Origin of the sequence: Burkholderia sp. 9775_39 (assembly GCF_015712225.1) — a bacterium.
Taxonomy (GTDB): Bacteria; Pseudomonadota; Gammaproteobacteria; order Burkholderiales; family Burkholderiaceae; genus Burkholderia; species Burkholderia cenocepacia.
In genome coordinates this window covers 224,953-280,039 of the sequence record NZ_JACCQC010000007.1, presented here as the reverse complement: position 1 = coordinate 280,039, position 55,087 = coordinate 224,953, and the positions used below count along the sequence as shown (strand labels likewise).

General features: G+C 67.8%; 57 protein-coding genes (2 of these 57 running past the window's edge). 20 read left to right on the top strand and 37 right to left on the bottom strand.

Features of this window, described 5'->3' with window-relative positions; translation table 11 throughout:
* The 16 genes from H0X90_RS12645 to H0X90_RS12570 all read right to left on the bottom strand — a co-directional run.
* A protein-coding gene (locus tag H0X90_RS12645) for a site-specific DNA-methyltransferase (RefSeq protein WP_034178472.1) crosses the window boundary here: on the bottom strand, positions 1–75 show its start. It extends 1,944 nt beyond the left edge of the window; 75 of the gene's 2,019 nt are visible here — the first part of the coding sequence; its start codon is at positions 73–75; its stop codon lies off the left edge, out of view.
* 346 nt (positions 76–421) lie between these two features.
* Positions 422–1,549, bottom strand: a complete 1,128-nt coding sequence (locus H0X90_RS12640) for a porin (RefSeq protein ID WP_077190321.1) — start codon at positions 1,547–1,549, stop codon at positions 422–424.
* 282 nt (positions 1,550–1,831) lie between these two features.
* A complete protein-coding gene (locus H0X90_RS12635) occupies positions 1,832–2,509 on the bottom strand; it encodes a response regulator (protein ID WP_006491276.1) in 678 nt (225 codons plus the stop codon).
* A 13-nt stretch (positions 2,510–2,522) separates the two neighbouring features.
* A complete protein-coding gene (locus H0X90_RS12630; RefSeq protein WP_058902042.1) occupies positions 2,523–3,890 on the bottom strand; it encodes a sensor histidine kinase in 1,368 nt (455 codons plus the stop codon).
* An 87-nt stretch (positions 3,891–3,977) separates the two neighbouring features.
* Positions 3,978–4,826 (bottom strand): ABC transporter permease, encoded by an 849-nt coding sequence (locus tag H0X90_RS12625; protein WP_006491277.1) that lies wholly within the window; start codon positions 4,824–4,826, stop codon positions 3,978–3,980.
* Positions 4,827–4,884: 58 nt separating this feature from the next.
* Positions 4,885–5,682 carry an ABC transporter ATP-binding protein gene (locus H0X90_RS12620; RefSeq protein ID WP_006491292.1) on the bottom strand — a complete coding sequence of 266 codons (798 nt, stop codon included), beginning with the start codon at positions 5,680–5,682 and terminating at the stop codon, positions 4,885–4,887.
* A gap of 110 nt (positions 5,683–5,792) precedes the next feature.
* Positions 5,793–6,797 carry an ABC transporter substrate-binding protein gene (locus H0X90_RS12615; protein WP_048984971.1) on the bottom strand — a complete coding sequence of 335 codons (1,005 nt, stop codon included), beginning with the start codon at positions 6,795–6,797 and terminating at the stop codon, positions 5,793–5,795.
* Between the two features lie 184 nt (positions 6,798–6,981).
* Positions 6,982–7,764, bottom strand: coding sequence for a flagellar biosynthetic protein FliR (fliR, locus tag H0X90_RS12610; RefSeq protein ID WP_006491278.1), 783 nt, complete (start codon positions 7,762–7,764; stop codon positions 6,982–6,984).
* 30 nt (positions 7,765–7,794) lie between these two features.
* On the bottom strand, positions 7,795–8,067 hold the full coding sequence (fliQ, locus tag H0X90_RS12605) for a flagellar biosynthesis protein FliQ (protein ID WP_077190319.1): 273 nt from the start codon (positions 8,065–8,067) through the stop codon (positions 7,795–7,797).
* 19 nt (positions 8,068–8,086) lie between these two features.
* Positions 8,087–8,848, bottom strand: coding sequence for a flagellar type III secretion system pore protein FliP (gene fliP, locus H0X90_RS12600; RefSeq protein ID WP_006491273.1), 762 nt, complete (start codon positions 8,846–8,848; stop codon positions 8,087–8,089).
* 36 nt (positions 8,849–8,884) lie between these two features.
* The gene (gene fliO / locus H0X90_RS12595) at positions 8,885–9,460 is read right to left on the bottom strand and encodes a flagellar biosynthetic protein FliO (RefSeq protein ID WP_077190317.1); all 576 of its coding nucleotides are present in this window, start codon (positions 9,458–9,460) and stop codon (positions 8,885–8,887) included.
* Entirely contained in the window at positions 9,457–9,945 is a 489-nt protein-coding gene (gene fliN, locus H0X90_RS12590; RefSeq protein WP_006491286.1) for a flagellar motor switch protein FliN, read from the bottom strand. The genes fliO and fliN overlap by 4 nt, the downstream gene beginning before the upstream one ends.
* Positions 9,938–10,936, bottom strand: coding sequence for a flagellar motor switch protein FliM (gene fliM / locus H0X90_RS12585; RefSeq protein WP_006477232.1), 999 nt, complete (start codon positions 10,934–10,936; stop codon positions 9,938–9,940). The genes fliN and fliM overlap by 8 nt, the downstream gene beginning before the upstream one ends.
* Positions 10,937–10,958: 22 nt before the next feature.
* Entirely contained in the window at positions 10,959–11,459 is a 501-nt protein-coding gene (gene fliL / locus H0X90_RS12580) for a flagellar basal body-associated protein FliL (protein WP_006491281.1), read from the bottom strand.
* A 240-nt stretch (positions 11,460–11,699) separates the two neighbouring features.
* Entirely contained in the window at positions 11,700–12,422 is a 723-nt protein-coding gene (locus H0X90_RS12575) for an LrgB family protein (protein ID WP_006491274.1), read from the bottom strand.
* A 13-nt stretch (positions 12,423–12,435) separates the two neighbouring features.
* On the bottom strand, positions 12,436–12,909 hold the full coding sequence (locus tag H0X90_RS12570; RefSeq protein ID WP_006491291.1) for a CidA/LrgA family protein: 474 nt from the start codon (positions 12,907–12,909) through the stop codon (positions 12,436–12,438).
* Positions 12,910–13,050: 141 nt separating this feature from the next.
* Between H0X90_RS12570 and H0X90_RS12565 the strand changes: the two genes are divergently transcribed.
* Complete coding sequence (locus tag H0X90_RS12565) at positions 13,051–13,977, top strand: LysR family transcriptional regulator (RefSeq protein ID WP_006491270.1); 927 nt, start codon at positions 13,051–13,053, stop codon at positions 13,975–13,977.
* A gap of 30 nt (positions 13,978–14,007) precedes the next feature.
* Here the strand turns inward: H0X90_RS12565 and H0X90_RS12560 are convergent, their stop codons facing one another.
* The 3 genes from H0X90_RS12560 to H0X90_RS12550 all read right to left on the bottom strand — a co-directional run bounded on the left by H0X90_RS12560 (position 14,008) and on the right by H0X90_RS12550 (position 16,584).
* Complete coding sequence (locus H0X90_RS12560) at positions 14,008–14,259, bottom strand: type II toxin-antitoxin system Phd/YefM family antitoxin (protein WP_006495400.1); 252 nt, start codon at positions 14,257–14,259, stop codon at positions 14,008–14,010.
* 96 nt (positions 14,260–14,355) lie between these two features.
* Entirely contained in the window at positions 14,356–15,918 is a 1,563-nt protein-coding gene (locus H0X90_RS12555; RefSeq protein ID WP_006491289.1) for a DHA2 family efflux MFS transporter permease subunit, read from the bottom strand.
* 177 nt (positions 15,919–16,095) lie between these two features.
* Positions 16,096–16,584: a MarR family winged helix-turn-helix transcriptional regulator gene (locus tag H0X90_RS12550; protein ID WP_077190316.1), complete on the bottom strand. Its 489-nt coding sequence runs from the start codon at positions 16,582–16,584 to the stop codon at positions 16,096–16,098.
* 174 nt (positions 16,585–16,758) lie between these two features.
* Here H0X90_RS12550 and H0X90_RS12545 point away from each other — a divergent pair, with 174 nt between their 5' ends.
* Complete coding sequence (locus H0X90_RS12545) at positions 16,759–17,043, top strand: hypothetical protein (RefSeq protein WP_012492985.1); 285 nt, start codon at positions 16,759–16,761, stop codon at positions 17,041–17,043.
* 284 nt (positions 17,044–17,327) lie between these two features.
* A complete protein-coding gene (locus H0X90_RS12540) occupies positions 17,328–18,899 on the top strand; it encodes an efflux transporter outer membrane subunit (protein WP_058902040.1) in 1,572 nt (523 codons plus the stop codon).
* A gap of 25 nt (positions 18,900–18,924) precedes the next feature.
* Here the strand turns inward: H0X90_RS12540 and H0X90_RS12535 are convergent, their stop codons facing one another.
* From H0X90_RS12535 to gspG, 8 genes are read right to left on the bottom strand one after another with little or no spacing between them, the layout of a single operon-like run.
* Complete coding sequence (locus H0X90_RS12535; RefSeq protein ID WP_006491283.1) at positions 18,925–19,713, bottom strand: type II secretion system protein N; 789 nt, start codon at positions 19,711–19,713, stop codon at positions 18,925–18,927.
* A 36-nt stretch (positions 19,714–19,749) separates the two neighbouring features.
* Positions 19,750–20,256, bottom strand: a complete 507-nt coding sequence (gspM, locus tag H0X90_RS12530; RefSeq protein WP_006491282.1) for a type II secretion system protein GspM — start codon at positions 20,254–20,256, stop codon at positions 19,750–19,752.
* A complete protein-coding gene (gene gspL, locus H0X90_RS12525) occupies positions 20,253–21,626 on the bottom strand; it encodes a type II secretion system protein GspL (protein ID WP_077190315.1) in 1,374 nt (457 codons plus the stop codon). Before gspL ends, gspM begins: the two co-directional genes overlap by 4 nt.
* Positions 21,627–21,652: 26 nt before the next feature.
* Positions 21,653–22,762: a type II secretion system minor pseudopilin GspK gene (gene gspK, locus H0X90_RS12520; protein ID WP_077190338.1), complete on the bottom strand. Its 1,110-nt coding sequence runs from the start codon at positions 22,760–22,762 to the stop codon at positions 21,653–21,655.
* A gap of 2 nt (positions 22,763–22,764) precedes the next feature.
* Positions 22,765–23,466 (bottom strand): type II secretion system protein J, encoded by a 702-nt coding sequence (locus H0X90_RS12515; RefSeq protein WP_102898891.1) that lies wholly within the window; start codon positions 23,464–23,466, stop codon positions 22,765–22,767.
* Complete coding sequence (gene gspI / locus H0X90_RS12510; RefSeq protein WP_012492988.1) at positions 23,444–23,845, bottom strand: type II secretion system minor pseudopilin GspI; 402 nt, start codon at positions 23,843–23,845, stop codon at positions 23,444–23,446. The genes H0X90_RS12515 and gspI overlap by 23 nt, the downstream gene beginning before the upstream one ends.
* Positions 23,846–23,847: 2 nt before the next feature.
* A complete protein-coding gene (locus tag H0X90_RS12505) occupies positions 23,848–24,417 on the bottom strand; it encodes a GspH/FimT family pseudopilin (protein ID WP_006491630.1) in 570 nt (189 codons plus the stop codon).
* 42 nt (positions 24,418–24,459) lie between these two features.
* The gene (gene gspG, locus H0X90_RS12500; protein ID WP_012492990.1) at positions 24,460–24,912 is read right to left on the bottom strand and encodes a type II secretion system major pseudopilin GspG; all 453 of its coding nucleotides are present in this window, start codon (positions 24,910–24,912) and stop codon (positions 24,460–24,462) included.
* Positions 24,913–25,087: 175 nt separating this feature from the next.
* On the opposite strand from gspG, the gene H0X90_RS12495 reads away from it, so the two are divergent.
* Complete coding sequence (locus H0X90_RS12495) at positions 25,088–25,498, top strand: type II secretion system protein N (protein ID WP_006496338.1); 411 nt, start codon at positions 25,088–25,090, stop codon at positions 25,496–25,498.
* 31 nt (positions 25,499–25,529) lie between these two features.
* Here the strand turns inward: H0X90_RS12495 and gspF are convergent, their stop codons facing one another.
* The 3 genes from gspF to gspD are packed head-to-tail and all read right to left on the bottom strand — an operon-like array spanning position 25,530 to position 30,581.
* Positions 25,530–26,747, bottom strand: coding sequence for a type II secretion system inner membrane protein GspF (gene gspF, locus H0X90_RS12490; protein ID WP_006496337.1), 1,218 nt, complete (start codon positions 26,745–26,747; stop codon positions 25,530–25,532).
* Between the two features lie 4 nt (positions 26,748–26,751).
* The gene (gene gspE, locus H0X90_RS12485; protein WP_006496336.1) at positions 26,752–28,251 is read right to left on the bottom strand and encodes a type II secretion system ATPase GspE; all 1,500 of its coding nucleotides are present in this window, start codon (positions 28,249–28,251) and stop codon (positions 26,752–26,754) included.
* Positions 28,248–30,581, bottom strand: coding sequence for a type II secretion system secretin GspD (gene gspD / locus H0X90_RS12480; protein WP_012492992.1), 2,334 nt, complete (start codon positions 30,579–30,581; stop codon positions 28,248–28,250). Before gspD ends, gspE begins: the two co-directional genes overlap by 4 nt.
* 368 nt (positions 30,582–30,949) lie before the next feature.
* Between gspD and H0X90_RS12475 the strand changes: the two genes are divergently transcribed.
* Entirely contained in the window at positions 30,950–31,453 is a 504-nt protein-coding gene (locus tag H0X90_RS12475) for a lytic transglycosylase domain-containing protein (RefSeq protein WP_077878345.1), read from the top strand.
* Positions 31,454–31,606: 153 nt separating this feature from the next.
* The gene (locus H0X90_RS12470; RefSeq protein WP_077190337.1) at positions 31,607–32,920 is read left to right on the top strand and encodes a GTP-binding protein; all 1,314 of its coding nucleotides are present in this window, start codon (positions 31,607–31,609) and stop codon (positions 32,918–32,920) included.
* Positions 32,921–33,049: 129 nt separating this feature from the next.
* On the opposite strand, the gene H0X90_RS12465 is transcribed toward H0X90_RS12470, so the two are convergent.
* Positions 33,050–33,328, bottom strand: coding sequence for an HU family DNA-binding protein (locus H0X90_RS12465; RefSeq protein ID WP_006401505.1), 279 nt, complete (start codon positions 33,326–33,328; stop codon positions 33,050–33,052).
* 388 nt (positions 33,329–33,716) lie between these two features.
* Between H0X90_RS12465 and mnmC the strand changes: the two genes are divergently transcribed.
* The 7 genes from mnmC (at position 33,717) to H0X90_RS12430 (ending at position 42,581) form a co-directional block, all read left to right on the top strand.
* A complete protein-coding gene (mnmC, locus tag H0X90_RS12460; RefSeq protein ID WP_006496333.1) occupies positions 33,717–35,648 on the top strand; it encodes a bifunctional tRNA (5-methylaminomethyl-2-thiouridine)(34)-methyltransferase MnmD/FAD-dependent 5-carboxymethylaminomethyl-2-thiouridine(34) oxidoreductase MnmC in 1,932 nt (643 codons plus the stop codon).
* A 672-nt stretch (positions 35,649–36,320) separates the two neighbouring features.
* A complete protein-coding gene (locus tag H0X90_RS12455) occupies positions 36,321–37,535 on the top strand; it encodes a cation:proton antiporter (protein WP_006490002.1) in 1,215 nt (404 codons plus the stop codon).
* Between the two features lie 14 nt (positions 37,536–37,549).
* Entirely contained in the window at positions 37,550–38,665 is a 1,116-nt protein-coding gene (locus tag H0X90_RS12450; RefSeq protein WP_006490006.1) for a YbdK family carboxylate-amine ligase, read from the top strand.
* 507 nt (positions 38,666–39,172) lie between these two features.
* A complete protein-coding gene (locus H0X90_RS12445) occupies positions 39,173–39,811 on the top strand; it encodes a MarR family winged helix-turn-helix transcriptional regulator (protein WP_006489994.1) in 639 nt (212 codons plus the stop codon).
* Positions 39,812–39,839: 28 nt separating this feature from the next.
* Entirely contained in the window at positions 39,840–40,550 is a 711-nt protein-coding gene (locus H0X90_RS12440) for a glutamine amidotransferase (RefSeq protein ID WP_048988798.1), read from the top strand.
* Positions 40,551–40,760: 210 nt separating this feature from the next.
* Positions 40,761–41,873, top strand: a complete 1,113-nt coding sequence (locus H0X90_RS12435) for an NADH:flavin oxidoreductase/NADH oxidase (RefSeq protein ID WP_077190311.1) — start codon at positions 40,761–40,763, stop codon at positions 41,871–41,873.
* 177 nt (positions 41,874–42,050) lie between these two features.
* A complete protein-coding gene (locus H0X90_RS12430) occupies positions 42,051–42,581 on the top strand; it encodes an SET domain-containing protein (protein ID WP_006491632.1) in 531 nt (176 codons plus the stop codon).
* 153 nt (positions 42,582–42,734) lie between these two features.
* Here H0X90_RS12430 and H0X90_RS12425 read toward each other — a convergent pair whose 3' ends face one another.
* Both H0X90_RS12425 and H0X90_RS12420 read right to left on the bottom strand, forming a co-directional pair.
* On the bottom strand, positions 42,735–44,219 hold the full coding sequence (locus H0X90_RS12425) for a sensor histidine kinase (protein ID WP_012492237.1): 1,485 nt from the start codon (positions 44,217–44,219) through the stop codon (positions 42,735–42,737).
* A 120-nt stretch (positions 44,220–44,339) separates the two neighbouring features.
* Complete coding sequence (locus H0X90_RS12420) at positions 44,340–45,032, bottom strand: response regulator transcription factor (RefSeq protein ID WP_006401494.1); 693 nt, start codon at positions 45,030–45,032, stop codon at positions 44,340–44,342.
* A 122-nt stretch (positions 45,033–45,154) separates the two neighbouring features.
* On the opposite strand from H0X90_RS12420, the gene H0X90_RS12415 reads away from it, so the two are divergent.
* On the top strand, positions 45,155–45,385 hold the full coding sequence (locus H0X90_RS12415; protein ID WP_006401493.1) for a DUF3717 domain-containing protein: 231 nt from the start codon (positions 45,155–45,157) through the stop codon (positions 45,383–45,385).
* A 92-nt stretch (positions 45,386–45,477) separates the two neighbouring features.
* On the opposite strand, the gene H0X90_RS12410 is transcribed toward H0X90_RS12415, so the two are convergent.
* Both H0X90_RS12410 and phhA read right to left on the bottom strand, forming a co-directional pair.
* Positions 45,478–45,855: a 4a-hydroxytetrahydrobiopterin dehydratase gene (locus tag H0X90_RS12410; RefSeq protein ID WP_256097641.1), complete on the bottom strand. Its 378-nt coding sequence runs from the start codon at positions 45,853–45,855 to the stop codon at positions 45,478–45,480.
* A gap of 91 nt (positions 45,856–45,946) precedes the next feature.
* Entirely contained in the window at positions 45,947–46,840 is an 894-nt protein-coding gene (gene phhA, locus H0X90_RS12405) for a phenylalanine 4-monooxygenase (RefSeq protein ID WP_216352971.1), read from the bottom strand.
* Positions 46,841–46,979: 139 nt separating this feature from the next.
* Here phhA and H0X90_RS12400 point away from each other — a divergent pair, with 139 nt between their 5' ends.
* A complete protein-coding gene (locus H0X90_RS12400; protein ID WP_006408082.1) occupies positions 46,980–47,465 on the top strand; it encodes an Lrp/AsnC family transcriptional regulator in 486 nt (161 codons plus the stop codon).
* 66 nt (positions 47,466–47,531) lie between these two features.
* Here H0X90_RS12400 and H0X90_RS12395 read toward each other — a convergent pair whose 3' ends face one another.
* Together H0X90_RS12395 and H0X90_RS12390 are read right to left on the bottom strand one after the other, a co-directional pair.
* Positions 47,532–48,065 (bottom strand): class IV adenylate cyclase, encoded by a 534-nt coding sequence (locus H0X90_RS12395; RefSeq protein ID WP_011546816.1) that lies wholly within the window; start codon positions 48,063–48,065, stop codon positions 47,532–47,534.
* A gap of 204 nt (positions 48,066–48,269) precedes the next feature.
* Positions 48,270–49,169 carry a LysR family transcriptional regulator gene (locus tag H0X90_RS12390; protein WP_041489277.1) on the bottom strand — a complete coding sequence of 300 codons (900 nt, stop codon included), beginning with the start codon at positions 49,167–49,169 and terminating at the stop codon, positions 48,270–48,272.
* Between the two features lie 188 nt (positions 49,170–49,357).
* Between H0X90_RS12390 and H0X90_RS12385 the strand changes: the two genes are divergently transcribed.
* From H0X90_RS12385 to H0X90_RS12365, 5 genes are all read left to right on the top strand, one after another.
* Entirely contained in the window at positions 49,358–51,043 is a 1,686-nt protein-coding gene (locus tag H0X90_RS12385) for a GMC family oxidoreductase (protein ID WP_077190308.1), read from the top strand.
* 438 nt (positions 51,044–51,481) lie between these two features.
* Complete coding sequence (locus tag H0X90_RS12380; protein WP_006477266.1) at positions 51,482–52,261, top strand: ABC transporter ATP-binding protein; 780 nt, start codon at positions 51,482–51,484, stop codon at positions 52,259–52,261.
* Positions 52,258–53,013, top strand: coding sequence for an ABC transporter ATP-binding protein (locus H0X90_RS12375; protein ID WP_077190307.1), 756 nt, complete (start codon positions 52,258–52,260; stop codon positions 53,011–53,013). The genes H0X90_RS12380 and H0X90_RS12375 overlap by 4 nt, the downstream gene beginning before the upstream one ends.
* Before the next feature lie 77 nt (positions 53,014–53,090).
* Positions 53,091–54,290 carry an ABC transporter substrate-binding protein gene (locus H0X90_RS12370; RefSeq protein WP_006482735.1) on the top strand — a complete coding sequence of 400 codons (1,200 nt, stop codon included), beginning with the start codon at positions 53,091–53,093 and terminating at the stop codon, positions 54,288–54,290.
* Between the two features lie 132 nt (positions 54,291–54,422).
* Positions 54,423–55,087, top strand: the 5' portion of a protein-coding gene (locus H0X90_RS12365) for a branched-chain amino acid ABC transporter permease (protein WP_077190306.1). 220 nt of this gene lie beyond the right edge of the window; only the first 665 of its 885 coding nucleotides appear in the window; its start codon is at positions 54,423–54,425; the stop codon falls past the right edge of the window.

Here is a 55,087-nt window from a genome sequence, read left to right as displayed (position 1 = left end):
GACGTTGTCGGCGGTGAAATCCGTCGACATCGCCTGCGGGCTGGCCGCATCGAGTTTCTGCATCGTCTTTTCCATCGGAACCCGGCCGCGCGCGCCAGGACGTCGGGCGCGCTCACGGCACCGGCGGCAACGGCCGCCCGGGCAAACCCGAAACGCTAGCGAGTCGGTCGGCGCAGGTCAAGCGCCGATGTGGGCCGGGCGCGTGCGCATCGGCCGCGATCGCCCGCCGGACGGGCCGCGAGCGGGTTCGGGCCGGTTGTCGCACGGGGCGGCCGGCGGGCGCGCGACGGCGCCGCGCAAAGGCTGAAAAAGGACGAAAAAAAGGGCACGGTCGGCGCAAGCGCCGGCGTGCCCGCATGGAGAATCCCGGAAGGAGGGTGCGGCAGGGCCCGGCGGGCCCCGCCCGGATGACCGCCTCGGGTCAGAAGCGCGTGCGGATGCCCGACGTCAGTTCGAGCTGGTTCTTCGCGCCGAACGTCGACGACACCGTGTAGCCGCCGTGCAGCTTCATGTAGTCGCCGGCCAGGTACACCTCGGTGCGCTTGCTCAGGTGATAGAACACCGACCCGTAGATCGTCTCCTTGAAGCCATTGGCGACGCCGTTGGTCAGGCTGAACGCGCCGAGGTTGGCGTTCGGCGTGAAGCCGTCCGCGTTGTTCGCGGCGTTCTTGATGCGCATCTGCTGGTAGCCGAGCTCGTAGTCGAGCGCGCCCTTCGGCGCGATCTTCATCGACACCGTCCACGAATCGTCGTGGCGCTGGCCGAGCGGGCCCTGGTCGCCGTTGTAGCGGAAGTAGCCGGCATTCAGGCGCACGATGTCGAACGTGTAGTTGCCGCCGACCGAGAACGTCTGGTTCCGGAAGCCGTTGTGGTTCACGTGGTTGTAGAAGCCCGACACGGCGAACGGCCCGCCGTTGTAGCCGAGCGCGGCCTGGTACGCGGAGCCGGTCGCGAACGACGTCGAGTTGCTGAACTGGTAGCCGGCGCTCGCGAAGATGCCGTTGCTGAACAGCTTCTTCCACGCGATGCCGTTGTTGTAGCGCGTGCCGGTCGGGCCGGCCGCGTAGAAGATCATCTGCTTGAAGTTGTTCGAGTTGGTCCAGCCGCCCTCCTCGGTCGACAGCTTCGCGGAGCCGTACGCGTCGCCGTAGATCGTCGCCGCATCGCGCGCGATCGTGTTCTGGAAGCCGGCCGTCAGCTTGCCGAAGCGCTCGTCCTCGACGCCGACCCACGCGTCGCGGTCGAAGATCTGGCCTTCGTCTTCCATCTGGCCGTTCGCGACCACGAATTCGCTTTCCAGGCGGAAGATGATCTTCGTGCCGCCGCCGATGTCTTCAGCGCCTTTCAGGCCCCAGCGGCTGCCGCTGAACCACGGTTCGCCTTCGTTGCCCATCCCGATCACGTGCTTGCCGTTCGCATCGGCATGGGTCCGGTAGGTCGGAAAGCTCAGGTCCATCAGGCCGTAGAGCTGCACGCTCGACTGCGCATGCGCATGGCCGGCGCACAGGCCCGCCGCCGCGATGGAAAGGGCAAGGGTTTTTCGTTTCAAGATCGTCTCCTCCGAGCTGCCGCATTGAAATCCGGTCGTTGGCAGTACGTAATGTATGCCGAATCTTGCCGGCCACAGCGAGCGGGCCGACGCATAGCATCGTAGAGGGGGCAATCCTTCACGGCGCTTTCCCGGCGGAAAGAATCGGATCGGTGAAAACACCGAACGCGCAGCCATCACGGATCGGGCACGCGAGCGGAAGCGGTTCTGCCGGACGTCGGGCAGGCTTCGACGATGATTCGCGCTACGAATTGATGTGCGGAAGGCGGGAAGCGCGCCGCGTCAATCGTGCGCGCTCTTCATGCGCAGGATGTAGCCGAGCCCGCGCAGCGTGATGATCTCGGCCGTGCTGCCGGCGAGATGCTTGCGCAGCCGGTGGATGTAGATGTCGATCGCGTCGGCGCTGGGCTCGTCGTCGAGCGCGAACACGCTGTCCATCAGTCGCGCCTTCGACACCGTCTTGTTCTGCTGCAACATCAGCGTTTCGAGGATCGCGTGCTCGCGGCGGCGCAGCGCGAGCACCGCGTCGCCACAGCGGAATTCGCGCGTGCCGAACGCATAGACGAGGTCGCCGCACACGAGCTGGGTCGTGCCGACGCCGGCCTGCCGGCGGATCAGCGCACGGATGCGCGCCACCAGCTCGCGCGACTCGAACGGCTTCACGACGTAATCGTCGGCGCCCGCGCCGAAGCAGTCGACCTTGTCGTCGACCGAGCCGTGCGCGGTCAGCATCAGCACCGGCACGTTGTCATTGCGGCGCCGCAGCCGTGCGAGCACTTCCTTGCCGCTGATGCCGGGCAGGCGCATGTCGAGCAGCACCGCGTCGTAGCGTTCGGTCTTGAGCACCGTGTCGGCCCGTTCGCCGTCGCCGACGCAGTCGACCGCGAAATCCTCGCCGCGCAGCAGGTTCACGATCCAGTGCGCGAGCTCGGCGTTGTCTTCGACCAGCAAAAGTTTCATGACGGCGTTCTCTTCAATCGAAAGCGGGCAACCGCACGGTCACGACGATCCCGCGATTGCCGGGCCCCGGCGCGAGCGACACGCTGCCGCCGTGCGCCTGCGCAATTTCGCGGACGATCGCGAGCCCGAGGCCCGAGCCGTCGGTGTCGGCCGACACGCGGTAGAACCGCTTGAATACGTGCGGTCGCGCTTCGGCCGGGATGCCGGGGCCGTCGTCGACCACGTCGAGCACGATCGCCTCGCCGTCGCGCCGCGCGCAGACCGTCACGCAGCCGCCCGGCTGGGTGTAGCGCACCGCGTTGTCGACGAGGTTCATCACCAGCGCGGTGAGCAGGCTGTCGCTGCCCGCGACGTCGAGCCGCTCGCCGAGATCCGCGCCGAGGTCGATGTCGCGCCGCTGCGCGAGCACGATCGTCTCCTCCAGCACGCTCGACACCACCGCGGCCAGGTCGACGCGCTGGGTCAGGAGCGTCGACGGCGTCGCTTCCGCGTGCGCGAGCAGCAGCAGCTTGTCGGTCACGTCGGCCATCTTGCGGCTGCTGCGCTGCATGCTGTCGAGCACCGACGCGAGTTCACGATCGTCGTTGCCGCGCTGCTGCGCGTACTGGATCTGCGTGTCGAGCACCGCGATCGGCGTGCGCAGCTGGTGCGCGGCATCCGCGATGAAGCGGCGCTGCGTGGCCGTGTGCGTGTTCAGGCGCGCGATGCACTGGTTGATCGCGTCGACGATCGGCCGCAGTTCGTATTGCAGCCGCTCCGGGCGGATCGGCTCGAGTTCCATCGGCCCGCGGTCGGCAACGTCGTCCTTCAGCTTCATCAGCGGGCGCAGCTCGAAGGTGAGGCCGAGATAGACGAGCACCACCGCGAGCACCAGCATCAGCGACAGGCGCACGAGCTGCGGCCGCCAGATCGTCGCGACCATCGCGCCGTACGAACGCGTCGTCTTCGCGACGACCACGGTGACCGTCTCGACCTGCCCCTCGTCGTACAGCTGGCGGTCGTAGGCCACCGCGCGCAGCGGCACGCCGTCGAGCGACGTGTCGTACAGCGTCGGCTCGATGCCGTGCCGCGCGGGCAGGTCGAGCGCCGGATTGCCGGCGAGCAGGCGGTCGTGGCCGTCGATCACCTTGTAGAACACCGAGTCGCCCGACGGCGATTCGAAGATCTCCAGCGCGGCAGGCGGCACATCGGCCGCCGGCCGGCCGTTGCGCCATTCGACGTCCTCGCCGATCGTGCGCGCGGACGCGACGAGCGCGCTGTCCTGCACGAGCGCGGCCGTGGTCCGCGCGGTGTCGTACGACATCGCGCCGGCGATCAGCACGAACACCGCGAGCGGCAGCAGCAGCCACCACAGCAGTCGTCCGCGCAGGCTGTGCGCCATCCTGTTGCGCTCCTTCCCGGAAATGCCGAACCGCGCCGGGGTCGCCGGCGCGGTCGGGGTGTCATGTCAGGCGCCGGCGGGCGGCGTTCAGAACGCCGCGGGGCGCCACTTCAGCAGCCGCTTCTCGATCCGCGTCAGCAGGTAGTCGGCGGCCAGCGCGACCACGGCCAGCACGATCATCGCCGCGAACACGCCGCTCGCGTTGAACGCGCCCTGGGCGGTGGAGATTAACAGCCCGATCCCTTGCTTGGAACCCAGGAATTCGCCGACCACCGCACCGACCAGCGCGAAGCCGAAGCTCACGTGCAGGCTCGCGAGAATCCAGGAGAGCGCGGACGGGATCACGACCGACGTGGTGATCTGCCGGCGCGACGCGCCGAGGATCTGCGCGTTCGCGATCAGGTAGCGATCCGCTTCGCGCACGCCCTGGAACGCGTTGCCGAACACGACGAAGAACACCATCACGACGGCCAGCGCGATCTTCGACGCCATCCCGAGGCCGAGCGCGATCACGAACACCGAGCCGAGCACGACGCGCGGAATCGAGTTCGCGATCTGGATGTACAGGCCGAACACGTCGGCCATCAGCTTGTTGCGGCCGAGCACGATCCCGCAGATCACGCCGGCCACCGAGCCGATCAGGAAGCCGATCGCGGTTTCCTCGAGCGTGACCCACACCTGCGTGAGCAGCGGACCCTGCGACGTGCCGTTCACGAACCAGTCCTGGATCTGCGCGAAGATCAGCGACGGCATCGAGAAGAAGAACGGATCGATCCATTTCAGCCGGGCGGCGAGTTCCCACCCGCCCAGCACGATCACGAGTACGGCGATCCGCAGCGTGACGATCAGCGTGCGCCGGCGGCGCAGCCGGCGTTGCGCGGCGCGCTCGTCGTCCTCGAGCGTGGTCGCCGGAAGGGCGGTGGTGGGAAGCGTCATGTCGGTCATGCTCCTGTCCTTGCTGTTTCTTGCCGGTGCTTGTCGTGCGGCGTATGCGTCAGCCGATCTGCACTTCTTCGCGCAGGTCGTGCCAGATGTCCTTGGAAATTTCGATGAAGCGTGCGTCGTAGCGCACTTCCGACATGACGCGCGGGCGCGGCAGGTCGATTTCATACACGCGCTTGAGCGTCGCGGGGCGGGCGGTCAGCACGAACACGCGGTCGGCGAGCGCGATCGCTTCCTCGAGATCGTGCGTGACGAACACGACCGACCCCTTGTTCGCGGACCACAGCTGCAGCAGCTCGTCCTGCATCAGCGTGCGGGTCTGCATGTCGAGCGCGGAGAACGGCTCGTCCATCAGCAGGATCTCCGGCTGGTTGATGAAGGTCTGCGCGAGCGCGACGCGCTTTCTCATCCCGCCGGAGAGCTGGTGCGGGTAGTGTTTGGTGAACTTGTCGAGGCCGACCTTGCGGATCCACTCCTCGGCCTGCGCGTACGCGACGTCCTTCGAGCGGCCGCGAAACAGCGGGCCGGCCGCGACGTTGTCGATCACGTTGCGCCACGGGAACACGGCGTCGGCCTGGAACACGAAGCCGATGCGCGGGTCGATCCCGTCGACCGGGCGGCCCATCACGCGGACTTCGCCCGACACGGGCTTGAGCAGCCCGGTGATCAGGTTCAGCGTGGTCGACTTGCCGCAGCCGGTCGGGCCGACGATCGCGATGAATTCGCCGCGCGCGACGCTCATGCTGAAGTCGCGCAACGCGACGGTGGCCTTGCCTTCCGGCGAAATGAAGCGGCACGACACATTGCGAAACTCGATCGCCGGTGTGCTCGGGGAGACTGCCTGATTCATCGCATCGATCCTGCGGGTGAGGAGGGCGTCGCAGTGGCGGCGCCGGGCCGGTCAACCGGGCCGGAACGGGGAACGCGCGGCGGCGGGATCGCCGCCGCCGGCGTCGCGGCTTACTTTGCGTTCACGAAATCGTTCGTATAGGTGCGCGCCAGGTCGATGTGCTTGCCCTTCACCGACGGGTTGAACGCCGACAGCACCTTCAGCACGGTCGCCGGGCCGTCGGCCGGCATCTTGCCGTCGGCCGTGTACATCGGTAGCGACGCCTTCAGCGCGGCCACGTACAGCGCCTTGTCCTTCTGGTAGTCGGCCGGCATCTTCGCGGCGATTTCGTCGGCGCTGTGCGTGTGGATGAACTGCATCGTCTTCGCGAACGCGTGCGCGAGCTTGGTCGCCTCCGCCTTGTGCGCATCGGCCCACGCCGACTGCACGTACAGGCTCGCGGCCGGGTAGGTGCCGCCGAGCGCGGCGCGCGTGCCGTCCAGCGTGCGCAGGTCGACCAGCACCTTCGCGTCGCCCATCTTCTCGAGCGCGGACACCGTCGGCTCGGTCGTCATCCCGGCGTCGATGCGGCCCTGCTTGATCGCGGCGATGAAGCTCGCGTCGGCGCCGACCGGCAGCATCGTGTACTGCGTCGACGGCACGCCGTGCTGCAGCGCAAGGTATTGGGTGAGGAAGCTCGTCGACGAGCCGAGGCCCGTCACGCCGAGCGTCTTGCCCTTCGCGTCGGCCATCGACTTGAAGGTCGGCGCGGCCTTGGTCGAGACCATCTCGACTTCGCCCGGCACCTGGCCGAACACGGCGATCGCCTTCACGTCCTTGCCCTTGCTCTGCAGGTCGATGGTGTGATCGTAGAAGCCGACGACGCCTTGCACGGCGCCCGCGAGCAGCTCGTTCTCGGCGTCGACGCCGGCCGGCTGCGACAGCAGTTCGACGTCGAGCCCTTCGGCCTTGAAGTTGCCGAGCTCCTGCGTGAGCCGCGCGGGCAGGTAGATCAGCTTCGCGATCCCGCCGACCATGATCGTGATCTTGCCGCCGTCGTCGGCGAACGCGGGATGAGCGGCGAGCGCGCAGCTCAGGCTGGCTGCAACGGCGAGGGTGCGCAGGATGGGTCGCATCGGGGTCGTCTCCTTCGTTGTATTCGTATGGCGCGATGCTTGCTGCATCGTCATCACGAGTATAGGGAGGCGAAACCTTCCGCAACCTTTCGCGGGTCGGCGGTTCGTTTAGGGGTTTTCCAGCAACGGGGGCGGAATGGGGGCGACCGGCGCCGAAGCGGGTCGACAGGGGACCGCGGGGCGTCTAGCGCCAGCCGAGCAACACCCGCCCCATCGCATCGAGCCCCATGTCGAACAGGTGCGACACGAACGGCACCAGGTTCGGCACCATCAGTTGCACGAGCAACAGCCCGACGAGCATCGTCACCGGAAAGCCGACCTGGAATACGCCGATCTGCGGCGCCGCGCGGTTCAGGATGCCGAGCGCGAGGTTCGCGATCAGCAGCGCCGCGACCACCGGCAGCGCGAGCAGCAGCCCCATCTCGAACACGACCGCGCCGAAGGTGGCGAGCGTGCGCCAGCCCGGCGCGTGCAGCAGGTCGCCCGACACCGGCAGCGACTGGAACGACGCGGCGAGCGCCGCGAACATCTGCAGGTGGCCGTCCACCGCGAGGAACGCGAGCATCGCGACCGCGTTCAGGAAACGGCCCATCACGGGTGTCGCGCCGCTCGTGTGCGGATCGAAGAAGGTCGCGAAGCCGAGGCCCATCGACAGCCCGATGAAGTCGCCGGCCGCCTCGACGGCCGCGAACACGAGCTGCATCGTGAAGCCCATCGCGACGCCGATCAGGAATTGCGTGACGAGGATCCAGATGCCCGGCGCGGAGAACACGGTGACGTCCGGCATCGCGCCGAGCGTCGGCGCGACGACCAGCGCCATGAACGCGGCCAGGCCGATCTTCACGCGCACCGGCACCGCCGCGTGGCCGACGACGGGCGCCGTCGCGACGAGCGCGAGCATTCGCACGAACGGCCACAGGAACGCCGTGAGCCAGCCGTTGAGCTGCGCGTAGGTAACCGAGAACATCGTCGCGGAACGGGGCTGCCGGCGCGCGGCTCAGCCGACGCCGATTGTCGCGACGTGCAGCAGCGTCTGCCGCAGGTAGTCGAGCATCGTCGTCAGCATCCACGGGCCGGCGATCACGAGCGTCGCGGCGACCGCGAGCAGCTTCGGGATGAACGACAACGTCGCTTCGTTGATCTGCGTCGCGGCCTGGAACAGGCTCACGACGAGGCCGACCGCGAGCGCGACGAGCAGCAGCGGGGCCGCGAGCAGCAGGCCGACCATCATCGCCTGGTGCGCGAGCGTCATCACTTGTTCGGGCGTCATCGCGTGATCCCTCCGCGGCTTACGTGAAGCTCTGCGCGAGCGAGCCGATCAGCAGCTGCCAGCCGTCGACCAGCACGAACAGCATCAGCTTGAACGGCAGCGACACGGTGGACGGCGACACCATCATCATCCCCATCGACATCAGCACGCTCGCGACGACCATGTCGATGATCAGGAACGGGATGAACACCGTGAAGCCGATCTGGAAACCGGTCTTCAGCTCGCTCGTGACGAACGCGGGCACCAGCAGCGACAGCGGCACGTCGTCGGGGCCCTGCATCGGCGCGGCCTTCGAGATCTTCGCGAACAGCGCGAGGTCGGTCTCGCGGGTCTGCTTCAGCATGAAGGTCTTGAACGGCGCGACGCCGCGCTGCACGGCCTGCTCCATCGGCATCGAGCCGTCGGAGAACGGCTTGTAGCCGTCGTTGTACGCGCGGTCGAGCACCGGCGACATCACGAAGAAGGTGAGGAACATCGCGAGGCCGACGAGCACCTGGTTCGGCGGCGTCGTCGCGGTGCCGAGCGCCTGGCGCAGCAGCGACAGCACGATGATGATGCGCGTGAAGCTCGTCATCATCAGCAGCATCGCCGGCAGGAACGACAGCATCGTGAGCAGCAGCATCGTCTGCACGCTCAGCGAATAGGTGGTGCCGCCGTGCGGCCCCGGGCTCGCGTTGAACGCGGGCAGGCCGTTCGCCTGCGCATACGCGAGCGCAGGGGCGAGACAGAGGATCAGCACGGGCGCGACGCGCGCCGCGTGACGCAGGAATGCGTGTTTCATCGGAATGCGGAGACTGGAAGAGGGCGCGGCGCCATGTCAGCGGTCCTTGCCACGCCCGAGGCGTTTCGCGGCTTCGCCCGCGAGCGCGTCGCGAAACCGCGAGCCGAACGTGCCGGGCAGGCCGGCGTCGGGCGCATGGCCGCCGGCGGACGCGTCGGCCGGCGCCGACCCCGCGGTCGCGGTGGCCGCCACCGAGGCGGCCGGCAGCGTATGCAGCAATCGCACGTTGCCCGGCGCGACGCCGAGCACGAGCCAGGTGTCGCCGATCTCGACGATCGTCGCGCTTTCCTTCGCGCCGAGCCCGACGCTCGACACGACCTTGAGCGGGCCGCCGCGCCGCGCGGGCTGGAAGCCGAAGCGGCGCGCGAGCCACGCGCACGCGAACACGAGGCCGATCACGACCGCGAGCCCGACGAGCGTCTGCAGCACCGCGCCGATGCCGAGCGACGGCGCGGCCGAGCCGACCGTCACGCTCGACGCGATCGAACCGGGGTGGTTCACCGCGTTCATGTCCGCGGCGCCGGCCGGCGTGCACACGAGCGACGCGACGACGGCAAGCACCGTCGCCGCCATCGCGCGGCACACACGCTGGCCGGGCTTGACGACGTTCATCGATTCAGCTTCCGGATACGTTCGGCCGGCGTGATGATGTCGGTGAGGCGAATGCCGAACTTGTCGTTGACCACCACGACTTCGCCCTGCGCGATCAGGCAGCCGTTCACGAGCACGTCCATCGGCTCGCCGGCCATGCCGTCGAGCTCGACGACCGACCCCTGCGCGAGCTGCAGCAGGTTGCGGATCGCGATCTTCGTGCGGCCGAGCTCCACGGTCATCTTGACCGGGATGTCGAGGATCATCTCGATGTCGTTGTGCGTCGAGCTCGCCGCGGCCTTCGACAGCGGCTGGAACACGCCGGCGCCCGTCGCCCCGGCCGCCACCGGCTGCTGGTTCTGCTCGGCGAGCGCGGCCGCCCAGTCGTCCATGCCCGGATCCTCGTCGGCCGCGGCCGGCGCCTGCGCGTCGGCGGCCGACGCCGCGAGCGCTGCATCGGCCATCGCCTGCATGTCGTCGTCGGGCGTCTGGTTCAGCTCACTCATATCCACCTTCCTTCATCGAATCGCTCGCGCCGATCATCTTCTGCACGCGCAACGCATATTGACCATTGAAAATTCCGTAGCCGCATTCCATCACCGGCACGCCGTCGACCTTCGCGGTGATCGTGTCCTCGATCTCGAGCGGCAGCACGTCGCCCGCGCGCAGGTTCAGGATCTTCTCGAACGTCGACGAGATCTCGGCGAGATTCGCGGTCAGCTCGACCTCGGCGGCCTGCACCTGCTGCGACAGCACGCGCACCCAGCGGCGGTCGACTTCGAGCGCCTCGCCCTGGATCGGCGAGCTGAGCACGTCGCGGATCGGCTCGATCATCGAGTACGGCATGCAGATGTGCAGCGTGCCGCCCGTCGGCCCGAACTCGATCGAGAACTGCGTGACGATCACGATCTCGTTCGGCGTTGCGACGTTCGCGAACTGCGTGTGCATCTCCGAGCGCACGAATTCGAACTGCAGCGGCCGCACGCTCTTCCACGCGGTCGTGTAGTGCTCGAACACGAGGTTCAGCAGCTTGCCGATGATCCGCTGCTCGGTGGCCGTGAAGTCGCGGCCCTCGACACGCGTGTGGAAGCGCCCGTCGCCGCCGAACAGGTTGTCGACGACGAAGAACACGAGGTTCGGGTCGAACACGAACAGCGACGTGCCGCGCAGCGGTTTCACGTGCACCAGGTTCAGGTTGGTCGGGATCGGCAGGTTGCGGGTGAATTCGCTGTACTTCTGCACCTTCACCTGGCTGACGGAGATTTCCGCCGTACGCCGCATGAAGTTGAAGATGCCGATCCGCAACAGGCGCGCGAAGCGGTCGTTGATGATCTCGAGGCCGGGCATCCGGCCGCGGACGATTCGCTCCTGCGTCGCGATGTTGTAGGGGCGGACGCCCGATGTGTCGCGCTGCTCGTCGACTGCATCGGTTTCGCCCGTGACGCCCTTGAGGAGGGCATCGACCTCCTCCTGGGACATGAACTCCTGGTGACCCATACGCGCTCCTTTCGCGGCCGCGTTACTGGACGACGAACTCGGTGAACAGGACGTCGTCGACCTTCGCGCGCTGGTTGCCCGGCTGCGTCGGCTGCTCGATCAGCTCCCGCAGCTCCGTCGCGAGCGAACGTTTGCCGTCCGGCGTCGCAAGCTCCTCGGGATGCTTGTTCGACAGCGCGAGCAGGATCCGGCTGCGGATTTCCGGCATCCGCGCGGTCAGTTGCTCCTGCGCCTTCGGGTCGGTGAGTTTCAGCGACAGGCCGACGCGCAGGTAGTGCTGCGCGCCGTCGTCGGACTGCAGGTTCACGGTCAGCGGGTCGAGCGGGAAAAACACCGGCGCGGCCAGCGGCGCCGGCTCGGCGGGCGCGCTCGCGTGGCCGACGCCTGCCTTGCCCAGGAACACGTACATGCCGCCGGCGGCGGCGGCAGCCGCGCCCAGCGCGATGACGGCGATGAGCGCGATGCGCTTGAACTTGCCGGACGAAGCCGGCTTGTCGGCGGTCGGGTTTGCGGTCGTGGCCATGTGAATGCGTGCGTGATGTCTCGTAGCATGCATTGTTCGGCATCCGGGCCGAGGCCGATGGGCGGAAAAGAGGGGGGAATTGCGGCTATCTCAGCCGATTGTCGGCCGGCGCGGCTCGATGCAGGGCAGGAACGGCGGGGAAACGATCCCCGGGGAGGAGCGGAGTGCGGCCGGCGGGAACAGACCGTCAGGCGAGGAACGCGGCAGGGCGGCGAGCGGCGCCCGCCCGCGCATCCGTCGTCAGATCGGCAGCAGCGTGAGCAGCGGCGCGATCAGCACCATCGCGACGCCCGCGATCATCATCGTCAGGCTCGACACGACGCCTTCCTCGCTGCCGATCTCGCGCGCCTTCGCGGTGCCCACGCCGTGGGCGGCCGCGCCGAACAGCGCGCCGCGCGCGAGCCGCGTGCGCATCGGCACGAGCGCCAGCACGAGCTCGCCGAGCAGCATCCCGCAGATGCCGGTCGCGATCACGAACAGGGCCGTGAGGTCCTTCGGCGCATGGATCTTGTCGGACACGGCGAGCGCGAACGGCGTCGACACCGAGCGCGTCATCAGCGAGCGCTGCAGCTCGGGCGACAGGTGCAGCAGCTTCGCGAGCAGCAGCGACCCGCATACGCCCGCCGCGATCCCGACCGCGACGCCGACCGACAGCGACAGCCAGTGGCGACGGATCAGGTCGCGATAGTCGTAGATCGGCACCGCGAACGCGATCGTCGCCGGGCCGAGCAGCCACATCAGCCAGCGCGTGTCGCGGAAATAGACCGAATACGGGATGCCGGTCAGCAGCACGAGCAGCACCAGCACGCCCGGCACGAACACGAGCGGCGAGAACAGCAGCGTTTTCTTGTACGCATAGAGCCGCTTCGACGCGAAATACAGCACGACGGTCAGCACGAAGCAGCCGACGGAGATCGCGGTATTCACCCGGTCGGCGGGCAGGTTCGATAGCGCGGCGAGCATGAACGGCTCCGGCTCAGTGCGCGATGGCGCTCAGGCGCGCGCGGCGGCGTTCCGCGAACACGCGCTGCGCGGCGAGCCGGCGTTCGAGCTTCGCGGCGAGATCGACCGCGACGGCCACCGCGACCATCACGAACGCGGTGCCGGCGAGCATCACCAGCGCGATGCGCCAGCCGTCCTCGCGGAACAGCCCGCCGTACTGCACGGCCGCGACGGCGGCCGGCACGAAGAACAGCAGCATGTCGGACAGCAGCCAGTTCGCGCCGTCCTTCACCCACGCCGGCGCGACGCGACCCGAGAACAGCAGCACGAGCAGCACCGCGAGGCCGATCACGCCGGACGGAATCGGCAGCCCGACCTTGCGCACGGCCCAGTCGACCGCCATCCACAGCACGCCGAGCGCGGCGGCCTGCAGCACGATCCGGCCCGTGTGCGCGAGGCTGCCCGAAGCAGCGGGGCGGGCGGCGGCAGTGGCGGTCGGCTTGTTCATGGCGGGCTCCATACAGATGTTTCTGTCAATGGAGCAAGTATAGGGTTTCCCCTAACCATAAATAAAATGACTTGTCTCTATCCTTGTCATTCCAATTCGGAATTCGCTTGCATTCAGCCGCACCAATCTGGGGAGTGATCGATGGAATTGCGCGCACTGCGGTACTTCGTCGAGGTGGTTCGTCAGCAGAGCTTCACCGCGGCGGCCGACAAGCTGTTCGTCACGCAGCCGACCATCAGCAAGATGGTGAAGGCGCTGGAAGACGAGATCGGTTCGCCGCTGTTGCTGCGCGACGGCCGGCAGATGGTGCTGACCGACGCCGGGCGGATCGTGTTCCAGCGCGGCCAGGACGTGCTGGCCGCGCAGGCGCAGCTGCAATCGGAGCTGAACGATCTCGGCACGCTCGGACGCGGCGAGCTGACGATCGGCATTCCGCCGCTCGGCGGTTCGCTGTTCACGCCGATCATCGCCGCGTACAAGCAGCGCTACCCGAACATCGAGCTGAAGCTGTTCGAGCAGGGCGCGCGGATGATCGAGGCCGCGCTGACGTCGGGCGAGCTGGAGCTCGGCGGGCTGCTGGAGCCGGTCGATCCCGGCACGTTCGAGCGGCTGCCGATGGTGCGCGCGCCGCTGTGGCTCGTCGCGCCGCGCGAGTCGCGCTGGGAGGACCACGCGGCCGTGCCGCTCGCGGATCTCGCGCGCGAATCGTTCGTGTTCTATGCGGAAAGCCTCGCGCTGCACGACGCGGTGCTCGATGCGTGCCGGCAGGCCGGCTTCACGCCGTCGATCGTGAGCCGCAGCGGCCACTGGGATTTCATGGCCGCGCTCGTGCATGCGGGCGTCGGCATCGCGCTGCTGCCCGAGCCGTATTGCCGGCGGCTCGACGCGGGGCAGTTCACGTGCCGGCCGATCGTCGAGCCGGAAATCACGTGGGCGATCGCGCTCGGCTGGCTGAAGAAGGGCTACCTGTCGCACGCGGCGCGCGCCTGGCTCGACGTCGCGCGGGCGACGCTGCCGCTCGCGCCGGCCGACGATCTCGCGTTCGGCGGCTTGCGGGCGCGGGAGTGAGGCAAGGACGAGACGTTCGGCACGCTGATTTCATTCAGTGCCGTCGAATCTGTTTCGAATCGTGTCGGCGTGCAACGCATCGAAATCCTCGGGGACCCGAATCTGCCCCTTCATGAATCCGACCCGCGATACCGGAGCAAGCGTCGGTGCCGAGGCAATCGGCACGACTTTGACCAGCGGCTTGCCGTCGTTCTCGATGACGAACGGTTCACCAGAACGAATTGCGTCATCGATCAAAAGCGACAGGTTCCTTGTCGCATCACGTAGGTCATAAGTCGGCATTTCACTGTTCCGCGAGTCCGGGTCGGCCAGCTTAGCTCTTTATCTATGTGGCGGACGCCGCATGGGCGGCGTGCCGGGAACCCGAACGCGACCGCCTCAATGCCCCATCGCCGGCCCCGCGCCCTTCTTGGGCTTCGTGATCCACACGAGCGCCGCGAGCGCGATGAACACGCCCGCCGACAGATGGAAGAAGTCGTTGGTCGCCATCATGAAGCCCTGCTGCGTGACGAGCTGGTTGAGTTGCGCATTGGCCGTCTGCCCGACGATGCCGAGCTGCGCGAGCGCGCCCTGGTAGTCGGTCGTGTTCTGCGCGTAGACGCTCACCGATTCCGACAGCCGCGCATGATGGTAGATCGCGTCGTTCTCCCAGAACGTCGAGCTGGCCGCGGTGCCGATCGCGCCGGACAGCGTGCGCAGGAAGTTCGACAATCCCGACGCGCTCGCGAGCCGCTCGTCGGAGATGCTCGACAGCGTGATCGTCGTCATCGGCACGAAGAAGCACGCGACGCCGATGCCCTGCACGAGCCGCGGCAGGATCACGTGGTTGAACGGCACGTCGAGCGTAAACGTCGCGTTCCACAGCGACACGCCCGCGAACACGATGAACGCGAAGCTCGCGACCATCCGCAGGTCGAGCCGGTGCATGTTGCGGCCGATCAGCGGCGACAGCACCAGCGCGAGCAGCCCGACCGGCGCGGTCGCGAGGCCAGCCTTGCCGGCCGTGTAGCCCATCACCGTCTGCAGCCACAGCGGGAAGATCACGACCGAGCCGAAGAACGCCATGAAGCCGAACGAGATGATCAGCGCGCCGAGCGCGAAGTTGCGGTCCTTGAACAGCGACAGGTCGACCACCGGCTCCTTCTCGGTCGCCTCCCACACGAGCATGAACGCGAGCGACACGACGGCGATCAGCGCGAGCGCGACGATGAACGACGAGTTGAACCAGTCGCGGTCCTTGCCGAGGTCGAGCATCATCTGCAGGCACGACACGCCGATCACGAGCAGCGCGAGGCCGATCGCGTCGATCCGCTGCTTCGACGTCTTCGTTTCGCGGCCGCGCAGCAGGAAGTACGCGCAGGTCGCCGAGAACACGCCGATCGGCAGGTTGATGTAGAAGATCCACGGCCACGTGTAGTTGTCGCTGATCCAGCCGCCCAGCAACGGGCCGAAGATCGGCGCGACGATCACCGTCATCGCCCATAGCCCGAGCGCGAGCCCGCGTTTCGCGGGCGGGTAGCTGCGCATCAGGATCGTCTGCGACAGCGGCACCATCGGCCCCGACACGAGGCCTTGCAGCAGCCGGAACGCGATCAGCGTCTCGAAGTTGGTCGCGAGGCCGCACAGCGCCGACGCGATCGTGAACGCGAGCACCGACAGCGTGAAGAGGCGCACCTCGCCGACCCGGCGCGCGAGCCAGCCGGTGAGCGGCACCGCGATCGCGGACGCGACCGAGTACGACGAAATCACCCACGTGCCTTCGCTCGTCGCGACGCCGAGGCTACCCGAGATGGTCGGCACCGCGACGTTCGCGATCGACGTGTCGAGCACTTCCATGAAGGTGCCGAGCGCGAGCCCGACGGTCAGCAGCGCGAGTGCGCCGCCGGTCAGCGGTGCGGGTTCGGCGGCGGGGGAGGGGGCGGATGCCGTGGTGGCGGACATCGGAATCTCCTAGACGCGGCGCGCGCGACGCGCCGGCACAACGCACGGGCGCGCGACGCAGCGCGGCCCGGCCGGGTGGAATGAAAAAGGGAAAAAGCGGAGCGCGTGCCTCGTCATCTTCTGCCCAGACAGAGAAATAAGCGAATGCTTAACCTAGACATGAGGGCTCCGCGCACATCAGCAGTCGGGTTCGTCGGGCTTCGGGCAGCCGGTCGAGCCGGGCCCGTTGGCGATGAAACGCTGCAGCAGGCCGGTGAGCGTCGCCAGTTCGTCGGCCGAAAAGCCCTCCAGTTGCGCGTTGAGCGCGGTCGCGACCAGCGACGGCAGCGCGCGGGCGGCTTCGAGGCCGCGCTCGGTCAGCGTCAGCTCGACCATCCGACGGTCCTGCTCGCTGCGCGCGCGTGCGATCAGCCCCTTGCGTTCGAGCCGGTCGAGCATGCGCGTCATCGAGCCGCTGTCGTACGACATCTTGCGGGACAGTTCGAACGGCGTGCGCGCGTAGCCGCGCGACAGCAGCAGGATCACGCCGATCTGCTGCGCGGTGAGGTCGAGCGGCTCGAGCGCGCGATCCATCCGCTCGACGAGCGCCTGCTTCGCCTTCGACAGGTAATAGCCGAGGCTCGTTTCCAGCGCGATGTTCTCGGGATCGTAGAGGCCGCCGGTCATACGATTGCGCGCGCAGCAACAGTGCGTTTCGGGTTAAAACGCGCCCAGTATCTTGAAAAATGATTGCTTAGTCAATATTATTTGAGTCAACCAGTTACGACGTGCATGTTGCACTGCCGGAGACTATGTTCTGACCGATTGGCCCGCGCTGCCGGGCACCCGAGGATGTTCGCGATGCTGTTCCTGAAAAATGCCGCCGGCGCGCTGCGCCGCAACCTGACCGATACCGCTCATCATGTGTTCTCCGGGCCGCACCGCGGCTGGAAGATCGCGCTGTATGTGACGATGCTGGTCGTGCCTGGCGGCTCGCTCGCGGCGCTCGGGTTCGCATGGTTCGATCATCGCCGGCAGCGCAACGCGAAGGGCGGCGCCCGCCGTACGAGCCAGCCGGCCGTGACGGAGCCGTCGACATGGCGGGCCGCCGCCGAACCCGTCCCGGTGCCCGTGCGCTGCCACTGACGCTGCACCGCTCCCGCCGCTCTCCGCACGATCCTGTCTGATCGCCGGCCGCGTCACGCGCGGCCGGTGTCGTACGCCCGTTCGCACGCCCGTTTTCCCGCAAGCCGGCCGTAATGGCCGGTAAACCGGCCGGCCGCGCCGGTAACACATTCGGGCTGTCGCCCACCGTACCCTTAGGGCTGCGCAGCTTTCCCGCCGTCAGTTACCATTTGTCCGCCAGCGGCATGACGACCGCATCGCGCGGCGCCGCTCGCCGGCCGTCACGCCCAGACAGGAAAACCACCATGCCGTACGCCCCCCTCCCGCGCGCCGTTCGCCCGCTGAGCGCCGCCGTCGCCATCGCGACGGCCGTGCTGCTCGCCGGCTGCGCCGTCGGGCCCGACTATCACCGGCCCGACACGTCGATCCCCGCCGCCTTCAAGGAAGCGCCGGCCGGCTGGAAAGTCGCGCAGCCCGCCGATCGCGCCGACCGCGGCCCGTGGTGGACGGTCTACAACGATCCGCAGCTCGATGCGCTGATCGGCAAGCTCAACGCGTCGAACCAGACCATCGCGCAATCGGCGGCCGCCTACCGGCAGGCGCGCGCGCTCGTCACCGAGGCGCGCGCCGCGTATTTCCCGACCGTCGGGCTGACCGCATCGGGCTCGCGCGCGCGGACGCCGCGCACGTCGCTGTCGTCCGGTTCGTCGTCGAATTTCGGCAGCGGGTCGACCGGGTCGATCAACAACAGCTACAGCGTCGGCCTCGACGCCAGCTGGGAACCCGACCTGTGGGGCAAGGTGAGCCGCACCGTCAGCGCGCAGCGCGCCGGCGAAGCGGCCGCCGCGGCCGATCTCGCGAACGCGCGGCTGTCGCAGCAGGCGCTGCTCGCGCAGACCTACTTCCAGTTGCGCACGTCCGATGCGCTGCAGAAGCTGCTCGACGACACCGTGAAGTCGTACCAACGGTCGCTGCAGCTCACGCAGAACCAGTACGCGCAGGGCGTCGCCGCGCGCGCCGACGTGATCCAGGCGCAGACGCAGCTGCAGAGCGCGCAGGCCGCGCAGATCGACAACGGCGTCGCCCGCGCGCAATACGAGCATGCGATCGCGACGCTGATCGGCGAGCCGGCGTCGACCTTCTCGCTGCCGCCGAGCCCGCTCGCGGCCGAGCCGCCGATCACGCCGGTCGACGTGCCGTCCGCGATCCTCGAGCGCCGGCCCGACGTCGCGGCGGCCGAGCGCCGCGCCGCGGCCGCGAACGAGCAGATCGGCGTCGCGATCGCCGCGTTCTTCCCGACGCTCACGCTGTCGGCCACCGGCGGCTTCCAGAGCTCGGTGTGGTCGCAGCTGTTCACGCTGCCGGCACGCTTCTGGACGGTCGGCCCGCAGCTCGCGGCCACGCTGTTCGACGCGGGTCTGCGCGCCGCGCAGACCGATGCGGCGCGCGCGACCTACGACCAGGACGTCGCCGCCTATCGGCTCGCGGTGCTCACCGCGTTCCAGGACGTCGAGGACAACCTCGCGTCGCAGCGCATCCTCGCGCAGGAAATCGACGTGCAGCGGCAGGCCGTCGACAGCGCCGAGCACGCGCTCGCGATCGTCACGAACCAGTACAAGGCCGGCACGGTCGCGTACCTGAACGTGCTGACCGCGCAGACCACCGCGTTCACCGCGCAGCAGAAGCTCGCGACGATCGCCGGGCAGCGGATGGTGTCGTCGGTCGGGCTCGTGAAGGCGCTCGGCGGCGGCTGGAACGTATCGGAGATGGCGCGCGAGAACGGCGACATGGCAGCGCCGGCGCCCTTGCCGGCGTCCGGTGCGGCCGTGCCCGCGGCCACCGCACCGTCAGTCGCCGCGCCGCTCGCGCAGAAGTAGGAAGGAAAGCGGGCGACGCGCGCGTTCAGCGCTGCGCGTCGCCGAAGATCAACGACACCTGGTTGTTGCCGATCGGGTGGCCGAGCAGGTTCAGCAGCCCGGCGAGGTTCGCCTGTTGCTCGGGCGCCGCGTGCGCGGTGCCGCGGAACGATCCCTGGCCGGGGCCGAAGCTGCCGTGCCCGTCGAGGAACAGCGGGCCCTGCGTCGTCGACAGGTCGAGATCGGCGCCCGCGCCCTTCGCCTGCAATACCGCGCGGTACGAACCGAGCGGCTTCACGCGCGACACGCGCGAACTCATCGAATCGATCGTCACCGTCAGCTGACCGAACGCGTTGTTGCCGATCAGCCGCCAGTCGCTCCAACCGAGCCGCACGTCGCCCTGCAGGTCGAGCGTGTTGAACGGCGTGCCGAGCCCCGTGAGCAGCGACGCAGGCACGGCCATCGTGCCCGCCGACAGCACCGCGCCGCGCCACGTCGCATCAAGCGTGACCGCGTCGGGCATCGCTTCCGTCTGCCGCATGCGCATCTGCACGCGCCCGGTCAGCAGCGGCCAGAAGCGCGTGGTCCATTCGACCCGGCCCGGCAGCAGCGTCGCCGCGCTCTGGTCCGCGCCCGGCGCGAGCATCAGCGTGCCCGAGCCGTGCCACAGCGACCCGTCCGGATCGACGAGATTCACGTGGCCGCCGGTCGCCCGCGCGAACTGCGGCGCGATCCACGCGGCCGGCGCGAGCGCGACGAGCGTCACCGCCGTCGCCAGACCGCCTGCCAGCACCCACGGCAACACGGCGACGAGCCGTCTCACCCACGGCCGCATCGGCCGGCCTTCGTTTGCGTCATCCACAGCCGTCATCTATTTCTGGACGGAAGGTTGCATCACGGCCGTCAGGTCCACCTGGCCGTCTTCCTTCAGCGCCGTCGCATGCGCCTCGCCGACCTGCACCTTGAACTGCCGGCGCGCATCGTCGAGCCACTGCGTCCATGCCGGGAACGACACGTTCTTCATCTGGATCTGCACGCCGTTGCCGACGATCTGCACCTGCGCGCCCTGCAGCCCGTGATCGGACAGCGACGCGGTCAGCGCATCCTTCAGCGCGAGGCCGGTCGGCGCGACACCCTGCGCGGCGGCGGCCAGCGACTTCGCCTCGTTCGCCTGCGCGGTCATCTGCGCGAGTTCGTGACGCATCGTCGGCAGCTCGCGCTGGATCCGCGCACGGCCTTCCTGCGCGGGCGACCACAGCACCGAATACGCGATCGCGACCGCCAGCACGGCGCCGCCCCAGCCGAGCAGCGTCTTCTCGCGCGGCGTGCGCTCGCCCCAGAACTGGGCCAGCGTCTGGTTCAGTTGTTCGGTTTTCATGAGCGGCTCCGGATCGTCCATTTGCCCGTGTTGCTGTCGACTTCGCCGGACAGTCCGTTACGCGCGAGGCGCTGCGTGAAATCGGGATCGACCTTGACCTCCGGCTTGAAGCCGACGTCGAGCCGCCGGTCGTGATAGTCGAGCGACGCGATGCCGTTCAGCGGCAGCGCGCCCATCGAACGCGACAAACCGCTCGACAACGCGAGGAAATCGTTCGGCGACAGCTCGCCGGCCGCGAGCCGAAGCTGGTCGAGCTGGCGCTGCATCTGCGCAGGCGGATCGAGCACGGTGGTCGTCTTCGGGAACGCGGACAAGAGCGTCTCGGTGATCTGCGCGGACAGCGCATCGCGCTCGCGCGACAGCTTCCACCAGTGCAGGTTCATCCCGATCACCGCGACGCCGAGCGTCGCCGCGGCCAGCGCGATCGGCACGCGCAGGCGCTTCACCGTCGCGCGGTCGAAGCGCCACGGCTGCGACTCGAACTCGAACTGGCACAGATCGAATGGCTCGGTCAGCGCCCGGCGCGCGAACGTGTCGAACGACAGCGGCGCGGCGCCCGGCAGCAGCGGCGCGTCGGTGCGGCCGACCGACGCGAGCCGCGGCTCCGCGCCAGGTTCGCCGAGTTCGTACAGTTCGACGTCGCCGCCGCCCGCGAGCGCGGCCAGCGTGCCGGCCGCGCGCGATGCGGGCGCCGCGAAGCCTTCGCCGAGCGCACCGCGCGCGACCGCCAGCTCGAGGCGCGGCGCACCGGCCGCCGCCGGCAGCGCGCCGGCTTCGACGAGCACCGGTTCGACCGCCGTCGCGAGCCCGAGCACCGCGGCGACGGTCGCCGGGCGGGCAGGCGGCTCGGTGACGTCCGCGACGAGCGCGGCGGCGTCGGTCGGCTCGCCGTCGGCCGGCACGGCGGAGGCCGCGTGGGCCGACGCACGCGGCGCCGGCAGGCAGCGGGTCGCGGGGACCGCGCTCAGGTGCCGGTGACCGGCCGCGGTGAATGCGTCGCAGATCGTGCGGAACCACGCGCGATCGACGACGGCCAGCACGCGGCGTCCGTCGGGCAGCGCGGCCGGATCGAGCGCGATGTGGCAGCCGAGCGGGTCCTGGATCAGCTGATCCTCGACGATGTTGGGCAGCGCCTGGCGCAGCTTCGGCCCCTTCAGCGGCGGCACGGTCGCGGCCAGCAGCAGCACGTCGCGCGCGGCGACGATCAGCACCGTCGCGTTCGCGCGCGGCAGCAGCGCGAGCGCGGCGCGGCCCGCGCGCTGCACCTGGCCGGCCTTGTCGACGAGCGTGAACGGCAGCTCGGGCCACTGCCATTCCTGCAACGGCACGGCAGGCTCGCGCGGCGGCAAAGAAACAATCAACGTGCTCACAAGAGCTCCTCTCCCGATTGGCGTCGTTATAGCTGGTCGCGGATGCGCACGACCCGCGTCGAGTGCGTGGTCGGATCACGATACACGAGCGAGGTGCGGTCGACCTCCGCGCGTTCGTGCTGGATCCGGCCATGCACGATGAAATAGCTCGAATTGACGTCGACGAGGCTCGAGTCGATCGTCACGTTCGGCGGCGCGCCGGCGCCGCGCAGCGCGAGCTGCACGTCGCCGACGTTCCGGAAAAACACCGTCTCGCGGCGCGACACGAGCGCCTGCGCGGACGACACGCTCATCCCCGGTATCAGCGCCGCGATCACTTCGGCCGGCGCGGTGTTCATGTTCACGGGCGTGGTAGTCGGCAGCACGGTGACGAACGGGCGCAGCCGCGCGACCATCTCGGGCGTCACGCCGTCGACGTCGAGCAGGCTGTCGACGCGCGTCATCATCAGCGGCGCGGGCCCGCGGTCGCCGCCGGCCATCCCGGGATCGTCGGTGAAGCCGCTGCCCTGCAGGTCGCCGCTCGTCACCGGCGCGGTCGCGGCGTTCGCCGCGGTGCCGCCGCCGCCGGGCAGGTTCGGCATCTGGAACCGCGTGGCCGAATGCAGCAGGCCCGCGCGCACCTGCAGCGCGATGCGCTTCGCGAACGCGCTGTCGTAGCCAAGCGTCGTCAGCAGGCGCTGGAACGCCTGCATCTGCGTGACGTTCAGTTGCAGCACGCCGGGCGCCGGCGACGACACGAGGTTGCGCAGGTTGAACTTCGCCTGCGCGTCCTCGATCGAGCCGGACAGGTAAGTGTCTTCGGCGTCGGTGTCGTTGGGCGCGCCGATTCGGCCGAGGAAATCCGACAGTTTGGTCTTCGCGATCGGCACGCCCCAGATCCCGCCGAGATACGTGATGCCGGGCGCCGTATCGCCTTCGGAGCGCAGGATCATCCGGGTCCAGTCGAGCGCGCCGCGCGCGACCCACTGCGCCTGCGCGATCACGCGCTGGTTCTCGATCCGGCGGATCTGCACCTGCTGGCGCCACAGCATCCCCGACACGAGGATCGCCGACAGCGCGACCACGAGCAGCGCGGTGATGATCGCGGCGCCGCGCTGGCGGCGGGCAGGCATTCGGTGGAGTGGGCGCGCACGCATCGTCATTCCCCGACGAGGAAGATGCGCGTGACCGGCACGCGCAGCGACGTCGCGCCGATGCTGACCTGCAGCCCGGTCACCGCGCGCGCCGGCGGCGCGTTGCCGATCTGCGGCACCTTGAGCGCGTCGTTGTTCTGCGCGAGCGCTTCGTCGGCCGTCTGCAGGTTGGTGGTCCAGCCCACGCGCGGCACGTACAGCTTCGCGTCGATCGCGCCGACGCCGCCCATCAGCGCGACCCAGCTCCAGCCTTCGACGCTGCTGTCCTTCAGCATGGTGCGCAGCCGGTTCGTGTCGTCGATCGGCGGCGACGCATAGCGCACGACGCGCCCGCCGGCGATCCGGTAGCGAACCACCTGCAGCCGCGGCGCGACGCCCGGCACGTCGAGTTCGCGCACGATCTGCAGCGTATTGCCGGCGACGCCGATCGCCGGCTGGCCGGCTTCGTCGTCGGTCGCGGCGAGCCGCGCGTCGATGCGCATCTGGTCGAACATCTGCGCGAACACGCGCTCGTCTTCCATCGCGGCCGCGACCTTGTCGCGACCGCGCATGATCTGGTCGAGCCCGCGCCACGCGAGGATCGCGACCACCGCGAGGATCGCGATCGCGATCATCAGCTCGATCAGCGTGAAGCCGCGGGTGGCGAGGCGCGCCGGGCGGGCGGACGGGCGGCGCATCGGCGCGTCAGAGTGGACGGCTGGTTTCATTCGCGACCACCGTCACCATCTGCGCGAGCACGCCGGCGCGGCCAGGCATGCTCACCGAAATCCGCACGCGCCGGAACACCGGATTCGGCGTGGTGCTCACACGCTGCGTGCAGACCAGCTGCACGTTGCCTTGCGAGCAGTCGAAACTCTGCTCGCCGACTTCCGGCCACGCATGCGTGAGCCGCAGCTGCGCGAGCGCGTTGTCGGCGCTCCAGCCGGCGAGCAGCCGGCGATGCAGGTCGGACGCATTGGTCGCCATCGTGCCGACCGCACGGATCGACGCGGCGAGCGCGACCGCGATGATCGCGAGCGCGACCAGCACCTCGATCATCGTGAAGCCGCGGGATGAAGAAACAGGGAAGGGCAGGCGACGACGCATCGTCATTGCACCTCGTAGCGGCCGTTGCCGGTGCCGACGATCGTCGCGCTGCCGGCGGCCGAATGCAGCGTCACGCGCACGGGCGTGTCGATGCTCTCGGTGCCGAACACGACTCGGCTCGCGCGCGTATCCGACCCCGGGTAATCGATGTCCGCGCCGGTGACGCCGCCATCCCAGTCGCGCGGGCGCAGCAGGTCGTCGCGCAGCGTGCGCCAGCCGTCGGGCGAGCTCACGTCGAACTGGAAGCCGTGCGCGGTCGGCTGCCATGCGATCGGCCGCGCACGCACCTGCGCTTCGTCGCCGGCCGTCTCGAACAGCAGCGCGATGCGCTGCGCTTCCTCGCGCAGGTCGGTGCGCGGATTGCGCGTCAGCGACAGCGACGCGAGCGACACCAGCAGCCCCGCGATCACGAGCACGACCAGCATTTCGAGCAGCGTGAACCCGCGCGCGCGACGCCGCGCCGCGCGGTGCTTCATCGAGCCGCCATCGGCACCTGCCGGTGCGGACGGCACCGCACCGCGACGCACACGGCAATCGCGGCCGCAGCGGGAGGTCGTGCGAATGGCGAGCATGAAGAAGAACGGGAATGAAGCGTCGCGGCGATCAGCGCCGGCTTATTGCCACGAGCCGATGTCGGAGTCGTTGCTTTCGCCGCCTTCCTTGCCGTCGGCGCCGTAGCTGAACACGTCGATCTCGCCGTGCACGCCCGGGTTCAGGTACTTGTACCCGTTGCCCCACGGATCGTTCGGCAGGCGCTCGAGATAGCCGCCGTCCTTCCAGTTGTTCGGGATCGGATCGTTGGTCGGCTTCTGGATCAGCGCGTTCAGGCCCTGCTCCTGGGTCGGATAGCGGCCGTTGTCGAGACGATACAGCTTGAGCGCCTGCATGATCGTGCCGATGTCCTGCTTCGCGGCGATGCGGCGCGCCTCGTCCGGGCGGCTCATGATCTTCGGCACGATCAGCGCCGCCAGGATCCCGAGGATCGCGACCACCACCATGATCTCGATCAGCGTGAAACCGCGCTGACGACGCACGGCCGCGTTGCGGCGAGTGATCCACGTTTGCATGACTGACTACCTCTTTCCAAAAAATGTCGTCGATTGAGTGACGCACCCGGCGCACCGGACGATTGCCTGACGGCAACCTTCCGGACCGGCGGGCGCGGAGCACGCATTGTAAGGCGCGCATCGCCGAGGGCTTTCACTCAACGCAAATTTCACATACATCCGTACAATAGCGCGCATGAACGCGCTCTCGATCCGGATCCTTTCCCTCGCCCTCTTCGCGGGTTTGTGCGCGACGGCCACCTACTGGGTCGTCACGCTGTCGGCCCGCGAAGCGCCGCTGCCCGCCGCCGCCGCGCGGCTGCCGATCCGCACCGAGGACGCCGCGGCGCTCTTCGGCGGCCAGCTCGACAAGAATCCCGTCCAGGACATCCACCTGTTCGGCATTCTCGCGCTCGACCACGGCGGCGCCGCGATCGTCGGCGTCGGCGGCGAACCGCCGCGCGCCGTGTCGCTCGGCGCGGACGTCACGTCCGGCGCGAAGCTCGCCGAAGTCCGCCCGCGCTCGATCATCATCGACCGCAACGGCGCCCGCGCCGAAATCCAGCTCCCGGCGAACACGCCGTCCCCCGCGATCTACATGCGCTGAACGATGGCGGCCCGGCAAACGGGCCGCAGCGTCACTGCACCATGTTGTTCAGCTCGATGATCGGCAGCATCACGGCCAGCACGATCACCAGCACGATGCCGCCCATCGCGAGGATCAGCAGCGGCTCCAGCAGGCTCGTCAGGAACATCGTGCGGCGCTCCAGCTCGCGCGCTTCGCCTTCGGCCGCGCGGTCCAGCATCGTCGTCACGTCGCCCGTCGCTTCGCCCGACCGGATCAGGTGCACCAGCACCGGCGGAAACGTCTTCACGTTGTTCAGCGCGCGCGACAGCGCGGAGCCTTCGCGCACGCGCACGATCGCATCGTCGATGTTCGCGCGCATCGCGCGGTTCGACAGCGTCTCGCCGGCCGCCTGCAGCGCGCGCAGGATCGGCACGCCGGCCGCGGTGAGGATGCCGAGCGTGCTCGCGAAGCGCACCGTGTTGTAGCCGCGCACGAGCTTGCCCGCGAGCGGCGCGGTCAGCACCCAGCGATCGAACGCGAGCCGGGGCCCCGCGCGCGACAGCGTCGCCTTCACGAACCACACGGCGAGCGCGACCGCGATCAGGATCGCCCACCACCAGTGCCGCACGAACTCCGACAGCGCCATCATCACGACCGTGAGGATCGGCAGCTGCTGCTTCGTGCTCGCGAACACGTTGACGACCTGCGGCACGACGTAGCTCAGCAGGAACGTGACGATGCCGAACGCGATCAGCGTGACGATGCCCGGATACGTGAACGCCAGCAGGATCTTCTGCTTGAGCGCATTGCTCTGCTCGATGTAGTCGGCGAGGCGCGACAGCACGATGCCGAGCTTGCCGGTGTGCTCGCCCGCCGCGACCAGCGCGCGGTAGATTTCCGGAAAATCGCGTGGATGCTGGCCCAGCGCATTCGCGAGCGAATGGCCGCCGAGCACTTCGGCGCGGATCGCGGCCATCAGTTCGCGAATGTAGTCGCGCTCGGCCTGCTCGGTCAGCACGCCGAGCGCCTCGTCGAGCGGCAGCCCGGCGATCAGCAGGCTCGCGAGCTGGCGCGTGAGGATCGCCTGTTCGCGCTGCGACAGCTTGCGGCCGAACGCGAGCCGCTGCGAACGCGCGCCGCGCGTCGCGCTCGCGGCCGGCTCGACGACGAGCGGCGTGAGTCCCTGCGTGCGCAGCTGGCCGCGCGCGGCACGCGCGCTGTCGGCATCGATCACGCCTTTCTGCGCGCGTCCCGCCGAATCGATCGCTTCGAAACGGAATGCCGGCATCGCGCTATGCGCCTCCCGTCACGCGCAGCACTTCCTCGAGCGACGTCGCGCCGGACGCGAGCCAGCGCTCCGCGTCGTCGCGCAGCGTGCGCATGCCTTCCGCGCGGCCGGCGGCGAGGATCTCGGCATCGGCCGCGTTGCGGTGGATCAGCGTGCGGATCGACTCGTCGACCAGCAGCAGTTCGTAGACCCCGCGCCGGCCCGAATAGCCCGAATGCCCGCACTTGTCGCAGCCGACCGGATGCCACACGGTGCGGCCTTCCTCGTGCCGCTCTTCCTTGCAGACGGGGCAGAGCTGGCGCACCAGGCGCTGCGCGAGCACGCCGAGCAGCGACGACGCGAGCAGGTACGGCTCGACGCCCATGTCGGTCAGGCGCGTGACCGCGGACGCCGCATCGTTCGTGTGCAGCGTCGCGAGCACGAGGTGGCCCGTCAGCGACGCCTGCACCGCGATCTGCGCGGTTTCGAGGTCGCGGATTTCGCCGATCATGATCACGTCCGGGTCCTGGCGCAGGATTGAGCGCAGCGCGCGGGCAAAGGTCATCCCGATCCGCTCGTTCACCTGCGTCTGGCCGATGCCGGCGAGGTCGTATTCGATCGGGTCCTCGACGGTCATGATGTTGGTCGTCGCGGTTTCGAGCCGCGACATCGACGCGTACAGCGTGGTCGTCTTGCCCGAACCGGTCGGGCCGGTGACGAGCACGATGCCGTGCGGGCGGCCGATCAGCTTGTCGAACTGCACGAGCGTGTCGCGGCCCATCCCGAGCGCTTCGAGGTTCAGGCGCTGCGCGTCCTTTTCCAGCAGACGCAGCACCGCGCGCTCGCCGTGCCCGGTCGGCAGCGTCGACACCCGCACGTCGACCGGCCGGCCGCCGACGCGCAGCGTGATGCGGCCGTCCTGCGGCAGGCGCTTCTCCGCGATGTCGAGCTGCGCCATGATCTTGATCCGCGAGATCAGCGCGCCATGCAGCGCCTTCTTCGGGCGCACGACGTCGCGCAGCGTGCCGTCGACGCGAAAGCGCACGACCGACGCATTCTCGAACGGCTCGATGTGAATGTCCGACGCCTGTTCGCGCGCCGCTTGCGTGAGCAGCGCGTTGATCATCCGGATGATCGGCGCGTCGTCTTCCGATTCGAGCAGATCCTCGACTTCGGGAATGTCCTGCATCAGCCGCGACAGGTCGACTTCGCCTTCGACCTCGCCGACCACCTGCGCGGCGCTGCCGTCCTGGCGCGCGTACGCCTGGTTGATCGCCTGCGCGAGCTCGTCGGCCGGCACGCGATGCACGGCGATCGAGCCGAAGTTGCGGGCGATTTCCGCGAGCGCGGCGTCGCTCGTGCGTTCGCTGATCCACACCTCGAGCGTGTCGTCGAGCTGATGCGCGATCAGCACCTGGCCGCTCTTCGCGAAGCCGTACGGCAGCAGGCGCGCGGCGAGCGGCGATGGCGGCTGGCGTTCGCCCGGCGCGCCGTCGTGGGCGGAAGACGCGAGCACGTCGCTCACTGCGAGGCTCCCGGTGCGGTGGTCAGCGGCTGGGCCGGCACCGCCTGCTGCGGCACGCCCTGCGGCTGCGCGGGCGTGGCTTCCGGCAACGGCTGGGCCGGCACCGGCGCGACCTGGCGCTGCAACTGCTGGCGACGCATCTTGTCGAGATCGAACAGGTTGCCGGCCGGCGTGCCGCCCTGGCTCGGACCGATCGGCATCGGCGGGACGACCGGATCGTCCTTGTCGCGGATCACGTTGTTGTCCGACTTGTACGCGCCCGTCACACCCTGGATGTAGTCGTAGCGGTTGGCCGTGACTTCCTGCGCGGTGCTGCGATCGGAAATGATCACCGGGCGCAGGAACACCATCAGGTTCGTCTTCTGCCGCTGCTTCGATTCCGAACGGAACAGCTGGCCGATCCACGGGATGTCGCCGAGCAGCGGCACCTTGCTGTTCGACACCGCGTAGTTGTCCTGCATCAGGCCGCCGAGCACGATGATCTCGCCGTTGTCGGCCAGGATCGTCGACTGGATCGAGCGCTTCGTGAAGGTCGGGCCGGTCTGCGCGCTGGTGGTGCCGCTGACGACCGCCGAATCCTCCGTGTAGAGCTGCAGCTTCAGGATCCCGCCGTCGGTGATCTGCGGCTTCACGTGCAGCGTCAGGCCGACGTCGCGACGATCGTACGTGTTGAACGCATTGCTCGTGGTGCCGCTCGTCAGGTTCGAGTACGAACCGGTCGCGATCGGCACGTTCTGGCCGACGACGATCTTCGCTTCCTCGTTGTCGAGCGTGATCAGGTTCGGCGTCGACAGCACGTTCGCGTCGCTCACGCCCGAGAAATACTGCAGCAGCGCGCCGAGGCCCTGCACGCCGAACATGTTGTGCAGCCAGCCGATGTTGAGCCCCTGGTTCAGCCCCGAAAGGTTGGCCGCGAGGCCGGCGCCGGTACTGCCCGCGGTGCCGGTCGTGAGGTTGATGATGCTGTTGCCCGCGACGTTGCCGGCCGCCGCGGCCAGGTTCGTGCCGCCGAGGAACTGGCCGCTCGCGACCTGCCACTGGATACCGAGTTGCCCCTGCGTCGTCGAGTTCAGCTCGACGATCAGCGCTTCGATATAGACCTGCGCGCGCCGCGCGTCGAGCTGGTCGATCACCGAGCGCAGGTTCCGGTAAACCGGATCGGACGCGGTGATGATCAGCGAGTTGGTGGCCGAGTCGGCCTGGATCATCCCGCCTGGCTGGTTGTCGTCACCGCTCTTGTCCTTGTCGCCGCCGAGCAGGCCGCCGCTGCCGATTCCGCCGCTGGACGAAGAACCGCTGCCGTAGGACGACGACGACGAGCCGCCCAGGCCGCCCGACGGCAGCGGCGGGGTGCCCGACGTGCCGGTCGAGAAGTTGCCGCTCGCCGACGAACCGCCGTTCTGGTTGAAGCTGTTCGCATCGTTGGACGACGCCGACGAGCCGCTGTCGTTGCCGCCCTTGCCGAGCATCCCGCGCAGCGTCTTCGCGAGCTTCACCGCATCGGCGTTGCGCAGCGGCACGACGTGCATGTTGCCGGGCACCGCGCTCGGCGCGTCGAGCTGCAGCGCGAGACGTTTCGCGGCCGCGAGGCGCGACCCGTTCGATGCGCGCAGCAGCAGCGAATTGGTGCGCGGGTCGGCCGTGACCGACACCTTCAGCGTCGCGTCGCTGTTGCCGATCGCACCCGGGTCGAGCATCTTCTGCATCTGCGCGGCGAGGTCGATCGCGTTCGCGTTGCGCAGCGTCACGACCTGCACCTGCGCGCCCGCGGCGCTGTCGATGCCCGAGATGATCTGCGCGATGCGGCGCACGTTGTCCGCATAGTCGGTCACGACGATCGTGTTGTTCGCCGGGTAGGCCGTCACCGTGTTGTTCGGCGAGATCAGCGGCCGCAGCACCGGCAGCAGGTTGTTCGCCGATTCGTTGTGCAGCTCGAACACCTGCGTGATCACCTGGTCGCCACGCGCCTGCGGCGCATTGCCGACGTAGGTCGGCACGCCCTGCAGCTTCGCGTCGGCTTCCGGCACGACCTTCAGCACGCCGTGATCCTGCACGAGCGCAAAGCCCTGCATGCGCAGCGCCGACTGCAGCGTCTTCAACGCCTGGTCTTCCGGCACCGGCCGTTCGGCCACGAGATTGAGCTGCCCCTTCACGCGGGGGTCGACGATGATGGTCTTGCCGGTCGCGGCGCCGATCGCTTTCGCGACCTGGTCGATATCCGCATTCACGAAATTGAGCGTGACCTGAGCGTAGGCGGCCTGCGAGACGATGATGCCGGCCACGAGCAGGGTCGTGGCAACACGCCGCATAACGAAGCGATTTCTTGTCATGGATGAATGGGTCGATGCCGGCTCAGGCCACTTCCGGCGGTAGTGCTGGGATCCAAGTCCGAAAGAGGCGACATTAGCAGTTTTTCATGTCCGAAATATCACATTGATCCGAGGACTGTCTCACATACGACATGTGTCCGGCGAACCGTATGCAATATGTAAGGATCCGCGTCGCCCTCCGCATGCCGGCCCTCTCCCTTGTTTTCGCGATGAACCGACACGGAAATGCGGTATAACCGGGCTGCCGTATTCCTGCCTGTCGCAATCTGACGGTCTGCCGGTATGATACGGGCGGCGCGTTTCTCGTCGCACTAATAACAGGCACGGGTTTTCCCGAGCTTCGCGCAACTCCTTTTCGTTTCCGCACGATGAACAGACGGTTCGCTTCGATCGCGTTGATCGCCGCCGGCGCGTGGTTCGCCAGCGGCAACGCACGCGCCGATTGTTTCGACGAAGCGGCCAAATATCAGCAGGTCAATCCGCTGATCCTGCGCGCGATCGCGTGGCAGGAGTCGCGCAACCGGCCCGGCGCGCTGAACAAGAACACCAACGGCTCGGTCGACTACGGCCTGATGCAGATCAATTCGATCCACCTGCCGACGCTGTCGCGCTACGGGATCGGCCGCGACACGCTGATGGAGCCGTGCAAGAACGTGTACATCGCCGCGTGGCATCTCAAGCAGAAGATGAATCGCTACGGCAACACGTGGCAGGCAGTCGGCGCCTATCATTCGGAAACGCCGTCGCTACGCGACAAGTACGCACGGCAGATCGCCGGCATCCTGACGCAATGGAAGCTGCTGCCGCCCGCGCAGACCACTCAAGCCGCTCAAGCCGCTCAAGCCGCTCAAGCCGCTCAAGCCGCGCAGTGATTCTGCGCCGCGTCACCGGCCGGCGCCGGGCCGGCCGCGCGCGTTTGATGCACAATGCGGGCTGACGCCGCCGTTTCGCCCGTGCGCGGGCCGATCGCGCCCCGGCAGGGCGCCGCGGCCGCTTTTTCATCTTTTCCGTTGGTGCATATCATCATGAATCCGGCAATGAAACAGCCGTTGCCCGTCACCGTGCTGTCCGGTTTCCTCGGCGCCGGCAAGACCACGCTGCTCAACCACGTCCTCGCGAACCGCGCGGGCCTGAAAGTCGCGGTGATCGTCAACGATCTCGCGGCGGTCAACATCGACGCGTCGCTCGTGCGCGATGCGCAGGCGCTGTCGCACGTCGAGGAACGCCTCGTCGAAATGTCGAACGGCTGCATCTGCTGCACGCTGCGCGACGATCTGCTCGTCGAGATCCGCAACCTTGCATCCGAAGGCCGCTTCGACGCGATCATGATCGAATCGACCGGTATCGCGGAGCCGATGCCGATCGCCGAAACCTTCACGTTCGTCGACGACGACGGCGCGTCGCTGTCGTCCATCGCGCGGCTCGACACGCTCGTCACCGTGGTCGACGCGTACAACTTCCTGCGCGACTACGGCTCCGACGACGCGCTCGCGACGCGCGGCATCGCCGCGTCGGAAGACGACGACCGCACGCTCGTCGAACTGCTGATCGAGCAGATCGAATTCTGCGACGTGCTGGTGATCAACAAGGCCGACCTCGTCGGCGCGGACGATCTCGCGCGCCTGCAGCACATCCTCGCGCGCCTCAATCCGCGCGCGCACCAGGTCGTGTCGACGTTCGGCAACGTGCCGCTCGACGAAGTGCTGAACACCGGCCGCTTCGATTTCGACGAAGCCGCGAACGCGCCGGGCTGGCTCGCGTCGCTCGATCACGATCACACGCATTGCGACGCCCCCGACTGCCATGACGACCATCATGCGCACGTGCACGGCGAAGCCGACGAATTCGGAATCGGCAATTTTGTTTACCGCGCGCGCCGGCCGTTTCACCCGGCACGACTCTGGGCGCTGCTGCATCAGGAGTGGCCGGGCGTGCTGCGCAGCAAGGGTTTCTTCTGGCTCGCGACGCGCAACGACATCGCGGGCTCGCTGTCGCAGGCGGGCGGCGTGTGCCGGCATGGCCCGGCAGGCTTGTGGTGGGCGGCGCAGGATCGCGCGGAATGGCCGGACGACGACGAGTTGCTCGCCGAAATCCGCACGGAATGGCTGGGCGATCTCGACGATCGCACGGTCGGCGATCGCCGGCAGGAACTCGTGCTGATCGGCATCGCGCTCGACGCCGACGCGTGGCGCGCGAAACTCGATGCGTGCCTGCTGACCGATGCGGAGTTCGCGCTCGGCGCGGCGGGATGGGCGGCGTTCGACGATCCGTTCCCGGCGTGGGATGTCGATTCGCACGACGACGACGACCACGGCGACTCTCAGATCGTGCACGCATGATCGCTTGGTAACGGCTTGTAAAAGTAACCGTTAACTTTTGCAAGAGCGGCGCGAACTGTGGCGAAAATGCCGCGCGCGCCCAACAAAAAACCCGCCGAGAGGCGGGTTTTTCCTGGAACAGGCGCGGGTTTAACGCTTGTTGACGGCGTCCTTGAACGCCTTGCCAGCCGTGAACTTGACCGTCTTGGCTGCCGGGATCTTGATGGTTTCGCCCGTCTTCGGGTTGCGGCCCGTACGTGCTGCGCGCTTGCCCGAACCGAAGCTGCCGAAGCCGATCAGCTGAACCGCATCACCCTTCGACACGGCCTTCTTGATGACTTCGAGCAGCGTGTCCAGCGTTTCGCCGGTTTGAGCCTTGCTGGCGCCCGTTTGGGCGGCGACGGCGTCGATCAGTTCCTGTTTGTTCATTAAGGTTCCTTTATCAGGTTAGGTTGACACGAACAGCGCGAACGCGCCGATTATACGTGCGCGAACCGTGCCGTCGAGAGTCAGACTCCGACGACACAGCGCCGAATCCTGGCCCGCGCGACGCGCCCTCCGGCTTGCCGGCGGCCACCCCGCGGTACGGCGTTGCTATGATAGCGCAGCGCAAACCCAATAACGACAAGGGTTTCAAAGATTTTCATCGGTATTTCGCCGAATGAATCGTCGATTGCCCGTTTTTTGACCTGCGCCAACCGGACAGGATACGCAGCGCGGTCCGCCCGACCGCCGCCCCGTTGGCTTTTCCCAACGGCCCGTCGGACGGCCTCCCGCAATCCCTTGCCAGGCTTGGCTGCCACGTTTTTTGTTTCGCATGCCCGACCGACTTGTTTCCGCCACGCTCGCGCTTTGCGACGACGGCACGCTCGTTTCGCCCGAGTTCGGCACGCTCCATCGCGGCGCATCCGGCACGCTCGCGCACGCGCATCGCGCGTTCGTCGTGGGCAACGGGCTGCCCGCGCGCTGGCAGCGCCGCCGAACGTTCACAATCGTCACGACGGGATTCGGCGCGGGCGCCGGCTTCCTCGCCGCATGGGCCGCGTGGCGCGACGATCCTGAGCGCTGCGAACGGCTGCACGTCGTCGCGGTCGAACCGCACCCGTTGTCGCGCGACGACCTGCGCCGCGCGGTGTCGCATATGGTTGCAGACACAACCATATCGGCAGACGTCGACGCATTGATCGATGCATGGCCGATGCTGGTGCCGGGCCTGCACCGGCTCGAATTCGACGCAGGGCGCGTGGTGCTCACGCTCGCGTTCGGCGATGCGATCGAGCTGTCGAAGAAGCTCGTCGCGCGCGCCGATGCATTTTTTCTCGATGGCGCCGCGGCGTCGAGCGACGGAATTCGCGCGCTCGCAAAAATGGCCGGCGAGCACGCGACGTTTGCGACGCATGCAACGTCCGATGCCGTGAAACACGCGCTCGGCGAGACAGGTTTCACGTTCCGCGAAGTCGACGGTCGTCTCGTCGGCGAATATGCGCCACGCTGGCGCGCACGCCGGCACGAACCGCCGCATGCATTGCCCGTTGCAGTACGCCGCGCGATCGTGATCGGCGCGGGCCTCGCGGGCTGCGCGGTGGTCGAACGTCTGGCCGCGCGCGGCTGGGACGTCACGTTGATCGAGCGGCACGAACGAATCGCGCGCGACGCGTCGGGCAATCCGGCCGGCGTTTTCCATCCGTTGATGACGCGCGACGACAACGTCGCGAGCCGGCTCACGCGCGGCGGCTTCCTGCACGCGATCGCACGCTGGCGAGCCCTCGAACGTGCGGGCCATGCCTTCGCACGCAGCACGCGGGGGATGATCCATCTCGCCGAATCGGCCGACGATTTCGCGCGGATGCGCGACGCGTTCGATGCCTTCGGTGCGCCGTCCGACTACGTGACGCTGCTCGACGCCGATGCCGCGCGTGCGCACCTGAACCTGCCGGTCGCGCATGGCGGGCTGCTGTTTCCGCACGGCGGCGCCGTCTGGCCGGCCGGGCTGTGCGCCGCGCAATGCACGGCGGCCGGCGAGCGTGTGCGCCTGCTTGCGTCCACCCGCGTCGCGCGGCTCGAGCGGCGGGACGACATCTGGCATGCGCTCGACGAGACGGGCGCCACGCTGGCCGACGCGCCCGTCGTCGTGCTCGCGAACGCGGGCGACGCCGCGCGCCTTGCCGGACTGCAGCACGTCGCGCTGCAACCGGTGCGCGGCCAGCTCACGCTGCTGCCGCCGGGCACGACGGCGCCGCTGCCGTGCCCGGCGATCGGCGACGGCTACGCGATCCCGCTCGACGACGGCACGCTGCTGATCGGCGCCACCTTCGAGCCGGACGACACCGATCCCGCGATGCGCGCGGCCGGCCACGCCGAAAACCTCGAGCGCGTGCGGCGCCTGCTGCCGGGCCTGATCGGCGAGTGGCCGGAGCCCGCCACGCTGCGCGGCCGCGTGGCGTTCCGCTGGGTCGTCGGCGATCGCCTGCCGCTCGTCGGCCCGCTCGCCGACGAAGCGCAGGCCGTTGCGAACGCACGCGCGCTGGGCGGTGCGCAGGCGCGCGACCTGCCGCGCATGCCGGGCCTCTACGGTGCATTCGGCTTCGGTTCGCGCGGGCTCGTGTGGGCGGCGCTCGGCGCCGAACTGATCGCGTCGCAACTCGAAGGCGAACCTTGGCCGCTCGAGCGCGAGCTCGCCGACGCGATCGATCCCGCCCGCTTCCTGATCCGCGCACTGCGCGCCCGCCGCGTCGGTTCGACCGGCTGACCGGTCGCACGCCTGCGTCACAGTTTCCCGATTTTTCCGTGCAAGGTTATCCACGCAACGCTGTGGATAACCGCGCGGAATCCGCGCGCACTTCGTGTGCAATCACAGTGGACGTAAACTGGGCAACTCGGCACTGCTGTGCAGCGGCCCGAAAGTTGCTCAACTCAAATGTCTGTGCACGAACAGCCTGTGCAACCGGTTATGGTTTCGCCAACACCTTGATCTGCCAGCGTAAACCGGAGTTATCCACAGAACTGTGCGTCCTTTGTTAACTTCTACTACGTATATATACAAGTAAACCTTTGAAACCAAAGACCTGCGGTGCCGCACAGCGCCGCGAGTCGATTCAATCGGTTCCGGAGCGAAAAAGCTGTGGCACAATCGGTTTCCTTCGCGTTCGTTCGGCCAGGCGCCGGACATGCTTCAATGGAACGGTCGGCACGATTTCGAATCAGAATCCTCGAGACTGCGCAGTCCGTTCACACACCAGGCCGACAATCCAGATCGGCAACCTGAACGACGTTCCGCCCTGTGGTGGAACAGGCGGACCCCATGTACCGCCGTCGTCGAGCACAACAATCACATTCGGGGCGATACCCAGCCGGCGCGCATCCATTCCTGTCGCTTGACCCCGCGTCGCTGGCGGTTGCTTCCAAAGGAGAAGTCACCACGATGAAGTCGGCGTTCTCATTCCTGCCCAACTGGCCGCTTACGCCGGATGCCGTGTTCTGGGCCGGGCTCGCGCTGTTCGCAGCCGGCCTGTGCGGCGAGCTGTGCTATCGCGCGTGGCGCCTGCCGCGCATCACCGGCTATGCCGTGATCGGCCTGATCGCCGGTTCGTTCGGATTCGGCGTGATCGACGCGAGCACCGACGAAACCTCGCGGCTGCTGATGGACGTCGCGCTCGGCCTGCTGCTGTTCGAACTCGGCAGCCGCCTCGACCTGCGCTGGATCCGGCGCAATCCGTGGCTCGTCGCGTCGAGTCTCGCGGAAGCCACGCTGACCTTCGTGCTCGTGCTGTTCGTGATGCTCGCGCTCGGCGTATCGGGCATGGTCGCGCTGGTGCTGTCGGCGATCGCGATCGCGACGTCGCCGTCGATGGTGATCCAGCTCAAGACCGAACTGCGCGCGGAAGGGCAGGTATCGCAACGCCTGATCACGCTCACCGCGCTCAACAGCGTGTATGCGATCGTGCTGACCAAGCTCGTCACGAGCTGGCTGCACCAGGAAGCGTACGGCAACGTGTTCGCGACGATCCTGCAGCCGCTCTACCTGCTCGCCGGTTCGTTCATCGTCGCGTATCTCGTCGCGCGTTCGTGCAATTACCTGTTCCGTCACATGACCGCGACGATGCGCGACGAGCATTCGTTCGTCGCGCTGTTCGGGCTCGTGATGCTGGCGATCGCCGTCGCGCAGGCGCTGAAGCTGTCGACGCTGCTCACGCTGCTGCTCGCCGGCATCATCGTGAAGAACCTCGAAGCACGGCCGCAACTGTGGCCCGAGCATTTCGGCACGGCCGGCTGGCTGCTGACGGTGGTGCTGTTCGTGCTGACGCTCACGTCGTTCACGTGGGGCGACATCGCGCTCGGCGGGCTGCTCGCGATCGTGCTGATCGTCACGCGGCTCGTCGCGAAGCTGGCCGGCGTCGTCGCGTTCGCGAAGCCGAGCGGCCTCGGGATGAAGCAGGGCGTCGCGCTCGGCATCGCGCTCACGCCGATGTCCGCGCTGTCGTACCTGCTCGTCGACGATACCTACCAGCTTTATCCGAATTTCGACCCGCACCTGCGCGCGATCGTGATGTGCTCGATCGTGATCCTGCAGCTCGTCAGCCCGTTCGTCGTCTATCGCTGCCTGTCGGCGGTCGGCGAACGCAGCGACGGCAACTGATTCCGGAACCTGCCATGGCACTCGAAACCTTCGTCAATTCCGAACCGTTCACGTTCGGCGTCGAACTGGAGATCCAGGTCGTCAACACGCACAACTACGACCTGACCAAAGCGGCATCCGACCTGATGCGCCTGATCCAGGGCGAGACCTTTCCGGGCAACATCACGCCGGAAATCACCGAAAGCATGATCGAGCTGTCGACCGGCATCTGCCATTCGCACGAGCAGGCCGTCAGCGAGCTGCATGCGATCCGCGACGTGCTCGTGAAGGCGGCCGACCAGCTCAACGTCGGGCTGGCCGGCGGCGGCACGCATGCGTTCCAGCAATGGAGCGACCGGCAGATCTACGATGCGCCGCGCTTCCAGTACATCTCCGAGCTGTACGGCTATCTCGCGAAACAGTTCACCGTGTTCGGCCAGCACGTGCACATCGGCTGTCCCGATCCCGACAGCGCGCTGTTCCTGCTGCACTCGATGTCGCGCTTCATTCCGCACTTCATCGCGCTGTCCGCGTCGTCGCCGTTCGTGCAGAACGTCGACACGGGCTTCCATTCGGCACGCCTGAATTCGGTCTTCGCGTTCCCGCTGTCAGGCCGCGCGCCGTTCGTGCTCACCTGGGACAGCTTCGAGGAGTACTTCACGAAGATGGTGAACACGGGCGTCGTCAACTCGATGAAGGACTTCTACTGGGACATCCGGCCGAAGCCCGGCTACGGCACGATCGAGGTGCGCGTGATGGACACGCCGCTGTCGGTCGATCGCGCCGCGGCGATCGCCTGCTACATCCAGACGCTCGCGCGTTACCTGCTGACCGACCGGCCGCTGAAGCTGTCGGAGGACGACTACTTGGTCTACACGTTCAACCGTTTCGAAGCGTGCCGCTTCGGGCTCGAAGGCACCTGCGTGAATCCTCAGACGGGTGAGCGCCGCACGATCGCGGAAGACATCCTCGACACGCTTGACCGGATCGCGCCGCATGCAGCCGCGCTGGGCTCGCGCGCGGCGCTCGACGAAATCGGTGCGCTCGCGAAGGCGCGCGTGAACGACGCATCGTGGTTGAGAACCGTTTTCAAACAGGAAAAATCGCTGAACGAGACGGTCCGGCAGCAGTGCTTACGTTGGCGTGAGTGAAAAAATGTTTTGCAGATTGCAGGATCGACCGAACCGGGATTCGCTGAACGGCGCTCGGCGCCGTGTCCCGCCGAAATCGTTGCCAGGCGTCCTCAAAATCTGTGGATAACCCGATATTCCACTGCAAAGTCAACGCTCTGCAGGCGGGATAACCCGGTGGACCATTACCATGCGGCCGATGGCCGATTCGAACAGGACAATGCCGGCGCGCCCCGTTTTGTGGGCGCGCGACATTGCGCGCACAACGAAAAATGACGGTTATCCAGTGATTTTCCACAGAATGCAGGGGATAACTTAGCTGTGCGATTTTCCGCTCTCGCTTAGAATGTCGGCTTTGCGGACACCGGAACGACGCGTGTCTCTCCGGTCGCCGCGAACGCGACCGCCGCGTGTGCCTCGCGACGGCCGTGCTGACGCACTCGAGAGAGTGTGTCTGTTTTGAGATAGACATTCGATCTCCACACTACGGCTGCTCGGCAATCCGGGCGGCGGCAAAGCGAAAAGACTATGAGCGAAGGCGTTTACGGGAACCAGGCTGCGGGACGTGTGACCCACAGCTTGCTGCGGTTGAGCACGGCCATGCGGAGCGAGGCATGGGATTGGGCGGAAGGCGCTGGCCTCACGCCGACGCAGGGCGAGATTCTCGTGCTGCTGCTGCAGCGCAAGGGCCCGATGCGGCTCGGCGAGATCGCGCGCGAGACGCAGCTCACCGCGGCCACCACGAGCGATGCGGTCAGCACGCTCGAGACGAAGGGGCTCGTCGAGAAGCGCCGTGCGCTGGACGACGGACGCGCGCTGGCCGTGCGCCTGTCGGCGCGTGGCCGCACGGCCGCGAAGAAGGCGCTGCAATGGCCTGAATTCCTGACGAAAGCGGTCGGCAAGCTCGGCGCGGACGAGCAGGGCACGCTGTATCGCGCGCTGCTGAAGACGCTGCGCGAGCTGCAAGTGGCCGGTGCGACGCCGCCGCAGCGCATGTGCCTCACGTGCACGCATTTCCAGCCGGGCAAGCCGTCGAAGAAGACCGTGCATCACTGCGCGGCGCTTGACATCGCGATGTCCGACAGCGATCTGCGTCTCGACTGCTCGGTGCAGGAAGAAGCCGACGCGGCGACGCAGAAGAAGACCTGGAAGATTTTCGCAGGCTGACGTCCGTCGATCGACCGGGAGGCCGATGATGAACGCTGAAGTCGTGGCGATCCGCCACGTGCATTTCGAGGATCTCGGGAGCTTCGAGCAGGTGCTCGGCGAACGCGGTCGACGGGTGCGCTATGTCGATGTCGGATCGTCGCGGGTCGAGGTGCTCGACGTGCGCGAGCCGTCGCTGTTGGTCGTGCTCGGCGGGCCGCTCAGCGTGTACGACGATGCGCAGTATCCGACGATCGCGCCGCTGCTGGCGCTCGTGCGCCAGCGTATCGACGCGGGATTGCCGATCCTCGGTATCTGCCTCGGCGCGCAGTTCATCGCGCGGGCACTCGGCGCACGCGTCTATCCGGCCGCGCAGCACGAACTCGGCTGGGCGCCGCTGACGCTCACCGACGCCGGCCGTGCATCGCCGCTGCGCCATCTCGATGGCGCGACGACGTCGATGCTGCACTGGCATGGCGATACGTTCGACCTGCCGGGCGGTGCGATCCATCTCGCGTCGACGCCGGCCTGCCGCCACCAGGCCTTCGCCTGGGGGCAGCACGTGCTGGCGCTGCAATGTCATCCCGAGATCCGCACCGATCGCTTCGAACCGTGGCTGATCGCGAACGCCGGCGAAATCACCGCGACGCCCGGCGTCGACGCGCGCCAGCTGCGTGCCGATACCGCGCAGCACGGGCCCGTGCTCGAGGCGGCCGCACGGCACATGTTCGCGGAGTGGCTCGGCAGCGTCGGGCTCTGACGTCGCGGGCGGCTCCGCCCGCTGCACAGGTTCGGCCCGACCCGCATCCGTTGCGGGCCGGCGCCTCGCCGTACACCGCGCATTCCGCGTACTGCCGGCGCCCGGCCGGCCGTACCTGACCATCCGCTTACTGCCGATTGCGCCATCTGCACGCTTCAGGCGTGCGTGCTACGCTCGTCCGCTCTTCCCCTTTCCTGACGAGCGGCTTCCATGACTGCGCTGTTTTCTCCGTTCACGCTGCGCGGCGTGACCCTTCCGAACCGGATCGTGATTTCCCCGATGTGCCAGTACTCGGCCGAACGCGGCGAAGCGACCGACTGGCACATGATTCACCTCGGCCATCTCGCGCTGTCGGGCGCGGGGCTGCTGTGCATCGAGGCGACCGCGGTGGAACCCGACGGGCGCATCACGCATGGCGACCTCGGCCTGTGGGACGACGTGACCGAAGCCGCGCTGAAGCCGGTGCTCGCCGCGATCCGCAAGCATTCGCCGGTCCGTATCGCGATGCAGTTGTCGCATGCGGGGCGCAAGGCGTCGAGCGCGGCGCCCTGGGAGGGCGGCCAGCTCGTTCCGGTCGCCGATGGCGGCTGGTTGCCGCATGGGCCGTCGGCCGTGCCGCACAAGGACGGCGAGACGCCGCCGCTCGTGCTCGATGCCGCGGGCCTGAACCGCATCCGCGAAGCCTTCGCGGCGTCGGCGAAGCGTGCCGCGCGGCTCGGCATCGATGCGATCGAAGTACACGCGGCGCACGGCTACCTGCTGCATCAGTTCCTGTCGCCACTCGCGAATCAGCGCACCGACGAATACGGCGGCTCGCGCGACAACCGGATGCGGTTTCCGCTCGAGATTTTCGAGATCGTGCGCGCGGCGTTTCCGGAAGACCGGCCGGTCGGCGTGCGCGTGTCCGCGACCGACTGGGTCGAAGGCGGCTGGGAGCTCGACGATACGATCGCGTTCGCGCACGAACTGAAGCGCCGCGGCTGCGACTGGATCGACGTGTCGTCCGGCGGCGTGTCGCCGCTGCAGAAGATTCCGCTGTCGCCCGGCTACCAGGTGCCGTTCGCGCAGGCCGTGAAGCGCGCGGTCGGCATGCCGACGATCGCGGTCGGGCTGATCAACGAGCCCGCGCACGCGAACCGGCTGATCGAGGCCGGCGATGCCGATTTCGTCGCGATGGCGCGTGCGATGCTGTACGACCCGCGCTGGCCGTGGCACGCGGCGGCCGAGCTCGGCGCGCAGGTGACGGCGCCGCCGCAATACTGGCGCTCGCAGCCGCGCGAGCACAAGGCGCTGTTCGGCGACGTCGCATTCGGCCAGCGCTGAGTACATCGCGCAATATTGCGCGTGATGTTGAACGAAGCAATCTTGAACGTGTAGGATGCGGGTGATTCGCCGCATGCCCCGACGCGGCACCGACCGGTGCCGCGTTTTCGTTTTGCGCGGCGCCCGGCCGCGATCGCGGCTGCTTCCCTTCAGGTCGTCTTCACAAGGATTGGTTCGATGAGTTCACGCAGGATCGCGGTGCGCCGCTCGGGAGTACACGGCAAGGGCGTGTTCGCCGTGGCGCCGATCAAGGCCGGCGAGCGCGTAGTGGAATACAAGGGCGAGCGAATCTCGTGGAAGGAAGCGCTGCGCCGTCATCCGCACGACCCGAGCGAGCCGAACCATACGTTCTACTTCGCACTGGACGAAGGCGGCGTGATCGACGGCAAGATCGACGGCAACAGCGCGCGCTGGATCAACCATTCGTGCGCGCCGAACTGCGAAGCCGAGGAAGTCAAAGGCCGTGTGTACATCCACGCGCTGCGCGACATTGAACCGGAAGAGGAGCTGTTCTACGACTACGGCCTCGTGATCGACGCGAAGCTGACGAAGAAGCTCAAGCGCGAATACGCGTGCCACTGCGGTGCGGAGTCGTGCCGCGGCACGTTGCTCGCGACGTCCGACGAAGGCGGGAAGAAGAAAAAGAAGAAGGACAAGAAGGACGGCAAGTCGGCGTCCGGTTCGAAGGACAAGAAGCACAAGAAGTGATGCAGGCGGCAGCGCATCGCGCGCTGTCGTTGTCGTTTCAGCCGACGGTTGCCGCATCGTGGCGGCCCGTCATTCGCTTTCCGTCTTTCCGCTCCTGTTCCGGCGGGCTGCCCGGTCGACGGGCACGCGGTTGCCCGCCGAACATCGCGCCGCTCAGTGCGTCGGCGCCGCGGCCGGCGTTTCGCTGGCCGGCTTCTCCGTACGCGCGGCGAGCGGCACCCGCACCACGAAGCGCGAGCCGCCTTCCGGTGCATCCTCGTACGACACGGTGCCGCCATGCATCGCGATGATGTCGTGCACGATCGCGAGCCCGAGCCCGGCGCCCGTCTCGACGCCATTGCCGCTTTGCGCGTCGCCACGGAAGAAGCGCTTGAACAGGTCGGCCTGCTGGTTCGCGGGCACGCCGGGGCCGTTGTCCTCGACGACGATCTCGGCGGCCGGCTGGTTGCCCTCGAGCGCGGCACGCGCGACGTTCACCGTGATCCGCGCGCCGTCCGGCCGCGCGAGCGGCACGTACTTCAGCGCATTGTCGAGCAGGTTCGCGATCACCTCGCGCAGCAGCACCGGGTTGCCGCGCACGATCAGCTTCTCGTCGTCGCCCGGGTCGTCGCTGCGCTGGAAGCCGAGGTCGACATGCGACGCGAGCGCGCGCGGCACCCATTCGGCGCCCGTCTCGAACGCCATCGCCGCGAGGTCGACGTCGACGAAGCGCGCGGCCTGTTCGCCCGGCTCGGCACGCGCGAGCGACAGCAGCTGATTGGACAGCCGCACCGCGCGGTCGGCGGCCGCGCGCAGCTCGCGTACCGCGGCGAAAGTCTGGTGCGGGTCGCGCGCGACGGCCGCCTGCTCGGCATGCAGCTTCACCGCGGTGAGCGGCGTGCGCAACTGGTGCGCGGCGTCGGCGATGAACTTGCGCTGCGCGTCGAGCGCGGTCTTCAGACGGCCGAGCAGCGCGTTCATCGCGCTCGTCAGCGGCCGGATCTCCAGCGGCACGTCGGTTTCGTCGACCGGCTCCAGCGACGTGTGGGTCTGCCGGTTCAGCGAATCCGCGAGATGCGTGAGCGGGCCGAGCTGCTGGTTCACGACGCGCCACACGATCCCCCAGCCCGCGAGCAGCAGCAAGAGCAGCGGCATCATGATCGCGACGAGGAATTCGGCCGCGATCCGGTAGCGGTGCCGCACCGGCTGCGCGACTTCGACGACCATCGGCTTGCCGCCCTCGACGTCGTCGACGCGCACCTGCGCGACCCGCACCGCGCGATTGTCGTACTCGGCCTCGAACACGTACGCATGGTGCATGCGGCGCACGTTGATGCCCTGCAGCGGCAGTTTCGGATCGCCGGCGAGTTCCTGTTCGCCGTCGCTGATCCGGTAGATCAGCGCTTCGGCCGGATCGGAGAACATCGCCTGCGCGAGCGGCGGCACCGTGAACGGCGCGTCGGGGCCGGCGATCTGGATCTGTTTGGAGATGGCGGTCGCGAGATCGGCGAGCGAGCGATCGATCACGTGCTGCGTGTACTGCCACGCGAGCCAGTAGGCGATCAGGCCGCTCATCAGCGCGAGCATCGACAGCGGGGCGGCGAGGCGCCGGAGCAGCGAGCGGCGCAGGCTGGTGGTCACAGCCGGATCAGGAGACATTTCGACGGGCAAATGGATGAGCGCCGCTCACGGGGAGCGGCGCGGTCGTGCGCCGGGCGGCGACGCGCAAGCCGCACGCAGGCGCGCCGCGGCACGCGGCCGGCCGGCGCGCGGCGTCGCTCAGACGCTCGCCGTCTGGCGGATTTCCTGCAGCAGGTAGCCGAAGCCGCGCACGGTGACGATTTCGACCCGGCACTGCTCGAGTTTCTTGCGGACGCGGTGCACGTAGACTTCGATCGCGGTGTCGCCGAGATCGCCGCCGAAGTGCGTGAGGTGATCCTGCAACTGCGCCTTGCTGACGACGCGGCCGTGACGCAGCAGCAGCATTTCGAGCACCGCGAATTCGCGCGGCGACAGTTCGAGCGGCTTGTCGTCGTTGAAGATGCGGCGGTCGACGCCCGACAGGCGGACGCCGCCGAGCGACACTTCCGGACGCGGCATGTCGCTGTGCGGGCCGCTGCGGCGCATCACCGCGCGGATGCGCGCTTCGAGCTCGGCCGGCTCGAACGGCTTGAGCATGTAGTCGTCGGCGCCGGAGTTCAGGCCCTGGATCCGGTCGTTCAGCTCGTCGCGCGCGGTCAGCACGATCACGGGCGTGTGGCGGTTGGTCTGGCGGAAGCGCGTGAGCAGCGTCATTCCGTCGATGCCCGGCAGGCCGAGGTCGAGGATCACGAGTTCGTGGCGGTTCTGTGCCAGCGCCTGTTCGGCAAAGATGCCGTCATGCACCATGTCGACGGTGAAGCCAGCCTGCTCGAGGCTGCTCTGGATACCGCGTGCGATGGGGCGGTCGTCTTCGATCAGAAGGAGTCGCATGAAGTTCGCTCAAGTACAATGGGTTGGCGGTTCAGGCACGCGGACAGCACGACGCCGTTTCCACAGGGGCGCCGCCTCGCCTGACATCAAGCATGGCGGCCAGCGAACGATTAGATCCAATCATGTCCGATATTTCGATCCACGACCTAGAAGCCGCGATCAATTTCTGGCGCGCCCGCTCGCCGTCGAGCGGCGACGAACTCAAACTCTGCGAAGAGGCCAGCGCGCTTTCCAAGCCGTATGCGCTGCTGATTGTACAGCGCGAAAGCGCGCTGCAACTGGAAGGTTTGGACCCCAAGGCACGGAAAGCGTACGAGACTTACGTGCGCCTTAAGGATGGCTTGGAAAGCTGAAGGCTTTCGCTGAGTACATCCTAGAAAACGTTCATCGAAATGAAAAGTTGACGCGCCGCGCACCGAAAGACGCGCGGCGGTAGAGGCGGGACTCAGGCGCCGGGTTGCGCGTGCGTCGCGGCGCCGTCGATGAAACGCGCGAGTTCGATGTCGCGTTCGGTAAGGCCGTCGGCATCGTGGGTCGACAGCGTGACATCGACACGGTTGTACACGTTGAACCATTCCGGATGGTGGTTCATCTCCTGCGCCTTGATCGCGACGCGCGTCATGAAGCCGAATGCCTCGTTGAAATCGGCGAAGCGCAGGCGGCGCTGAATCGCGTCGCGGCCCGGCACGGCGGTCCAGTGCGGCAGGCCTTCGAGCCGGGTCTTGCGTTCTTCGGATGTGAGCTTGTGGATCATCTTGCACCTCTCGTTCGGTAACGGCGCCCGCACGCGGCTGCACCGCGCGGCGAGGCCGGCATCGTTCATTGTTTCATAGTTGCGGAAAGGGCGACGGGTGGGCGGCGACGGGCAGCCGGCCGCGGGCGGTCGGCGCCGCGGCGTCGCGGCGCCCGGTGCGTCACGCGTCGGCGTCGTCGGGCCAGCCTTCGCCCGTGCCGCGATGCAGCACGCGGTCGGTGTCGAGCACCGCGCCGGCCGCGAATTCGGGCAGCGCCGCGAGCCGGTCGGCCAGCGCGCGGCCGTCGACGTCGGCGAGCGCGAACAGTTGCGCGAAATCGTCGATCACGAAGTAGGTCTTCTGGAACGTGTCGATCCGGTACTTCGTGCGCATCACGCGCTCGAGATCGAACCCGAGGCGGTTCGGCGCCGCGCTTTCCAGGCTGTACAGGCTTTCGCCCTTGCTCGACACGATCCCGGCGCCGTAGATCGACAGCCCGTCGGTCCCGCGCGGGTCGCGGATCAGCCCGAATTCCACCGTATACCAATAGAGGCGCGCGAGCCGCGCCAGCGCCGCTTCGTCGTCGGCGACCGCGAGCGCGGTGCGGCCGTACGCCTGCATGTAGTCGGCGAACACCGGGTCGATCAGCAGCGGCACGTGGCCGAACAGGTCGTGGAAGCAGTCGGGTTCCTGCAGGTAGTCGAGCTGGTCGGGGCGACGCATCCACCAGGTGACGGGGAAACGCCGGTTCGCGAGGTGCTCGAAGAACACGCGGTCGGGCACGAGCCCCGGTACCGCGACGATTTCCCAGCCGGTCGCGGGCTTCAGCTGGCGATTCACGTCGGCGAACGACGGCACGCGATCGGCCGGCAGCTCGATCTTGCCGAGTCCGGCGACGAACGCGTCGCACGCGCGGCCGCGCAGCAAGGCCGACTGGCGCGCATAGAGCTGCTTCCACACCGCGTGGTCGACCTGGCCGTAGCGCTGCAGCGGCTGGTCGATGGTGAAATCGGCGCGGGTTTCGAGGCCCGCATCGAACTGCTCCTGCAGTTTCGCGGTGACGACGGTGGACATGATCAGGCTCTGCACGCTGTGGGTTGGGACCATGCAAGTGTAGAGCGGGCTGCACGCGGATTGAGCGCATAGTTGGCGTTGATTTGACGAATGATGCGATAATGACGCATCAAATCACGAATCAATGCGGAGAATGCTCATGCTGGAACTCGATCACTTCGATCTCGCGCTGCTGGACGTGCTGCAGCGCTTCGGTCGCGCGACGCATCAGCAGCTGGGTGAGGAGGTGCCGCTGTCGCCGTCGCAGATCGGCCGGCGGCTGCAGCGGCTCGAGGCGGCCGGCGTGATCGAAGGCTACCGCGTGATGCTGCGCCCCGAAAAGCTCGGGCTCGGCGTGACCGCGTTCACGAGCCTGAAGCTCAAGCATCACGGCGATTCGATCATCGAGCAGTTCCAGCAGCAGATCGACGTGCTGCCCGAAGTGCTCGAATGCCATGCGGTGGTGGGCGATGCCGACTACCTGCTGCGGATCGTCGCGCCGGATCTCAACGCGCTGTCGCAGTTCGTGATGAAGAAGCTGATGCGGGTGCCGGGCGTCGACAGCGTGCGCTCGAACATCGTGCTGACGACCTTCAAGCGCAACGGCGCGCTGCCGCTCGCGCATCTGGCGCCCGGCGCTGCGTGACCGGAAGGCGGCAGCGGCAGGGGCGCTGAAGGCGGGACGCGCGGCGCCGCCTTAGACGGGGCCGGATCAGGCCGTTTCAGGCTCGGTGTCGGCGTTCAGCAGATCGACGTACGCGACCGCGACGAGATCGTCCTGCGCCACGCCGAGCTTCGCGAACACCTCGTGCGCTTCCGCTTCGCCGCCGGCTTCGTCGTCGTCCGGGCCGAGCACGACTTCGAGTTCGATGAAATCGCCGAGACCGTCGACGCGGTCGAGATGGATGCGCGTGCGGCCCGCGAGGTACACGTGTCGCTCCTTCGTCACGATCCCGCGCGTGGTCAGCGCGGTCGCGAGCAGCGAATGCATCGCGTCGGGGTTCGTGACCGGGCTGCGCGTGTAGTACGACGCCTTCGGGCCGTCGCGGTCGTCGCGCTGGTAGAAGATCAGCTCGGCCGGCGTGCCGTCCTCGAAGCGGCGCAGCTTCAGCCGGCCGCGCGGCACGTCGTAGAAGAAATCCTGCTGGCGGTAGAACAACGGCGCTTCGGTCGCGAGTTGAGCCGCCTGTTCGCGCAGCCGGTCGAATTCGCGGGCGCGGGCTTTGATCTCGATGTTGCGGGCCATGCGGGTCTCCTTCAATCGGGGTCTCGCGGTGTGCGAACGCACAATCTAGCAAAAAGCCTGCGATGGTGGCGTGACGAGCGGGCGGGGGCGCGGCGACACGACGCGGGGCGGGCGAGGCGGTGATTCGGCCCGCGACGGCGATCCGCGGGATGCATCACGCACCGATACCCGATGCGCAATCGGCCGCATCGACATCAGCAATGCTCATATCGCCCACTGCGCTTCGATCAGCCGCAGCGCGGCCGCGATCGCCGGCTCGTCGCGCCGCGCGGCGAGCGTCACGAACGTCAGTTCGGTCGGCACCGTCACGGGTTCGACGATCGTCAGCGCATGCGCATGCGCTTCGGCCAGCGCGGTCGAATCGCGCGCGAGCGTCAAGCCGATCCCCGATTTGACGAGGTCGAGCATCGACTGCTCCTGGTCGACCTCGGCGACCTTCACCGGCTGCGCGCCGGCCGCCGCGAAACGTCGCGACAGCAGCCGGTGGTGCGCGGACGCCGGCGGCGTCCAGATCCACGGCAGCGCGGCGAGCGCCCGCCAGTCGTGCGCGCGCTGCACGCGCTCCTTCCAGCCGGCGGGCGCCAGGACGCGATATTCGAAGCGCGTGAGCGTGACGGTGTGGAACAGCGCGTCGTCGCGCGGCGAGTCCTCTTCGGGACGGCCGATGTAGTAGCCGACGTCGAGCGCCTGCGCGCGCACCTGTTCGATCACCCAGCCCGACATCCCGTGCCGCAGCGCGGTCTCGATCTGCGGATGGGTCTCGACCAGCGCGCGCAGGAAGCCGCCGAGCCGCAGGAAGCCCGGATCGAGGATCGTGCCGATCCGCAGCCGGCCGCGCACCTCGTGCCGCAGCGCGGCGGCGGCGCGCTGCACGTCGGCCGCCGCGGCGAGCGCGCGTTCCGCATGCGGCAGCAGCGTCTGCCCGTCGCGCGTGAGCGCGAGCCCGCGCGACGTGCGCGTGAACAGCGCGACGCCGAGCGTTTCCTGCAGATGCTTGATCTGCAGGCTGACGGCCGGCTGCGTGACGTGCAATTGCGCGGCGGCGCGCGTCAGGTTGCCTTCGCGCGCGACCGTCGCGAACGCGCGGAGCAGGGTGAGATCCATCGTCGTGATATGAGCGCGGCTTATAACGCAGTTCAGCATAACTCATTGGATCGGCGGCCGCGCGCGGGAGTACGCTTCATCGGGTCGCGGCGCGCGGCCTTGAGCGCGGCGCGCGACACGACGCACTATGCTGAACATGCGCGCGGCATCGCGCCGCGCGGCGCACAACAAGCAGAAGGGGACACGCCGTGAGTACTCAACGCACGCTCGAGGGCGAATTCGACTACGTGATCGTCGGCGCGGGCACCGCGGGCTGCGTGCTCGCGAACCGCCTGACCGAGGATCCCGACATCAGCGTGCTGCTGCTGGAAGCGGGCGGCAAGGACGACTACCACTGGATTCATATCCCGGTCGGCTATCTGTACTGCATCGGCAACCCGCGCACCGACTGGCTGTACAAGACGCAGCCCGAAGCGGCGCTCAACGGCCGCGCGCTGTCGTATCCGCGCGGCCGCGTGCTCGGCGGCTGCTCGTCGATCAACGGGATGATCTACATGCGCGGCCAGCGCGAGGACTACGACCACTGGGCGCAGGAAACCGGCGACGCCGGCTGGTCGTGGGACAGCGTGCTGCCGATCTTCAAGCGCAGCGAGGATCACCATGCGGGCGCGAGCGACGCGCACGGCGCGGGCGGCTACTGGCGCGTCGAGAAACAGCGGCTGCGCTGGGAGATCCTCGAATCGTTCGCGCAGGCCGCGCAGCAGACGGGCATTCCCGCGACCGACGATTTCAACCGCGGCGACAATGCCGGGGTCGGCTACTTCGAAGTGAACCAGAAGCGCGGCGTGCGCTGGAATACGTCGAAGGGGTTCCTGCGGCCGGCGATGGCGCGCCCGAACCTGACCGTGATCACCGGCGCGCATGCGCAGCGCGTGATTTTCGACGGTCGGCGCGCGGTCGGCGTCGAGTATCGCGGCGGCGGCACCGATTACGTCGCGCGCGCGCGAGCGGAAGTGCTGCTGACGTCGGGTGCGGTGAATTCGCCGCAACTGCTCGAACTGTCGGGCATCGGCGATGGCCGGCGGCTGCAGGCGCTCGGCATCGACGTCGTGCAGGATCTGTCCGGCGTCGGCGAAAACCTGCAGGATCACCTGCAATTGCGCATGGCGTTTCGCGTCGACGGCGTGCGTACGCTCAATACGCTGTCCGCGCACTGGTGGGGCAAGCTGATGATCGGCGCCGAATATGCGCTGCTGCAGCGCGGGCCGATGTCGATGGCGCCGTCGCAGTTGGGCGCATTCGCGAAATCGGATCCGGACGATCCCGCACTCACGCGCCCCGATCTCCAGTATCACGTGCAGCCGCTGTCGCTCGAACGCTTCGGCGAACCGCTGCACCGCTTCAACGCCTTTACGGCGTCGGTTTGCCATTTGCGGCCGACGTCGCGCGGCAGCGTGCACGTCACGAGCGCCGATCCGGGCAGCGCACCGGCGATCGCGCCGAACTATCTGTCGACCGATCACGATCGGCACGTCGCCGCGAACGCGCTGCGCCTCACGCGCCGGATCGCGTCCGCACCGGCGCTTGCGCGTTATCGCCCCGAGGAAATCCTGCCGGGCCCGCAATACCGGACCGAGGCCGAACTGGTCGACGCGGCCGGTGCGGTCGGCACGACGATCTTCCACCCGGTCGGCACGTGCCGGATGGGGCGCGCGGACGACGAACGCGCGGTGGTCGACAGCCGGCTGCGCGTGCGCGGCATCGCCGGGTTGCGGATCGTCGATGCGTCGGTGATGCCGTTCATCACATCGGGCAACACCAATTCGCCGACGTTGATGATCGCCGAGCGCGCGAGCGACATGATTCGTGCCGACCGCCGCGCGGCGCGCGAAGCGACGGCGGTGCGAACCGAGGCCGCGGTGACGGCTGTGTGACGACCCGCTGACACGCATGCCAGCGGGCGGTCATGCGAACGCCCGCTGATTCGCTATGCGAAACAAGCTGCCGTCACGTCCGTTCGAACGGCAAGATCCCTGCAAGCCGCGTCGTCGCGCGGCTTTTTTTCGTCGAGCGCGCGCGTGCCGGATCCCGCAGCAGGTCAACGCGTGATGATGCACGTGTCAAAAAAGCGCGGTGCAAAACCGCACGCAGTCGCGGCCGATATGGCGGCCAGCCCTATAAGTGCAAATCCCGATGATTGCACTGCACCAACGGCGCGACAATGTTCTGTAATGTGCATACGCGTCGGCGCGGGAGACCAACCCTCGAGGCGTACCACGGCGCCCGGGGGCAGCCCGCTGATCCGCTGACCTGTTCGCGGCCGCCTGCGCCAGGCATCCCGGTGCTTCGCCTGACTTCGTACGGAAGGGAACATGATTCTCGGCGACACGATTCTGGAAACACGCGGACTGACGAAGGAATTCAGGGGCTTCACCGCCGTGAACGGCGTCAACCTGCGTGTGCGGCGCGGTGCGATCCACGCATTGATCGGGCCGAACGGCGCGGGCAAGACCACCTGTTTCAACCTCCTCACCAAATTTCTGACGCCGACGGCCGGCCAGATCGTCTTCAACGGCATCGACATCACCGACGAGCGGCCCGCGCAGGTCGCGCGGCGCGGCATCATCCGCTCGTTCCAGATCTCGGCCGTGTTCCCGCACCTCACCGCACTGCAGAACGTGCGCATCGGCCTGCAACGCGCGCTCGGCACCGAATTTCATTTCTGGCGCAGCGAGCGCACGCTGAAGCGGCTCGACGATCGCGCGATGGACCTGCTCACGCAGGTCGGCCTCACCGATTTCGCGCACGTGCCGACCGTCGAGCTGGCCTACGGCCGCAAGCGCGCGCTCGAGATCGCGACGACGCTCGCAATGGAGCCCGAACTGATGCTGCTCGACGAGCCGACGCAGGGGATGGGCCATGAGGACGTCGACCGCGTGACCGCGTTGATCAAGAAGGTCGCGAGCGGGCGCACGATCCTGATGGTGGAACACAACATGAACGTGATCGCGGGGATCTCCGACACGATCACCGTCCTGCAACGCGGCGAGGTGCTGGCCGAAGGCTCGTATGCGGAAGTGTCGAAGAATCCGCTCGTCATCGAGGCCTACATGGGCAGCGCCGACGCGGCGCTCGCGGGGGCGCACGCATGAAGCACAGCGAACGGGAGGAACGCGAATTGAGCGGCGTCGAGAGCGGTACGCCTGCGCTGGAGATCACGGGCCTGGAGGCCTGGTACGGGGAATCCCACATCTTGCACGGTGTCGACCTGACGGTGCATCGCGGCGAGGTCGTCACGCTGCTCGGCCGCAACGGCGCGGGCCGCACGACGACGCTGCGCGCGATCATGGGCCTCACGGGCCGCCGCAGCGGGTCGATCAAGGTCGCCGGCCACGAGACGATCGGCCTCGCGACGCACCGCATCGCGCATTACGGCATCGGTTACTGCCCGGAGGAGCGCGGGATCTTCTCGAGCCTGTCGTGCGAGGAGAACCTGATGCTGCCGCCGCTGATCGGGCCGCGCGAGCATGCGATGTCGCTCGACGAGATCTACGCGATGTTCCCGAACCTCGCGTCGCGCCGGCAGAGCCAGGGCACGCGGCTGTCCGGTGGCGAGCAGCAGATGCTCGCGGTCGCGCGGATCTTGCGCACCGGCGCGAACCTGCTGCTGCTCGACGAGATTTCCGAGGGCCTCGCGCCGGTGATCGTGCAGGCGCTCGCGCGGATGATCGTCGCGCTGAAGGCGCGCGGCTACACGATCGTGATGGTCGAACAGAATTTCCGCTTCGCCGCGCCGCTCGCCGACCGCTTCTACGTGATGGAGCACGGCAGCATCGTCGAGCATTTCCGCGCGTCCGAACTGGAAGGCAAGATGCCGACGCTGCACGACCTGCTCGGGGTGTGACGCCGCTCCGATTCCCTTGCCGCTGGCCGTGGCGGCCCCCGAACAACCACAACGCATCAGAACAACAGGAGACGTCAATGAAAATGAAGACCCTCGCACAGGCCTGTCTCGCGCTCGCGACCGCCGCGTTCACCGCCGGCGCCGCCCACGCGGCGGATACCGTGAAGATCGGCTTCATCACCGACATGTCGGGGCTTTACGCGGATATCGACGGGCAGGGCGGTCTCGAGGCGATCCGCATGGCGGTCGCGGACTTCGGCGGCAAGGTGCTCGGCAAGCCGATCGAGGTCGTCTATGCCGATCACCAGAACAAGGCCGACATCGCCGCATCGAAGGCGCGCGAATGGATGGACCGCGGCGGCCTCGACCTGCTGGTCGGCGGCACGAACTCGGCCACCGCGCTGTCGATGAACCAGGTCGCGGCCGAGAAGAAGAAGGTCTACATCAACATCGGCGCGGGCGCCGATACGCTGACCAACGAGCAGTGCACGCCGTACACGGTCCACTACGCGTACGACACGATGGCGCTCGCGAAGGGCACCGGGTCGGCGGTGGTGAAGCAGGGCGGCAAGAGCTGGTTCTTCCTGACGGCCGACTACGCGTTCGGCAAGGCGCTCGAGAAGAACACGTCGGACGTCGTGAAGGCGAACGGCGGGCAGGTGCTCGGCGCGGTGCGTCATCCGCTGTCCGCATCGGATTTCTCGTCGTTCCTGCTGCAGGCGCAATCGTCGAAGGCACAGATTCTCGGCCTCGCGAACGCGGGCGGCGACACGATCAACTCGATCAAGGCCGCGAAGGAATTCGGCATCACGAAGACGATGAAGCTCGCCGCGCTGCTGATGTTCATCGACGACGTGCACAGCCTCGGCCTCGAGACGACGCAGGGTCTCGTGCTGACCGACAGCTGGTACTGGAACCGCGACGCGGCGTCGCGCCAGTGGGCGCAGCGCTACTTCGGCAAGATGAAGAAGATGCCGTCGAGCCTGCAGGCGGCCGACTACTCGTCGGTGACGACGTACCTGAAGGCCGTGCAGGCCGCCGGGACGACCGACTCCGACAAGGTGATGGCCGAGCTGAAGAAGATCAAGATCAGCGACTTCTACGCGAAGGGCTACATCCGCCAGGACGGCAGCATGATCCACGACATGTACCTGATGGAAGTGAAGAAGCCGTCGGAATCGAAGGAGCCGTGGGACTACTACAAGGTGCTCGCGACGATTCCGGGCGAACAGGCGTTCGGCACCAAGCAGGAAACGCGCTGCGCGTTGTGGAAGTAAGCGCTGCGTAGCGGCGCGCGCGAGTCGCGCGCCGCGCGGCGGCGGCCGCAGCGACGTGCCTGCTGCGCCGCTCGCGCGTGCTACGGCCGTAAGGTTGCGCACGCAACGAAACTCATTCTGACGGCTAAGTCGATGGACATCTTTGGCATTCCGTTGCCGGCGATGCTGAGCCAGTTGCTGCTCGGGCTCGTCAACGGCTCGTTCTACGCGATCCTGAGCCTCGGGCTCGCGGTGATCTTCGGGCTGCTCAACGTGATCAACTTCGCGCACGGCGCGTTGTTCATGCTGGGCGCGATGCTCGCGTGGATGGGCCTGTCGTATTTCGGGCTGCCGTACTGGGCGATGCTCGCGCTGGCGCCGCTGATTGTCGGCGCGTTCGGGATCGCGATCGAGCGCTCGATGCTGCGCTGGCTGTACAAGCTCGATCACCTGTACGGGCTGCTGCTCACGTTCGGCCTCACGCTGGTCGTCGAAGGCGTGTTCCGGTCGATCTACGGATCGTCGGGCCAGCCGTACGACGTGCCGTCGCAGCTGTCCGGCGCGACCAACCTCGGCTTCATGTTCCTGCCGAACTATCGCGCCTGGGTCGTCGTCGCGTCGCTCGCGGTGTGCCTCGCGACGTGGTTCGTGATCGAGAAGACGCGGCTCGGCGCGTACCTGCGCGCGGGCACCGAGAACCCGAAGCTCGTCGAGGCGTTCGGCGTGAACGTGCCGATGATGATCACGCTCACCTACGGCTTCGGCGTCGCGCTCGCCGCGTTCGCGGGCGTGCTGGCCGCGCCGGTGATCCAGGTGTC

What these genes read in the sequence shown, in the direction of transcription:
- H0X90_RS12635 (WP_006491276.1), bottom strand. Translation starts at nt 2,509, where the DNA reads ATGAAACTTTTGCTGGTCGAAGACAACGCCGAGCTCGCGCACTGGATC.
- H0X90_RS12630 (WP_058902042.1), bottom strand. Translation starts at nt 3,890, where the DNA reads ATGGCGCACAGCCTGCGCGGACGACTGCTGTGGTGGCTGCTGCTGCCG.
- H0X90_RS12625 (WP_006491277.1), bottom strand. Translation starts at nt 4,826, where the DNA reads ATGACGCTTCCCACCACCGCCCTTCCGGCGACCACGCTCGAGGACGAC.
- H0X90_RS12620 (WP_006491292.1), bottom strand. Translation starts at nt 5,682, where the DNA reads ATGAATCAGGCAGTCTCCCCGAGCACACCGGCGATCGAGTTTCGCAAT.
- H0X90_RS12615 (WP_048984971.1), bottom strand. Translation starts at nt 6,797, where the DNA reads ATGCGACCCATCCTGCGCACCCTCGCCGTTGCAGCCAGCCTGAGCTGC.
- fliR (WP_006491278.1), bottom strand. Translation starts at nt 7,764, where the DNA reads ATGTTCTCGGTTACCTACGCGCAGCTCAACGGCTGGCTCACGGCGTTC.
- fliQ (WP_077190319.1), bottom strand. Translation starts at nt 8,067, where the DNA reads ATGACGCCCGAACAAGTGATGACGCTCGCGCACCAGGCGATGATGGTC.
- fliP (WP_006491273.1), bottom strand. Translation starts at nt 8,848, where the DNA reads ATGAAACACGCATTCCTGCGTCACGCGGCGCGCGTCGCGCCCGTGCTG.
- fliO (WP_077190317.1), bottom strand. Translation starts at nt 9,460, where the DNA reads ATGAACGTCGTCAAGCCCGGCCAGCGTGTGTGCCGCGCGATGGCGGCG.
- fliN (WP_006491286.1), bottom strand. Translation starts at nt 9,945, where the DNA reads ATGAGTGAGCTGAACCAGACGCCCGACGACGACATGCAGGCGATGGCC.
- fliM (WP_006477232.1), bottom strand. Translation starts at nt 10,936, where the DNA reads ATGGGTCACCAGGAGTTCATGTCCCAGGAGGAGGTCGATGCCCTCCTC.
- fliL (WP_006491281.1), bottom strand. Translation starts at nt 11,459, where the DNA reads ATGGCCACGACCGCAAACCCGACCGCCGACAAGCCGGCTTCGTCCGGC.
- H0X90_RS12575 (WP_006491274.1), bottom strand. Translation starts at nt 12,422, where the DNA reads ATGCTCGCCGCGCTATCGAACCTGCCCGCCGACCGGGTGAATACCGCG.
- H0X90_RS12570 (WP_006491291.1), bottom strand. Translation starts at nt 12,909, where the DNA reads ATGAACAAGCCGACCGCCACTGCCGCCGCCCGCCCCGCTGCTTCGGGC.
- H0X90_RS12565 (WP_006491270.1), top strand. Translation starts at nt 13,051, where the DNA reads ATGGAATTGCGCGCACTGCGGTACTTCGTCGAGGTGGTTCGTCAGCAG.
- H0X90_RS12560 (WP_006495400.1), bottom strand. Translation starts at nt 14,259, where the DNA reads ATGCCGACTTATGACCTACGTGATGCGACAAGGAACCTGTCGCTTTTG.
- H0X90_RS12555 (WP_006491289.1), bottom strand. Translation starts at nt 15,918, where the DNA reads ATGTCCGCCACCACGGCATCCGCCCCCTCCCCCGCCGCCGAACCCGCA.
- H0X90_RS12550 (WP_077190316.1), bottom strand. Translation starts at nt 16,584, where the DNA reads ATGACCGGCGGCCTCTACGATCCCGAGAACATCGCGCTGGAAACGAGC.
- H0X90_RS12545 (WP_012492985.1), top strand. Translation starts at nt 16,759, where the DNA reads ATGCTGTTCCTGAAAAATGCCGCCGGCGCGCTGCGCCGCAACCTGACC.
- H0X90_RS12540 (WP_058902040.1), top strand. Translation starts at nt 17,328, where the DNA reads ATGCCGTACGCCCCCCTCCCGCGCGCCGTTCGCCCGCTGAGCGCCGCC.
- H0X90_RS12535 (WP_006491283.1), bottom strand. Translation starts at nt 19,713, where the DNA reads ATGCGGCCGTGGGTGAGACGGCTCGTCGCCGTGTTGCCGTGGGTGCTG.
- gspM (WP_006491282.1), bottom strand. Translation starts at nt 20,256, where the DNA reads ATGAAAACCGAACAACTGAACCAGACGCTGGCCCAGTTCTGGGGCGAG.
- gspK (WP_077190338.1), bottom strand. Translation starts at nt 22,762, where the DNA reads ATGCGTGCGCGCCCACTCCACCGAATGCCTGCCCGCCGCCAGCGCGGC.
- H0X90_RS12515 (WP_102898891.1), bottom strand. Translation starts at nt 23,466, where the DNA reads ATGAAACCAGCCGTCCACTCTGACGCGCCGATGCGCCGCCCGTCCGCC.
- gspI (WP_012492988.1), bottom strand. Translation starts at nt 23,845, where the DNA reads ATGCGTCGTCGCCTGCCCTTCCCTGTTTCTTCATCCCGCGGCTTCACG.
- H0X90_RS12505 (WP_006491630.1), bottom strand. Translation starts at nt 24,417, where the DNA reads ATGCTCGCCATTCGCACGACCTCCCGCTGCGGCCGCGATTGCCGTGTG.
- gspG (WP_012492990.1), bottom strand. Translation starts at nt 24,912, where the DNA reads ATGCAAACGTGGATCACTCGCCGCAACGCGGCCGTGCGTCGTCAGCGC.
- H0X90_RS12495 (WP_006496338.1), top strand. Translation starts at nt 25,088, where the DNA reads ATGAACGCGCTCTCGATCCGGATCCTTTCCCTCGCCCTCTTCGCGGGT.
- gspF (WP_006496337.1), bottom strand. Translation starts at nt 26,747, where the DNA reads ATGCCGGCATTCCGTTTCGAAGCGATCGATTCGGCGGGACGCGCGCAG.
- gspD (WP_012492992.1), bottom strand. Translation starts at nt 30,581, where the DNA reads ATGACAAGAAATCGCTTCGTTATGCGGCGTGTTGCCACGACCCTGCTC.
- H0X90_RS12475 (WP_077878345.1), top strand. Translation starts at nt 30,950, where the DNA reads ATGAACAGACGGTTCGCTTCGATCGCGTTGATCGCCGCCGGCGCGTGG.
- H0X90_RS12470 (WP_077190337.1), top strand. Translation starts at nt 31,607, where the DNA reads ATGAATCCGGCAATGAAACAGCCGTTGCCCGTCACCGTGCTGTCCGGT.
- H0X90_RS12465 (WP_006401505.1), bottom strand. Translation starts at nt 33,328, where the DNA reads ATGAACAAACAGGAACTGATCGACGCCGTCGCCGCCCAAACGGGCGCC.
- mnmC (WP_006496333.1), top strand. Translation starts at nt 33,717, where the DNA reads ATGCCCGACCGACTTGTTTCCGCCACGCTCGCGCTTTGCGACGACGGC.
- H0X90_RS12455 (WP_006490002.1), top strand. Translation starts at nt 36,321, where the DNA reads ATGAAGTCGGCGTTCTCATTCCTGCCCAACTGGCCGCTTACGCCGGAT.
- H0X90_RS12450 (WP_006490006.1), top strand. Translation starts at nt 37,550, where the DNA reads ATGGCACTCGAAACCTTCGTCAATTCCGAACCGTTCACGTTCGGCGTC.
- H0X90_RS12445 (WP_006489994.1), top strand. Translation starts at nt 39,173, where the DNA reads ATGAGCGAAGGCGTTTACGGGAACCAGGCTGCGGGACGTGTGACCCAC.
- H0X90_RS12440 (WP_048988798.1), top strand. Translation starts at nt 39,840, where the DNA reads ATGAACGCTGAAGTCGTGGCGATCCGCCACGTGCATTTCGAGGATCTC.
- H0X90_RS12435 (WP_077190311.1), top strand. Translation starts at nt 40,761, where the DNA reads ATGACTGCGCTGTTTTCTCCGTTCACGCTGCGCGGCGTGACCCTTCCG.
- H0X90_RS12430 (WP_006491632.1), top strand. Translation starts at nt 42,051, where the DNA reads ATGAGTTCACGCAGGATCGCGGTGCGCCGCTCGGGAGTACACGGCAAG.
- H0X90_RS12425 (WP_012492237.1), bottom strand. Translation starts at nt 44,219, where the DNA reads ATGTCTCCTGATCCGGCTGTGACCACCAGCCTGCGCCGCTCGCTGCTC.
- H0X90_RS12420 (WP_006401494.1), bottom strand. Translation starts at nt 45,032, where the DNA reads ATGCGACTCCTTCTGATCGAAGACGACCGCCCCATCGCACGCGGTATC.
- H0X90_RS12415 (WP_006401493.1), top strand. Translation starts at nt 45,155, where the DNA reads ATGTCCGATATTTCGATCCACGACCTAGAAGCCGCGATCAATTTCTGG.
- H0X90_RS12410 (WP_256097641.1), bottom strand. Translation starts at nt 45,855, where the DNA reads ATGAACGATGCCGGCCTCGCCGCGCGGTGCAGCCGCGTGCGGGCGCCG.
- phhA (WP_216352971.1), bottom strand. Translation starts at nt 46,840, where the DNA reads ATGTCCACCGTCGTCACCGCGAAACTGCAGGAGCAGTTCGATGCGGGC.
- H0X90_RS12400 (WP_006408082.1), top strand. Translation starts at nt 46,980, where the DNA reads ATGCTGGAACTCGATCACTTCGATCTCGCGCTGCTGGACGTGCTGCAG.
- H0X90_RS12395 (WP_011546816.1), bottom strand. Translation starts at nt 48,065, where the DNA reads ATGGCCCGCAACATCGAGATCAAAGCCCGCGCCCGCGAATTCGACCGG.
- H0X90_RS12390 (WP_041489277.1), bottom strand. Translation starts at nt 49,169, where the DNA reads ATGGATCTCACCCTGCTCCGCGCGTTCGCGACGGTCGCGCGCGAAGGC.
- H0X90_RS12380 (WP_006477266.1), top strand. Translation starts at nt 51,482, where the DNA reads ATGATTCTCGGCGACACGATTCTGGAAACACGCGGACTGACGAAGGAA.
- H0X90_RS12375 (WP_077190307.1), top strand. Translation starts at nt 52,258, where the DNA reads ATGAAGCACAGCGAACGGGAGGAACGCGAATTGAGCGGCGTCGAGAGC.
- H0X90_RS12370 (WP_006482735.1), top strand. Translation starts at nt 53,091, where the DNA reads ATGAAAATGAAGACCCTCGCACAGGCCTGTCTCGCGCTCGCGACCGCC.